Origin of the sequence: Cellulomonas cellasea (genome assembly GCF_006538745.1) — a bacterium.
Classification (GTDB): domain Bacteria; phylum Actinomycetota; class Actinomycetes; order Actinomycetales; family Cellulomonadaceae; genus Cellulomonas_A; species Cellulomonas_A cellasea.
The window spans coordinates 110,924-166,532 of sequence record NZ_BJLR01000022.1 but is presented as its reverse complement, the minus strand read 5'-3'; the positions used below and the strand labels follow the sequence as shown (position 1 = coordinate 166,532).

The window sequence follows — 55,609 nt, the reverse complement described above, 5'->3', positions numbered from 1 at the left end:
GTCGGCGCCCGCCGTGACGACCACCACGGAGCCCTCGCCGGCGAGCACGTCGAGCGCGGCGCGCAGGAAGCCGGCGGTGTCGTGCCCGCTCGTGGGGAGGCGGAGGAGCGTGCGGGCCCCGAGCGGCGCCCCCGAGCTCCCGGCCGCCCAGCCGAGGAGCCCGTCGTGGTCGACGACGCCGGCGGTGGCCGCGACCGCCGGCGCGGCGCCGTCCCGCGGTGGCGTCCAGCCGAGCGCGTCGCCGTAGGTCATGACCGCGGCCGCCGCGTCGAGCGCACCCGCGGGGAGATCGCCGTCGAACCGCCGGGCGAGCGCGGCGAGCGGGACCGCCACGACCGGGGGGCCGCCCGCCGTGGACCCCGGCCGGTGCGTGACCACGACGTCCGCCCCCGACCCCCCGGCTCCGAGGAGCTCGACGCACGCGCCCACGCGCCACGTCGCGAGCGCCCACACGAGCGTGCGCCAGTGCGGCGGCAGGTCGAGCGACACGCGGGTGCCCGGCCCTGCGTCGAGCTCCTCGACGAGAAGGTTCGCGGTCTTGGTGACCCAGTTGTCGAGCACCGTGCCGGAGAGCTCCACGCGCTCGCCGTCGGGCCCGTACCAGGTGAGGCGCGGGCGGCCCGGCTCGGGCTGGAGCGCGCTCAGGACGTCGGCGACGGTCGAGGGAGGCATGCGGTCAGCGTAGGGCGCGGCGTGTCGTGCCGTGTCGCGCACAATTCACCCGACAAACCACCCCAACTAGCACACGTCGGCTTGACGTACGGAAACGACACGCGTGTAATTCTGAGAACAGTTTCACCTGGAGCGAATCAGCGCTCCGACCCACGGGGCGGTGCGCACACGTGACAGCCAGCACGATCGAGCACGGAGGAATGATGTGGAATCTGCTCGACGGTGACGGATCCTTCCCCTCCGACGCGCTCGGCACGACGCAGGTCGCCGAGCTGCCTTCGAACGTCCTTCCCCTGTTCGGCACGCCCGAGGACGACGGGCTCATGGGCTGGCAGGAGCGCGCCCTGTGCGCGCAGACCGACCCCGAGGCCTTCTTCCCCGAGAAGGGCGGGTCGACCCGCGAGGCGAAGAAGGTCTGCACCGGCTGCGACGTGCGTGCCGAGTGCCTCGAGTACGCGCTCGCCAACGACGAGCGGTTCGGCATCTGGGGCGGGCTCTCGGAGCGGGAGCGGCGCAAGCTCAAGCGCCGGGTCGTCTGACCCGAGCCGCCGCAGGGCATGATGTCGGCAGGATGACTGACTTCCCCCTGCCCCTGCGCGCCCCCTCGGAGCCCACGCCCGGCGCCACGCGCCTCGCCCCGGCGGTGACCGCCGTCGTGGTGACCCTCGGCTCCACCCGCTACCTGCCGGCGACGCTGCGCGCGGTGGGGGCCCAGGACGTCGTGCCCGCGCGCGTGCTCGTCGTCGACGCCGGTCCGCACGCCGACGAGGACGTCCCGCGCCTCGCGCGCGGCGCCTTCGCGGCCCTCGGCGCGGCTGCCCCCGAGATCGTCGAGCTGCACGTCCCGGGCGCGCGGACGTTCGGCGAGGCCGTCCGCCGCGCGCTCGCGGACGTCGCTCCGCCCAGCCTCGTCGCGCGGCCCGAGCGCGAGCCGGACCGCACGTGGCTGTGGCTGCTGCACGACGACAGCGCCCCCGAGCCGGCCGCGCTCTCGGAGCTGCTGCGCGCCGTCGAGCACGCGCCCTCGGTCGCGGTCGCGGGGGTCAAGCAGCGCACCTGGACCGAGCCGCCGCGTCTGCTCGAGGTCGGGGTCCGCACGTCGCGCTCGGGTCGCCGGATGACCGGCATCGAGGAGTCCGAGGTCGACCAGGGCCAGCACGACGGCCGCGAGGACGTCCTGGGCGTCGGCATCGCGGGCGCGCTCGTGCGGCGCGACGTGTGGGAGGAGCTCGACGGCCCCGACCCCGCGCTCGGCCCGTTCGGCGACGGCCTCGACCTGTCCCGGCGGGCGTGCCTCGCCGGGCACCGCGTGGTCGTCGTCCCCGCCGCGGTCGTGCGGCACGCCCAGGCCGGCTACGCAGGGCTGCGCGGGCGCGAGCGGCCGGGTGCCGACGAGGACGTCGACGCCGACGGGGACGGCCTCGCGGACGACGCCGACCCGCGCCGGTCGTTCGCCGCCCGACGCCGTGCGCTGCTGCACCAGCGGCTCGTGACGGCGCCGCTGCCGCTCGTGCCCGTCGTGGCGCTCCTCGCGCTCGTCGCGGGGGTGGTGCGGGCGCTCGTGCGCGTAGCGACCAAGGAGCCCCTGCTCGCGGGGACCGAGCTCACCGCGCCCGTCGGGGCGCTGCTGCACCCCGCGGCCGTCGCGCGGGCCCGCCGGCGCGGCCGCACGACCCGTCGCCTGCCCCGGCGCGCGCTGCGCCCGCTGCAGGCCACCTGGCGCGACGTGTGGGACGAGTGGCGCGACCGTCGTCTCGCGGGCGCCGAGGTCCGGCGCACGTGGCGCGCGCCGAGCGAGCTCGAGCTGCGTGAGCTCGCGGCGCTCGCGACCCGCCGCCGTGTCGGGCTGGGTGCCCTCCTCGTGGCGCTCGCGGCTGCGACGGCGCTCGGCCTCGGCTCGCTCGTCGGCCGCGCGGCGAGCGGCTCCTCGCTCGTCGGCCCCGCCCTCGTCCAGGCCTCCTCGGACCTCGGGGAGCTCACGCACGCCGCGCTCGCGCGCTGGGTCACGGGGGGCCTGGGCGACGCCGGACCTGCCGACCCCCTGCTCGTCGTCCTCGTGCCGCTCACGGCGCTGCTCGGTGGTGAGCTCGCCCGCGCGGTCGCGGTCGTGCTGCTGGGCGCGGTCGTGCTCGCGGGGGTCGGGGCGTGGTTCGCGGCCGGTGCGGCGACGCGCTCGGTGGGCACCCGGCTCTGGGCCGCCGCCGTGTGGGCCGGCGCACCCGCGCTGCTCCTCGCGGTCGGCGACGGCCGGCTCGGGGCGGTGCTCGCGCACGCGATGCTCCCGTGGGTCGCGCTGGGCGTCGCGCGCGCGATCGGGGTGCAGCGCCGCGACTCGGTGCTGTCCGGCCTCGCGACGGCCCAGCGCGAGCCCGACGAGGCGGTCGCGGAGGACGCGTCCGACGCGCGGCTCGCCGCCGGCCCGCGCGCCGACGCCCCCGGGCCCTCGGGCGACCCCGAGGTGTCGGTGGCCGGCCTGCGCGAGCAGGTCGCCGACGAGGAGGACGTCGAGACGACCCGGCCGCGCGGCGCGCTGCCGCCCCGGGCCCCCTCGGCCGAACCCGGGGACGCGTCGGGTCGTTCACACACCTCCGAGCCGCTCGACGAGGACGTCGAGACGACCCGGCCGCGCCGGGCGCTGCCCGCGACCGGCGGGGACCGCGTGCGTGCGTCGGCGCTCGCCCCGGCCGGCGCGCCGACGTCCCCGCACGTGCCCGGGGCGACCGTCGGGCCGCCGCCGTCCGCCGGGTCGTTCGCCGCCGCGGCGGGAGCCGCGCTCGCGCTGCTCGTCGTCGTCGCGGGCGCGCCGGTGCTGCTCGTCCCCTCGGCGCTCGTGCTCCTCGTGGTCGCGGCGTCGGCGCCGCGCGCGCGGGGTCGGGTCGTGCTCGTGCTGGTCCCGGCGCTCGTCCTGCTCGGGCCCCTGCTCGTCGAGGCGTCCGAGCGCGGTGCGGCGGGGTGGCGGCTCCTGCTCGCCGACCCGGGGCCCGCGCTCGCGTCCGAGCGCTCCGCGGCGTGGGAGCAGCTGCTCGGCGTGCCCGCGACCGCCCTCGCGCCCGCGCTGCTCCCCGACGTCGTGCGTGGGCCGTGGCCGTACATGCTCGGCGGAGCGGTGCTGCTCACGGCGCTGCTCGCTCTCCTGCGGGGGGCGCCCGCCGCCCGCGCGGTCCGGGTCGCGTGGTTCGCGGCGGCCGCGGGGCTCGCGACGGCCGCCGCGGGCGGCGTCGTCCAGGTCGCGGCCGCCGACGGCGACCCCGTGCTGCCGTGGGCCGGGACGGCGGTCTCGTTCGCGGGGGCCGGTCTGCTGGCCGCGGGCGTCCTCGGCGCGGACGGGATCTCGGCACGCCTCGCCCGCTCGACGTTCGGCTGGCGGCAGCCCGCCGTGGCGGTGCTCGCGGCAGTCCTCGGTGCGGTCCCGGTGCTGTGCCTCGCCTCGTGGGCGTGGCAGGCGCGCGAGGGCGACGCCGTGCGGCTCACGGCGCTCGACCGGCCCGTGGTTCCCGCGGTCGGTCAGCAGTCGCAGGCCGAGCCCGCGGCCTCGCGCGTGCTCGCGCTGACGGACGACGCCGACGGCGTCCTCACCTGGCAGCTGCTGCGCGACGACGGCACCCAGCTCGTCGAGGTCGCGGCGAGCGTCACCACGCGCACCCTGTCCGGCCCGGTCGACGCCCCCGAGCTCGCCGAGCCCGACGACGCGACCGACGAGGTCCAGGACGTCGTCGCGCGCCTCGCCGGCGCGACGAGCGGGGACGTGTCGGGCGACCTCGCCGCGCTCGCAGTGGCCGACGTGCTCGTCCCGGGCGTGCCCGCCGCGCCCACCGGAGGGGCGCCGGACGCCGGCGACCGGGACGCGCTCGAGCGTGCGCGCGCCGCCCTCGTGGCGCGCCTCGACGCAACGGCCGGCCTCGAGCGCATCACCGAGAACCCCTCCGGGGCCATCTGGCGCGTCCAGCCGTCCGCCGCCACCCGCGGGGCCACCCCGGTCGAGGTCGTGCAGTCGTGGGCGCGCGTCTTGGCCCCAGGCGACGACCCGGCTGCGGGCGTCGCGGTCGCGTCGAACGGCAACGCGGTCGACACCCGCGTGGAGTCCGGGGCGGGCGACCGGCTGCTCGTGCTCGCGGAGCGCGCGGACCCGGGCTGGCGCGCGACGCTCGACGGGCGCCCGCTGCGCGCGGTGACCGACGGCTGGCGGCAGACGTTCGAGCTCGGGGACGACGGCGGCCGCCTCGTCGTGGCGCACCGCGACCCGGAGCGGAACCCCTGGCTCGTGGCGCAGGGGGTCGTGCTGCTGCTCACCGTGCTGTTCGCGCTGCCCCTGCGTCGACGGAAGGCGGGCCGACGATGAGCGCGCGCACCTGGCCGAGGGTCGCTCGCGCCGTGACGGGCGCCGGGGTCCTGGTGCTCGCCGGCGGTGCCGTCCTGGTGGCCGACCGGCTCTCCGCACCCGCGCTCGTCGACGACGTACCCGCGGTGGTCGAGGTCGCACCGCCGCGAAGCACGCTCGTGTGCCCGGGCCCGCTGATCCTGCCCGACGACACCGGCGCCGGGGACTCGGCGTTCGACCCGACGCCCGTCGATCCCGTCGAGCGTGTCGACGCCCTGACCGTCGCCGCCCCGGGCGGCGCCGCGGCGGCCGGGGAGGTCGCCGACCTCGGCAGCGGAGACGTCGCCGGGGAGCTCGTGCCCGGCGGACCGGCGGCGGTCGTCGCGGCGCCGGACCCGAGCGCCCCGCTCGTCGTGCGCGCCGAGCCCGTCGACGGCGAGCCGGCCCGCGTCGCGGCGACCGCGTCGGGCCTCGTGACCGCGGGCGACCTGCGGGGCCTGTCCGCTGCGACGTGCCAGCCCCCCGGCGTCGACCTGTGGCTCGTCGGCGGCGGCACGGCGCTCGAGAGCTCCGCGTCGCTCGTGCTGACCAACCCCGGGACGACGGCGAGCGACGTCGACGTTGAGCTGTGGGGCCCGTCGGGTCGCGTCGAGCTCGCGGGCGGCGCACGGCAGGTCGTCGCGCCCGGTGCCGAGCGCGTGCTCGTGCTGCCGGCGGTCGCCGCCGAGCAGCGTCGCGTCGTCGTGCACGTCGTCGCCTCCGGGGGATCCGTCACCGCGCACCTCCAGGACTCGCGGCTCGACGGTTTCACGCCTGCCGGCACGGACCTCGTGGTGCCCGGGCAGCCGCCCGCGGCACGCCAGGTCGTGCCGGGGGTCTCCGTGCTGGCGTCCGCGGTCGGCGACAAGAGCCAGGCGGTGCTCCGCCTGCTCGCCCCGGGCACCGAGGCCGCCTCCGTCCGCCTGACGATGCTCGGCGCGGACGGTGCGACCGCCCTGCCGGGGACGGACGCGCTCGAGCTCGCCCCGGGCGAGGTGACCGACGTGCCCCTCGGCGGGCTCCCCGCGGGCTCCTGGACGGCCGTGGTCGACGCCGACGTGCCCGTCGTGGCGGCCGCGACGACGACGCGCCCCGGGCAGCCCGGCCCGCTCGACGACACCCCGGTGCTCGAGCGCGCGTGGTCGGCCGCGACCGCACCCGGCGACGGAGAGCTCGTCGCGGTCCCCGACGGCGTCGCCGCGACCGTGGTCGTGACCGCGCTCGCGGACGGCGACGACCCCGCCGACGGACGAGCGGTCGAGGCCGTCCTGCGGACGTTCGACGCCGACGGCGAGCCGCTGCCGGAGCAGGACGTCACCCTCGCGCCGGGCCGGACCCTCGCGGTCCCCGTCGCGCCCGAGGCGGTCGGCGTCGAGCTCGCAGTCGAGACCGACGAGGACGGGACGGTCCGGGCCGCGTGGGCCGTGGTGGTCACGTCCGAGAACCCGGACGGCGCGCTGCTCTCGGTGCTGCTGCCCGCGGCCGACGAGCCGACGGGCTCGCAGGTCCGCGTCCGGGCCGCGACCCGGCTCGGCCTCGGCTGAGCCGCAGCGCACTGCGCACGGCGCGCCGGCTCGGCTGGGCGAGCTGGCACGGCCGAGCGCGTCGGGATCTGCTGAACAGGGCCGGGTCCGGCCGGGCCGCTGGCTCCGCCGCGCGCCTCGCTCAGTGCGCCGCGCGCAGCTCCAGGAGCTCGCGGGCCTTGAGGCCCACCCGGATCGCGACCCGCACCGGCCACTCGTACCAGCGGTGGTAGCGGCGGGTCAGGTAGCGCGCGGCGCTGCGGTGGTGCGCCGAGATCATCGTCGCGGGCCGTGCGCGCCAGGACGTCCCGCCGACGTGCGTCACGCGGGCGCCCGGGACGTAGACGTTGTGCCAGCCGGCGAGTCCGAGCCGCTCGCCGAGGTCGAGGTCCTCGAAGAACATGAAGTACGACGTGTCGAAGCCCCCGACGGCCTCGAACGCCTCGCGCCGCAGCAGCAGGCACGCCCCCGAGAGCCAGCCCGCGACCCGCTCGTCGCCGACGACCTCCTGGCGGCGGTGGTACGCCTGCGTCCACGGGTTCGACGGCCACACGCGCGCGAACAGCGCGTGACCGGCGCCTTGCGTCAGGGACGGCAGCTCGCGCGCCGAGGGGTAGACGGTCCCGTCGAGGTTGAGCAGCGCCGGGCCGAACGCGCCCGCGCCCTCGTGGCGGTCGGCCGCGGCGGCCAGCACGTCGAGCGAGCCCGGCCCCCACACGAGGTCGGAGTTCGCGACGACGAGCCATCGCTGCGTGGCCCCCGAGGCGCCGGCGTTCGCGCCGCCGCCGTAGCCGAGGTTGGACCCCGGGAGGACGACGCGGGCACCGTGCCGCTCGGCGACATGGCGGGTGACGGTGTGGTCGGTGCCGTTGTCGACGAGGACGAGCTCGACGGGCGCCGTCGTCGCGAGGGCGAGCGACGCGGCGAAGTCCTCGAGCTCGTCGCCGGGGTGGTACACGACGCAGACGACCCGGAAGCCGGCGGCGGTCGCTCCGGCGGCGTCGGCGGGCGCGTCGGCTCCGGGGGCAGGACGGGGGGCGGTGGGGTCGTCGGCGCTCATCGACGACACAGGCTAGTGCCCGTCGCCGTACTCCGGATCGACGTCCTCCGGTGCCTTGCCGAGCAGGTGCGCGACCTGCTCGACGACCACGTCGCGCACGAGCTCGCCGAGGTCGGTGACGTCGAGCGCGCGGGACTCGACGGGCCGGCGGTAGACCACGATGCGTGCCGGGAGGCCGGCGTCCGCGGGGAAGTACCGGCCGAGCGGCACGCCGCCCCGCTCCCACGGCGCGGGGTTCGACGGCGGCACGTCCTCGACCGCGAACTCGGTGCCGTCGAGCTGGCGGGCCCACCGCTTCTCGAGCCGCTCGACCGAGTCGAGCACGAGCTCGTCGAAGCGCTGCGCGCGCGTGCGGTAGCCCGGGACGTCGGTCGGCAGCAGGGGGCCGCGCAGCCCGCGCCCACGGCGGTCACGGCGCCGGACGGGGGCCGGGTCGGGGACCCGGCCGCGCGCGAGGGAGCTCACGCTCGCACTGTAGCGGCGTGGGAGTGCCGGGCGCGGGCCCGGCGGCGGTACGGTCTGCCCTGTGAGATCCGTCCGGCAGTGTTCGCGCACGGCGTGCGGCCGTGCTGCCGTCGCCACCCTGACCTACGTGTACGCGGACTCGACCGCGGTGCTCGGCCCCCTCGCGGGCTACGCCGAGCCGCACTCGTACGACCTGTGCGTCGAGCACGCGGGCCGGCTGACGGCGCCGCGCGGGTGGGAGGTCGTGCGCCTCACGCCCGAGTTCGTCGAGACCGGCCCGAGCCAGGACGACCTGCTGGCGCTCGCGGACGCCGTGCGCGAGGCGGGCCGCCCGCGCACGGGTGCGCTGCCCGTGGTGACCGAGCCGGCGTCGCGGGTCCTCCCGCCGCCCGCGGCGGAGTCCACGGCGCCCCGTCGAGGGCATCTGCGTATCCTGCGCGACGAGGGCTGACGGGCTCCGGGGGGAGACACGATGGGACAGGACGACACACCGAGGCGCGGGCGTGCACGTGCGGGCGACGAGCCGGTGCCGCTCGGGTCGCTGAGCCGCGGCGGTGCCCCGGTGCCGCTCGGGACCGAGACGTGCGCGTCGTGCGGGTCGACGTCGCTGACCCGGCTGAGCATGGTGCTGGGGGACGGGACCGCGGTGGTCTTCGTCTCGTGCCACCGCTGCGAGCACAAGGGCTGGTACCCGACCGACGGCGACGGCACCCCGCTGACCCGCGAGGACGTCCTGTCCCGGAGCGGTAAGAAGGCCTGAGCCTCGACGCCCGGGCCGCCGGAGCGCAGGGGCGTCGGCGAGGCCGTCGTGCGGGCCGTCGGTAGACTCCCGGGCGTGCCCGAGCCGCGTGAGACCGACCGTCCCGCCCCGCACGAGGGGCCCGCAGCCACCCCGCGCACGGGCCCGGACGCCGGCGTGCGGCTGAGCGACCTCGTCGGTCTCGAGCCGGCCCGGCCGGTGACGGTCGTGCTCGACGCGGCCCACGGCGCCGCCGGCCGCGTGGTGCGCGACGCTCTCGGCGACGGCGTCGGCGGCGCGCTGCACCTCGTGCTCGTGCGCGGCGACGAGGAGCCGGGCGACGCACCCGCCCTCGCCGGCGACGGTCCGCTCGTGACCGGGCTCGGCACCCGGGCCGACGCGGCGGCGTCGACCGCGGACCTGCGCGCCGCGGTCCTCGAGCACGCCGCCGACCTCGGCCTCGCGCTCGACCCCACGGGCTGCGCGCTCACGGTGCTCGACGAGGCCGGGGAGCCGGTCGACGAGGGCGTCGTCGCGGTGCTCGTGGGGCTGCGCGTCGTCGCCCGCGAGCTCGCCGCCGGCCGCGCGCCGACGCTCGTGCGCGACGTCCTCGCCTCGCGGGTGCTCGAGGACCTCGTGGGCGGCGCGGGCGCCGAGCTCGTGCGCACGCGCGTCGGGCTGCCGGCGCTCGCGGACGCGGTCGCGGAGCACGGCGCGGTGCTCGGGGTCGGGCACGGCGGGGTGTTCGTCGTGGGCGGCGCCGGCGACACGGGGGAGACGGGCGACACGGGCGCGACGGGCGACGCGGGTGAGACGGGCGACGCGGTGGGCGCACGGTCCGGCGGCAGCGGCGGCGCTCCCGTCGCGTCCGGGCTCGTCGCGGGGCTGCACGTCGTCGCCGCGCTCGCGGACCAGCCGCACCCGATGTCCGTGCTCGCCGAGCTCTACCAGCCGTACGTCTCGACTGGCGTCCTCGTCGTCGACGTCGCGGACGCCGCCGCGGCCACCGAGCGCGTGCACGACGCGTACGTCGCGCGCCAGGGGGCCGGTCCGGTCGTGGCCGACGAGCTCGACGGACTTACGGTCGCGCACTGGGACGCGACGCCGCAGTGGTGGTTCTCCGTGCGCGCGTCGGGCTCGGGGGACCGGGTCGGGCTGCTCGTCGAGGCCGCGGACGAGGACATCGTCGAGAAGGTGCGGGACGACGTGCTCGCGCTCGTGCGAGAGGATCGGTGACATGACCGAGAACAGCGCACCGACCACCCCGACGCTCGAGCCGTGGATCCGCGAGATCCTGCGGTGCCCGGTCACGCACGCGATGCTCGTCGACGGCCACGGGCCCGACGGTGCACCCGAGCTGCACTCGACCGACCCCGAGAACCCGCTCGCGTACCCGGTGCGCGACGGAATCCCGGTGCTGCTCGCGGACGACGCCCGCCCGCTGCGCGGGGCCTGAACCCGACGCCCGCCCGCGGCGCGGGGGCGGACCGGACGCCTGCCCGCTGTGCGGCGGCTGAACCCGACGCCCGCCTGCGCGGGCCTGAACCGGGGGCTGCGTCGCAGGGCCGCCGCCGCGGTGCGGGGCCGTGCCGTCGAGCTCCCCGGCGTCAGGACTCCGTGAGCCGCCCCTCGGCGACGTGCCAGCGGCGCGTGACCCGCACCGCGTCGAGCATGCGGCGGTCGTGCGTGACGAGCAGCAGCGTGCCGGTGTACGACTCGAGCGCGTCCTCGAGCTGCTCGATCGCGGGCAGGTCGAGGTGGTTCGTCGGCTCGTCGAGCACGAGCAGGTTGACCCCGCGGGCCTGCAGCAGCGCGAGCGCCGCACGCGTGCGCTCGCCAGGGGACAGGCTCCCGACGGGCCGGGTCACGTGCGCGGCGCGCAGCCCGAACTTCGCGAGCAGGGTCCGCACCTCGGCGTCGGGCCAGTCGGGCACCTCCCGCGCGAAGGCCTCGACGAGGGGGAGCGGCGCCGCCGCCGGGTCGTCCCCGCCGAGCGCGGCACGGGCCTGGTCGACCTCACCGACCGCGACGCTCGCCCCGAGCGACGACGAGCCGGCCGCGAGCGGGGCGCGGCCGAGCAGGGCACCCAGCAGCGTCGTCTTGCCGGCGCCGTTCGCCCCCGTCACCGCGATGCGGTCGCCCGCGTCGACCTGCACGTCCACCGGCCCGAGCACGAAGCCGGGGCCGCGCTCCGACGCGCCGAGCTCGACGACCGCACCGCGCAGCACGGCGGCCACGCTCGACCCACGGGGCGCGGCGGCGATCTCGTAGCGCAGCTCCCACTCCTTGCGCGGCTCGGCGACCTCCTCGAGGCGCTCGATCATGCGGTCGGTCTGCCGGGCCTTCGCCGCCTGCTTCTCCGAGCCCTCGCGGTGGTGGTGCTTGATGTGCTTGTCGGGGTCGCTCGACTTCCGGATCGCGTTGCGGACCCCCTTCTCCATCCAGCCGCGCTGCATCCGACCGCGCTCCTCGAGCGACGACCGGCGGTCCGCGTACTGCTCGTACGCCTCGCGGGCGTGCCGGCGCGCCGTGGCCCGCTCCTCGAGGTACGCGTCGTAGCCGCCGCCGTAGACCGCGACCTGCTGCTGCGCGAGGTCGAGCTCGACGACGCCCGTCACGCAGCGCGCGAGGAACTCCCGGTCGTGGCTCACGACGACGACGCCCGCACGCTGCGACCGGACGAACGTCTCGAGCCGCGCGAGCCCGTCCAGGTCGAGGTCGTTCGTCGGCTCGTCGAGCAGCAGGACGTCGAACCGCGAGAGCAGGAGCGCGGCGAGGCCGACGCGTGCGGCCTGCCCGCCCGAGAGGCCCGTCATCGGGTGCTCGGGGTCGACCGTGAGCCCCAGGTCGGCGAGCACCTGCCCGGTGCGCTCGTCGAGGTCCGCGGCACCGACCGCCATCCACCGGTCGAACGCGACCGCGTACGCGTCGTCCGCGCCCGGGAGCTCGTCGGCGAGCGCCTGGGCGCCGGCGTCGAGCGCCTCCTGGGCGGCCGTGACCCCGGTGCGCCGCGCGAGGTGGGCCGCGACCGACTCGCCGACGCGCCGCTCGGGCTCCTGCGGGAGCCAGCCGACGAGCGCGTGCGCGGGCGACAGCGTCACCGACCCGGCGTCGGGCGTCGCGACGCCCGCGAGCAGCCGCAGGAGCGTGGACTTCCCGGCGCCGTTCGCGCCGACGAGGCCCAGCACGTCGCCGGGGGAGACGACGAGGTCGAGGCCGGAGAACAGCGTGCGGTCGGCGTGCGCGGCGGCGAGGCCGCGGGCGACGAGGGTGGCGGTCACCCGGAGATTGTCCCCCGGCGCACGCGCGGGTCCGTCCGCGGGCGGCGGGCGCGTTGCCGGGGCTGGGCACCGGCCGGACGATCCGGCACGATCGGCCCATGGGGGCAGGGCGGGACGACGACGCGCGAGCCGGCTCCGGCGCGGCCGCCGGGCGCGTCCGCGGTGCCCGGCGCTGGTCCGCGGCGCTGCGCACCCCTGGTGGCCGGCGCCGGCCCGCAGCGATGCGCACCCGTGGTGCCCAGCGCTGGCCCGCGGCGCGCGCGCTCCCTGTGCGCCGTCTCGCGCCGGCCGTGCTCGCGCTGGTGCTCGCCGGGTGCACGGGTCCGGCCGGAGGTGCGTCCGCCGACGTGAGCGACGGCGCGGCGGGGGCCGCGGCGACCAGCGTGAGCCCGTCGACCGCGACCCCCGCACCGACCCCGACCCCCACACCGACGCCCCCCGCCCCTACCCCGACGCCGCCTCCCGAGCCGACGCCCGCGGCCCCGCCGGAGCCGCCCGCCCCGCAGTTCGCCGCGACGATCAGCCCGGTCGGCCCCGAGCTCGCGGCGCGCATGGCACCGTCGTGGCGCCCCGGCTGCCCCGTCCCGCTCGAGGACCTGCGCTACCTCACGCTCACGCACCACGACTTCGACGGCGGCGTGGTCACCGGAGAGCTCGTGGTGCACTCCGACGTCGCGGACGGCGTCGTCGAGGTCTTCCGCACGCTGTTCGACGCCGGCTACCCGATCCGCTCGATGCGCCTCGTCGACGACTTCGGGGGCAGCGACGACGCGTCGATGGCCGCGGACAACACCTCGGCGTTCAACTGCCGGGCGATCACGCGCGGCACCGGCTGGTCCGAGCACGCCTACGGCCGTGCGCTCGACCTCAACCCGCGCGAGAACCCCTACGTGCGCGGGACCCTCGTGCTGCCGCCCGAGGGCCGCCCGTACGCGGACCGCCCGGACCTGCCCGGGGTCGTGCACGCGGGGGACGTCGTCGTCACGGCGTTCGCCGCGGCGGGGTGGAGGTGGGGCGGGGACTGGAGCTCGCCGATCGACTACCAGCACTTCTCGGTCACCGGGCGCTGAGCGCCGGCGGGGCTGTCCGTCCGGAGCGCCGCTTCACGCGGCGACCGTGGTCAGTCGACCGGGTCCGGGACCCCGTGCGGCAGGCGGGCCAGCAGCGCGCTCTCGTCCGCCGCCCGCTGCGCCGTGCGCCGGCCGACCGCGTGCTCGCGCTCACGCCGCTCGGCGAGCACCGCGGCGAGGAAGTACTCCGGGTGGGTGCCCACCGGCGGGAGCGGGGCGACGTACCGGCCGACCTCGGCCGCGAGCTGCGTGCCGAGCTGCACGCGGGAGGCCGGGTGCAGCGTGCCGGTGCGCGCGAGGAACTGCCGGACCGAGAGCGCGAGACCGTCGGGCAGGCGCCGCACGTCCGCCGCGTTCGCCCACGCCGCGAGCTGCGGCGGCATCGGGACCGCGGTGCGCGCCGGGGCCTTGCCGCGCACCCGCACCGCGTACGTCCCGGCGAGCAGGTCGCCGACGCGCTTGCCCTGCGGGTGGACGATCGAGCAGATCAGCGCGATCGACCCGGCCGAGGACCACAGCTCGACGAACCCCACGAGCGCCCGGACGAGCGCCTGCCGGAACCGCACCGGGCCGCCGTCGTCGCGCACGATGCGGATGCCCGCGACGAGCTTGCCGAGCGACCGGCCACGGGTCAGCGTCTCGACCGTCGTGGGGATGATGACCGTGACCGTCGCGAGGGTGGTGATCAGCGCGATGCGCACGAACGCCTCGCTCGGCGTGAAGGACGTCTGACCGACGATCACGAGCACGAGGAACGCCGCGACACCGATCGCCGCGACGTCGACGATCGACGCCAGGACGCGCGACGCGAACGACGTGGGCCGCGCGTCGAGCAGCACGCCCTCGCCCGTGACGATGCCGTCGCTCATCCCGCGTCCCCTCCTCGAGCCGTCCACATCCTGTGGCAGGGTAGCGGGCGTGGACCTCGACGCCTTCACCGCGGTGCGCAGCCCGTCCTGGGCGCGCCTCGACGAGCTGACGCGCCGCCGTCGCCTCACGGGCGCCGAGGCCGACGAGATCGTCCGGCTCTACCAGGCCGTCGCGACGGACCTGTCGTCCGTCCGGTCGAGCGCGCCGGACCCCGAGGTCGTCACCCGTCTGTCCCAGCTGCTCGCCCGCTCGCGCTCGGTCATCGCGGGCGCGCACGAGCCCGCGTGGCGCGACGCGGCGCGGTTCCTCGTGGTGTCGTTGCCCGCCGCGCTGTACCGCATCCGCTGGTGGACGCACGCCGTGACGCTCGCGTGCCTGCTCCTGGCCGTGGCGGCCGGGGTGTGGGTCGCGACGCAGCCCGACGCGCTCGCCGCGATGGGCACGCCGAGCGAGCGCACCGAGTACGTCGAGAACGCGTTCGCGTCGTACTACGACCCCGGCGTGGGCTTCGCGGGGATGGTGTGGACCAACAACGCGTGGCTCGCGGCGCAGGTCGTCGCCGTCGGGATCACCGGGATCCTGCCCGCCTACATCCTCGTCAACAACGCGGTCATGGTCGGGGCGACCGGCGGCATGATGGCCGAGCACGGGAGCCTCGACGTGTTCCTCCAGCTCATCGCCCCGCACGGGCTCATGGAGCTGACCGCGATCTTCGTCGCCGGGGCCGCCGGGCTGCGGCTCTTCTGGACCTGGGTCGATCCCGGTCCGCGCACGCGCACGCGCGCCCTCGCGGAGGAGGGGCGGGCGCTGTTCACGGTCGCGCTCGGGCTCGTGGGCGTGCTCGCGGTCTCGGGCCTCGTCGAGGGCTTCGTGACGGGCTCGGGGCTGCCGTGGTGGCTCAAGATCGTCATCGGCGCGGTCGTGCTCGCGGCGTTCTGGGTCTACGTCTACACGCTCGGCCGGCGCGCGGTCGCGGACCACGAGACCGGCGACCTGACCGCCGACGAGGCGGGCTACGCGGTCGCCGTCGCCGACTGACGGCCGCTCCGCGCCGCAGCGTCCCGGACCCGACGGCGACACGTCGCCGAACCGCCCGGACCTGGCGGGGACATGCCGCTGAACCGGCCGGACCTGACGGCGACACCCCGCCCCAGCGCCCCGACGAGCGTGCTCGTCAGGCGAGGACGGCCCGGTGCTCCGCGGCGTCGTCCGCGACGAAGCGGACGAGCCCCTCGGCCTCCGCGAGCAGCTCGGTGCGCGTCGCGGGGTCGACCGGCTCGAACGTGCGCACCGTCAGGGTCGCCAGCTCGCGCCGCGCGCGCACCCCGCCGGGGTCGAGCCGCTCGCGCGCGACGGTCCACGTGCCGGCGACCCTCCCGTCGACGAGCACCGTCCCGGGGGCCATCCCGTTCTTCGTCGCGAGCGCCCGGCGGTGCTCCTCCGAGACGACCCGGGTCCGGTCGGCGTGCGAGAGCGTCAGGTTGTCGAAGTCCGCCAGGAACAGGACCGGCGCGGGCACCTCGGCGTCGGGACGCGGCGCGTCCGGCAGGTCGACCAGCGCGCGGCCCGACGCCGACCCCGGCCCCGGCTCGGCGCGGAACGTCACGAGCCGCTCGCGCAGGCCGTCGACGACCGACGCGAGACCCCCGAGCCCCGACCAGGTCTGCACGTCCGCCACGCTCGCCGGGCCGAACGCCGCGAGGTAGCGCAGGACGAGCCGCTCGAGCTCGGCCGCACGCACGTCGGGGTCCGTGAGGTCCGGGGCGCCCGCGGCGCGCTCGGCGCCGAACCAGGCCCGGGTCGTCGTCCACGTCGTCGCCCCCGACCGGCCCCACACGCCGCGCGGCGTCACCTGGACGAGCGGCAGCGTGCCGCGCGCGCCGTATGCGAGGGACCCGGGGGCGACGTCCGGCCAGCGCTCCGCGAGGAGGCTGCCCAGCTCCGTCGAGACGCGCGGCTCGGCCTCGACGAGGCCCCGTGCGGCCTCGGTGAGCTCCGCGAGGTCCAGGGTCCGCAGGGCGGCGCCGTGCAGGACGTTCTGGCGCAGGTCGCGCTCGTACAGCGGCGCCGTGAGGCCGGGCAGGACGAGCGCGTCGTCGGCCGTCACCAGGTGGATCGTGCCGCGCATCACCGCGATGCGCGCGACCCGGCGGTCCAGCAGGGCCTCGGACAGCTCGGCGTGGCGGAAGCCGGTCAGCCGCGACCACAGGGCCGTGTACGGCGAGCGGGGGAGCTGCGCCTGCAGGCCGACGAGGTGGTCGACCATCGCGCCGACGGGCACCGTCGCGCGGGCGAGGAGGTGCTGGCGGGCGAGCAGCGCCCGGTTGAGGGCCGCGCGCGTGAGCAGCGGCGCGCTCGGTGCGTCGGCGGTGCGGGGCGTGCGTCGGGTGGCCACGCAGCGACGCTAGCGGGCGCTCCCGACACCGGGGCACCGACGGCGCGGCGTCCCGGTGCTGCAGCTCCTCCCGGAGCGCACGCCGCCCCGCGCGGTCCGAGCCGTGCGGTCAGAGCCGCCCGGCGGCCTTGAGCGCGATGTAGGTGTCGGCGAGCCGCGGTGCGAGGTCCTCGGGCAGCGCGTCGACGACCTCGATGCCGCTCCGGCGCAGCCGGGCCGAGACCGCGGTCCGCTCGAGCTCGACGCGCTCGGCGGCGGCGGCGTCGAACACCGCGGCGACGTCCGCACGTCCCGTCCGCAGCTCCTCGACCTCGGGGTCGCGCACCGAGGCGAGCACGACCTGGTGCCGCTCGGCGAGGCTCCCGACGACCCCGAGCAGCCCCTGCTCGACCGCCGCGGGCTCGAGCGCCGAGAGCAGCACGAGCAGCGAGCGCTGGGTCAGGCGCTCGCGCACGAGCCCCACGACCCCCGGCCAGTCGGTCTCGACGAGCGCCGGCTCGACGCGGGCCAGGGCGTCGGCGATCGCCGGCATGAGCCGGGCCCCGCTCGCGCCGGCCACGCGTGCGCGGACCTTGCGGTCGTAGGCGACGAGCTCGACGTGGTCGCCGGCCTTCGACGCGAGGGCCGCGAGGAGCAGCGCCGCCTCGATCGACGCGTCGAGGCGCGGGGCGTCGAGCGTGCGCGCCGCCGAGGTCCGCGACGTGTCCAGCACGACGAGGATCCGCCGGTCCCGCTCGGGTCGCCACGTGCGGACGACGACGTCCGCGCGCCGGGCTGTCGCACGCCAGTCGATCGACCGGACGTCGTCGCCGATCACGTACTCGCGCAGCGAGTCGAACTCGGTGCCCTGCCCGCGGACCTGCACGGCCGCGCGCCCGTCGAGCTCGCGCAGGCGCGCCAGGCGGCTCGGCAGGTGCCGCCGCGAGGCGAACTCGGGCAGGACGCGCAGGACGCCGGGCACGTCGAGCGACGCCTGGCGGCCGGCGAGGCCGAGCGGCCCGAGCGTGCGGATCGTCACGCGGTCGGCGTGCCGGTCACCGCGCCGCGTGGGGACGAGCGTCGTCGTGAGGCGTCGGCCGTCGCCGGGCGGGGCGTCGACCGCGTGCCGGTTGTCGCGCGCGCCCGCCGAGGGCTGCCACGCGTCCCGGACCGTCGCCCGCAGCCGCCGCGTCCCGACGTTGCGGACCGTGAGCACCGAGCGGGCCTCCTCGGTGAGCCGCACCGACGCGGGCACGCTGCGCTGCACCGCGACGAGCCGCGGCGAGGCCGCCAGCCCCGCGTCGACCGCGCACGCGAGCGCGACCACGAGCGTCCACAGCAGCACCGTGCCGGGCGCGGGCACGACGAGGACCGCCACGACGCCGAGCGCCGTGAGCGCGACGGCCCGCCAGGTGATCGCCACGCGGCCGGCTCAGCGGGGGACGGGGACGGCGGCCAGCACGGTGTCGAGCACGCTCTCCGTCGTGACGCCCTCGAGCTCGGCCTCGGCGCGCAGCTGCACGCGGTGCCGCAGGGTCGGGTGGGCGAGCGCCTTGACGTCGTCCGGCGTCACGTACCCGCGACCGGACAGCCACGCCCAGGCGCGCGAGGTCGCGAGCAGCGCGGTCGCACCACGCGGGGAGACCCCGAGCGCGAGCGACGGCGACTGCCGCGTGGCCCGGCACACGTCGACGGCGTACCCGAGCACCTCGCGCGAGACCTGCACCCGGGCGACCTCGTCGCGCGCCCGGCCGAGCACCGCGACGCCCGCGACGGGCCGCACGCCCGCACCGGCGAGGTCGCGCGGGTCGAAGCCCGCGGCGTGCCGCTGGAGGACCTCGATCTCCTGGTCGCGCTCCGGCAGGGGCAGCGTCAGCTTGAGCAGGAACCGGTCGAGCTGGGCCTCGGGCAGCTGGTACGTGCCCTCGTACTCGACCGGGTTCTGCGTCGCGATGACCAGGAACGGGTCGGGCAGGCGGCGCGGGGTGCCGTCCACCGAGACCTGACGCTCCTCCATGGCCTCGAGCAGCGACGCCTGGGTCTTCGGGGGCGTGCGGTTGATCTCGTCGGCGAGCAGCAGGTTCGTGAAGACCGGCCCCTGGCGGAAGGAGAACTCCGCGGTGCGCGCGTCGTACACGAGCGAGCCCGTGACGTCGCCGGGCATGAGGTCGGGCGTGAACTGCACCCGCTTGGTGTCGAGGTCGAGCGCGGCGGAGAGCGTCCGCACGAGCAGCGTCTTCGCGACACCCGGCACGCCCTCGAGCAGCACGTGGCCGCGGCACAGCAGCGCGATGAGCAGCCCCGTCACGGCGGCGTCCTGCCCGACGACGGCCTTCGCGACCTCGGTGCGGACGGCCGCGAGGGCCGAGCGCAGCTCGAGGGACGGCCCGGTCGGGGCGGCCGGCGCGGGCGGGGCGTGCTGGGGCTGCGGCTGCTTGACCAGGTCCGGGGCGTGCTGCGCCGGTGCGGCGACGTGCTGCTGTGCGGCGGGGGCGGCGGCGTGCTGCGGCTGCGGGGCCGGCGCGGCGGCGTGCTGCGGCTGCGGAGCGTGCTGCGGCTGCGCAGCGGGCGGGGCAGCGTGCTGCGGCTGCGGCTGCGGCTGCGGAGCCGGGGCGGGAGCGGGCGGCGCCGCCGGCGCCGGGGCCGCGTGCTCGCCCGGGGCCGGCTGCGGTGCGGCGTCGGCGGGCCGGTCGAGCGGCGTCTGCGGCTGCGCGCCGTACGGCCCGTCCGCGGCCTGCCGCGGCTCGGTGGGGTGTGCCTCGGTCACGATCGGTGAACCTCGCTCTCCAGCTCGTCGAGCCTGCGGGCCAGCTGCGCCAGCCCGGCGTCGTCCTTCGGGGGTGGTCCGTACAGCAGGCCCGCGACCTCGTCGGCCGGCCGGCGGGTGGCCTGCGCGAGCGCGTCGATCACGGCGTGCGCACCGGCCGACCGGGGCAGGCCCAGCCGCTGCGCACAGCGGGCGGCGGTCCCGGCCCGCAGCGCGGCGGCGGCGTGCCCGTACGAGCGTGCCCGACGGTACAGGCGTCCGCGTCCGCGCGTCGTCTCCGCCGCGCGCACGGTCACGGGGAGCGGCTCGGTGACGACCCGGCCCAGCCGCCGCCCGCGCCACAGCGCAGCGACGCCGACGACCACGAGCAGCTGGAGCGCGAGCACCTCGGCGACGGGCGGCAGCAGGTCGCCGATCCCGGGCCCGGCAGGCGTGGCCTCGTCCCCGAAGTCGTCGAGCGACGGCACGTACCAGGTGAGCTGCTCGTGGCGGCCCAGCGCCCGCAGCGCGAGGGCGGCGTGCCCCTCGTCGGCGACGGTGTCGTTGCGCAGGAACCGGGTGTCGGCGAAGGCGGTGACCCGGCGCTCGCCCTCGACGACGAGGTACGCCCCCGAGCCCTCGTCGTCGGTCGACGTCGGGAAGCACGTCACGGCCCCGGGCGCCAGGACGGTGAACCCGGGACCCCCGGACCGGAACGTCTCCGCCGCGGCCGCGGTCGGGTCCTCGCACCGGGCAGTCCGGGTCGTCGGCGCGGTGTCGTCCGGGCCCGACCAGCTGCGCGTCGCGGCCGTCGTGACCTCGTCGAGCAGCGCGGTCGGGTCGAGCAGGACGAGGTCGGCGCCGGTCGCGGCGAGGTCCTCCATCTGGGACAGCCCGAGCAGCGCGTCGCCGGTGACGAGGAGCGTGGTGCCCGCGTCGGCGGCCGCGACGGCCTCGGAGGTCCGGCGCACGTACGTGACCTCGACGCCCTGGTCGCCGAGGACCTGCGCGACGGCCCGTGCGCCCTCGGGCGCGGCGTTGTCGGGAGCGAGGGCCACCGTGGACGTGCGCGGCTCGGGGAGCGCGGCGAGCAGCCCGACGAGCACGAGCAGCGACAGCACCGCGAGCGGGAAGCGCCACCGGCGCCACCGGGAGCCGGCGCGCGAGCGTGCGGTCGAGCCGTCGCCCGTGACCGTCACCGGCGCGGGGCCGGGCCCGGGTGCCGCGCCGGCCGACGTGCCGGCCGCCTCCGGCGCGGTGAGCGGGGCGGGCGCGCCACCGGGCGCCGAGACGGGTGCGGGGGTGCTCATCGGGTCCCCCCGCCGGGCGTCTCGTCGGCGCCGGTCCCGCCGTCGCCGGCCGCAGCGAGCGCGTGCTCCCGGTCCGTGGCGGCGTCGTCGGCGGGCGTGCCGAGGGGCCGCTCGGCCGCGACCGCCGCGTCGACCTCGCGCAGCCGCGCGTCGTCGGACGGGCCGGCCGGCTGGTCGCCGTAGACGACGTCGTCGAACAGGCGCCCGGCATCGCGGAGCGCGGGCGCGGACCGGGGCAGGCGGTACGCCGCGGCCTCGACGGCCTCGTGCGCGGTGCGGCCCGGCCGCTCGTCGAGCACCGTGCGCTCCTCGAGCGACCGCACGACCGCACGAAAGCGCTCGGCGACCGCCTCGTGCCAGTCACCGCGGGACGCGGCGGCGTCGGCGGCGGCGCGGAGCTGCGCGGCCGTGCGCGTGTCGTCGCCGCCGAGCACGATCCCGCCCCCGCCCGACCGACGGGCGCGACGCACGGGGCCGGCGACGTACAGCACGACGGCGGCGACCACCGCGAGCAGCACGACGATGACGAGCGCGGCGGTCCGCCCGTCGAGGCCGAGCGCGGGGACGTCGTCGAACAGGCTGCTGACCCAGTCGAGGATCCGCTCGAGCAGGCTCGGGCTGTCGTCGTACACGGGCTCGAGCAGCTCACGCTCGACCCAGCGTCGCGCCTCGTCCGCGCCGGGCTCGACCGGGACGTCGCCCGCCCGCCCCGTGACCAGGGCGCCGGCGTGCGCGTGCGCGAGGGCGAGCAGCGTCACGCGACCCGCTCGTCGGCCGCGCGGGCGAGCTCGACGTCGAGGCCCTCCCGGCGCATCCGCACGTCGATGTACAGCAGCGCGACGACGGCCGCCGAGAACACCGTGGTCAGCGTGAGCGCGATGATCTGCGCGACCGAGCTGACCGCGATCGACCCGAACGACGTCATCATCGGGTCGTCGAACGGGACCATCGCGGCCGTGACGGCGGGCACCGCGATCGTCTGGCTGACGATCTGCACGATGACGTTGACCAGCACGTAGATGCCCAGCAGGCGCCAGAAGCTCCCGCGGGTCAGGCGCCACCCGCGTGCGACGGTCGCCCAGAACCGGCCGCCCTCGAGCATGAGCGCGGGCGGCACGAGGAGCGTCCGCACGGTGATCCAGGTGCCGGCGACCAGCAGCGCGAGGCCGCCGACGAGCGCGACGACGGCGACGGCCCACCAGATCTCGTTCGCGGCGAGCGCCCCGATCGCGGCCCCGTAGGCGGCGAGGACGGCGACCCAGACCACGCCGACGAGCAGGCTGAAGCCGACGACGGACCAGACGCGGCCGCGCGCGAGGCGCACGACCTCGCCCATGCTCACGGTCTGGCCGATGACCGAGCGGCTGACCGAGACGATGAGCAGGCCGGTCAGGATCGTCGCGGCGAGCGCGAGGAACGGCGTGGTGAGCAGGGCGGCGAGCACCGACCCCATCTGGTCGCGCAGGCCCAGCATGCCGTCGGGGTCGAGCGAGCTCGTCACGTCGCCGAGCGCGCCCGCGAGGATGCCGGTGAGGTACCAGGTGACCGCCGACATGAGCGCGACGACGACCGTCACGACGACGGCCGTGAGGCCGAACATGACGCGCGGGTTGGCGCGCACCGCGCGGAAGGCGCCGTCGAGCACCTCGCCGAGCCCGAGCGGCCGCAGCGGCACGATGCCCGGCTGGAGCGCGGCGACGGGCGGCAGCGGGGCGCCGTAGCCCGGAGCCCCGTACCCGGGACCTCCGTACCCGCCGGGCTGCCCGTACCCGCCCGGCTGGCCGTACCCGGGCTGGCCGTACCCGCCCGGCTGGCCGTACCCCGGCTGACCGGGCGGCGGCGACGGCGGGACGGGGCCGGTCGGGTAGCCCGCGGGCGGAACGGGCACCGGCGGCGTCGGCTGCGCGTAGCCCGGCACGGGGCCCCACCCGGACGCGCCCGGCGCGGGGCTGCCCCCGGTGGGCGGGACGGGCGGCGGCGGCACGGGAGCCCCCGGTGCCGGCTGTCCCGGTGCGTCCTCGTGCGGGGTCGTCATCGCGTCTCGCTCCCTGTTCTGCGCAGGCACCGGTGCGGCGCTCGTGCTGCGCCGTGCCGGCTCATCGTGCCACGGCAGGGCGCGCACGTGGCGCAGCGCCCCCGCACCGACGCGCACGAGTGACGTCGGTGCGTCCGTGGCGCGCGCGGTGCGATCATGTGCGCATGAAGGGTCGTGTGCTGGTGGTCGACGACGACACCGCTCTCGCAGAGATGATCGGCATCGTGCTCCGCTCCGAGGGGCTCGAACCGGTGTTCTGCGCGGACGGCGACGACGCGCTCGCGGTGTTCCGTGCGTCGCAGCCCGACCTCGTGCTGCTCGACCTCATGCTGCCCGGCAAGGACGGCACCGAGGTGTGCCGCCTCATCCGGTCCGAGTCGGGCGTCCCGATCGTCATGCTCACCGCGAAGGCCGACACCGTCGACGTCGTGCTGGGCCTCGAGTCCGGGGCCGACGACTACATCTCCAAGCCGTTCAAGCCCAAGGAGCTCATCGCGCGGGTCCGGGCGCGGCTGCGCCGCAGCGACGAGCCCGCGCCCGAGCACCTCGCGATCGGCGACCTGACGATCGACGTCACGGGCCACCGGGTGACGCGCGACGGCGAGCAGATCTCCCTCACGCCGCTCGAGTTCGACCTCCTCGTCGCGCTCGCACGCAAGCCGTGGCAGGTCTTCACGCGCGAGGTGCTGCTCGAGCGCGTGTGGGGCTACCGGCACGCCGCCCACACCCGGCTCGTCAACGTCCACGTGCAGCGCCTGCGCTCGAAGATCGAGGCGGACCCGGAGCGACCGGAGATCGTCGTGACCGTGCGCGGCGTCGGCTACAAGGCGGGCACGACCCCGCAGTGAACGCGTTCCGGGCCCGCCGGGCGCTGCGGCTCGCGCGGCTGCGGCTGACCCGGCGCGAGCGTGCGCTGGCGGGGGCGTGGCGCGAGTCGCTCCAGGTGCGGGTCGTCGTCACGACGCTCGCGATCGGCCTGGTCGCGCTGGCCTGCCTGGGGGCCTACCTGTCCGACCGCATCCAGGACGGGCTGTTCGCGCAGCGCATGGAGCAGATCCTGCGCGAGAGCGCACGCGGGACGCAGCAGGCGCAGAGCTCGTTCACGGGCTCGACCGCGTCGACCGGGTCCGAGGTTCAGCAGCTCCTCATCGACGTCGCCACGGTCCTGAGCACGGGCGGCTCGGAGCAGCGCGAGGTGTTCCTCCTGCGGGCGCAGGGCCAGGCGGCCGCCCTGCAGCTCGTGACCGCGGGCGCGACCGACCCCGAGCTCGTCGACCTCATCTCACCCGAGCTCCGGGAGGCGACCGCGAGCGGCGAGGGCCAGCGCTGGCAGTCGGTCGCGTGGCCGCGGGGGAGCACCGACGGCGACGGCGCACCCGCGCGCGAGGTGCCCGCGGTCCTCGTGGGCGAGACCGTGACGCTCCCCGTCGTGGGGACCCACGAGCTGTACTTCCTCTACAGCCTGGAAGCGGAGCAGGAGCAGCTCGAGTTCCTCCAGCGGGTGCTCGGGATCGGCGCGCTCGCGCTCACGGTGCTGCTGGGCTCGATGACGTGGGTCGTCACGCGGCAGGTCGTGCGGCCCGTGCGGATCGCGGCGCAGGTCGCCGAGCGGCTCGCCGACGGGCACCTCGACGAGCGGATGCCCGTGCGCGGGCAGGACGAGATCGCCTCGCTCGGGCGCTCGTTCAACGAGATGGCCGTGAGCCTGCAGGACCAGATCAACCGCCTCGAGGCGCTCGGGGCGCTGCAGCGCCGCTTCGTGTCGGACGTCTCGCACGAGCTGCGCACGCCCCTGACGACGATCCGCATGGCCGGGGAGGTGCTGCACGGCGCCCGGCACGACTTCGAGCCCTCCGCGAAGCGCTCCGCGGAGCTGCTGCAGACCCAGCTCGACCGCTTCGAGGACCTGCTCGTCGACCTCCTCGAGATCAGCCGGTTCGACGCCGGCGCGGCGGTGCTCGACGCGGAGCGGCGCGACGTGCGCGACGCGGTCAACGCCGTGATCGACCAGGCCGTGCAGCTCGCCGAGGTGCGCGCGACCTGGCTGAGCGTCGACCTGCCCGCCGAGCCGGTGGTCGCGGACGTCGACCCCCGCCGCGTCGAGCGGATCCTGCGCAACCTCGTCGTCAACGCGATCGAGCACGCCGAGGGGTCGCCGGTCGAGGTCACGCTCGCCGGGGACCCCCAGGCGGTCGCGGTCACGGTGCGCGACCACGGCGTCGGGATGACCCGCGAGGTCGCGGAGCATGTCTTCGACCGGTTCTGGCGGGCCGACCCGGCGCGCGCACGGACCATCGGCGGCAGCGGGCTCGGCCTCGCGATCTCGCTCGAGGACGCGCACCTGCACGGCGGCTGGCTCGAGGCGTGGGGGCGGCCCGGCGGCGGCGCGGTCTTCCGGCTCACGCTGCCGCGGCGCGCGGGCATCCGGCTCGTCTCGTCGCCGCTCCCGCTCGAGCCCGAGGACGCGGCCGACCCGGCGCCGCGCGAGCAGCGGCACGGCGTCGACCCGGCCGCGCTCCCCGAGCTCGCGGACCTGCACCACGACGCCGACCACGAGCACAAGCACGACCACCTGGAGGCGCGATGACCCCGACGCCCCGCCCCGCACTGCGGGTGCCCCGGCGTGCACCGGGGGCGGCACGCCGCCGGACCGTCGCGTCCGCGCTCGCGCTCGTCCTCCCGGCGCTGTGGGTGCTGTCCGCGTGCGTCGCGATGCCGACGTCGGGGCCGGTCGAGGTCGGCGACGGCGAGGTCAGCGACGCCGGCCCGGCCGTGGTGCCCCTGGCCGACCGCCCCGCCCTCGACGCGGACCCCCAGGGCATCGTCGTGGGGTTCCTCAAGGCGAGCCAGGCCGGGTTCAGCCGCGACCCGCGCCGCGGCGGGGACTTCCGGGCGGCGCGCGAGTACCTCGCCGGGGACGCGCGCGCGGCGTGGAAGCCGCGCGAGAGCGTCGTGGTCTACCCGACGACGAGCAGCCCGACGTTCACCGTCGTCAACGAGTCGCAGGTCCAGGTGACGCTGACGGTCGCCGCGCGCATCGACGCCGACGGCCGCTACGCCGAGGCCGCGACCGACGCCGAGGAGTCGCTCACGTTCGACCTCGTGCAGGACAGCTCGGACCAGTGGCGCATCGCGGGCCTCGAGGACGGGGTCGTGCTCGACGAGTCGAACTTCGAGAACCTGTTCAGCTCGGCGAGCCTCTACTTCCTCACGCCCGACGACACCGACCTCGTGCCCGAGACGCGGTGGTTCCCGGTGCGCAACATCGCGACGTCGATCGTCCGCGAGCTGCTCGAGGGCCCGTCGCCGTGGCTGCGCGACTCGGTGCGGTCCGCGATCCCCGAGGGGGTCGAGCTCAAGCCCGAGACGGTGCCGGTCGACGAGAGCGACTCGACCGCGTCGGTCGGCCTGACGGAGGCGGCGGCGCTGACGGACGCCGCGGAGCGCGCGCGGATGCTCGCGCAGATCGAGGCGTCGCTGGCGATCCCCGGGGTGCGGGCGGTCGAGGTCACCGCGGGCGGCGTCCCGCTCACGGCCTCCGCGACCGACCTCCGGCACGGCGTCGACACCGACGCGGTCCTCGAGGTCGTCTCGGGCGACACGGTCGTGCAGCTGACGAACGGCGAGCTCGTCCCGCTGCTCGAGCCGCCCGACCTCGGGGGGCGCGCGGTGCACGACCTCGCGCGCAACGAGCGCGGCAACGTCCGCGTGGCGCGGTCCGACGCGGGCGACCTCGTGCGCGTCGGGGTCGGCGACGCGCCGACGGAGACGATCCTGAGCGGGCCCGGGCTGCTCGCGCCGTCCGTCGACCGGCTGAGCTGGACGTGGACCGCGTACCCCGGGCCGGCCGGCCTGCTCGTCGCGGTCCGCGCCGACGGTCAGCGCGCCGACATCAGCGCGCCGTGGCTCGCGGGACGCAGCGTCACGGCGATCCGCGTCTCGCGCGACGGTGCCCGCGTCGCGGTGCTCTCGACCGGCTCGGACGGGCTCGCGCTCGACGTGGCCGGCGTCGTGCGGGACGCCTCGGGCAGCCCGCTCCAGCTCGGGGAGCCGCTCGGCGCCGGGGCGACGCTGGTCGACGCGACCGAGCTCGTGTGGGTCGACGACGCGACGCTCGGCGTGCTCGGGCGCTCGGGCGTCGCGACGAGCGCGGCGTACCACCTCGTGCCGCTCTCCGGCCAGACGCGCGCGCTCCCGGCGCTCGAGGACGCGGTCGCGATCGCGGGCGGCAAGGGGCAGCGCTCGCTGTACGTCGCGACGTCCGACGGCCGGCTGTTCTGGCTCCCCGGCGTGAACGCGAGCTGGAGCGAGGTCGCGACCGGGGTGCGGGACCCGTACTTCCCGGGCTGACGGGCCGACGCACCCCCAGGCCGTCGGCGACGGCGGTCCGGGCGCGGGTCGTGCGGTGCGGGCAGCGCGGCGTCGCGCGTCCGCGCCAGGGTCGCGGCATGCCGGAGCGCGAGGACACGTCGACCCTGCGGAGGTGCTGGGCCGACCTCGTCGGGCTCGTGCTCCCCGTCGCGTGCGCGGGCTGCGAGGCGCTGGACGTCGCGCTCTGCGGGCCGTGCGCGTCCCGGCTGCTCGCGCGGCCCGAGCGGTGCGAGCACGGGGCCGGGCGGCTCGACCGCCTCGACGGGCGCGGCCCGCTGCCGGTCTGGGCCACGACCCCGTACACCGGGCCGGTGCGCGAGCTCGTCGTCGCGTGGAAGGACCGGGGGAGGGCCGACCTCACGCCGGCACTGACCGCCGCCGCGGCCCGCGCGGGGACCGCCCTCGGACCTGTCCTGGGCCCCGCGCTCGACGCGCTCCCGCCCGGCGCCGGGGCCCGCGGCCGCCCCGCCGTGCTCGTCGTGCCCGCGCCCTCGACGAGCGCGGCACGCCGCCGCCGCGGCGAGGACCTGGTCGGACGGCTCGCGCTCGCGGTCGCGTCCGGCCTGGTCGGCGCGGGCGTCGCGGCGCGGGCGCACCCGTGCCTCGGGCGGCGCGGCCGGGGCCGGGACCAGGTGGGCCTGACGGGTCGTGCGCGCGGGCGCAACCTCGCCGGACAGGTCGCCGTGCGGGGCCGCGCGGGTGCCGTCGCGGGTGCACCGGTGCTGCTCGTGGACGACGTCCTGACCACCGGGGCGACGCTCGCGGCGTGCGAGGACGCGCTCTCGGGAGCGGGCGCCGCGGTCCTGGCCGGGTGGGCCCTCGCGGCGACGCCACCACCCGGACGGAGCAGCGAGGCGATTGGTCGTCCCGGCGCCGCGGGACTAGCGTGAGGGAACGAACCGACAGCACCGGAGGCAGCGCGACAGGCGGACGAGACCTGTCCGCCGGCCCCCGCCGGGTGCAGGAGGAGGTGGTGCCCGTCGTCCGGCCCTCAGGGGCACACGTGCACGTCACCGGGCGGTCAGCCGCCCCCCTCGTCCTCCAGGAGGATCACATGGACATCGTGGTCGCAGGTCGTCACACCGAGGTTCCGGAGAAGTTCCGCCGGCACGCCGAGGAGAAGCTGACGAAGCTCGCGCAGCTCGCGCCGCAGGCCCAGCGCATCGACGTCGAGGTCTCGCACGAGCGCAACCCCCGCCAGGCGGGCGTCGCCGAGCGCGTCGAGCTCACGGTCGTCGACAAGGGACCCGTGATCCGTGCCGAGGCGTGCGCCGACGACCGGTACGCCGCGCTCGACCTCGCGATCGCCAAGCTCCAGGAGCGCCTGCGCCGATCGCGCGACCGGCGCAAGGACCACCGCAACCACACCCCGCTCACCCCCGTCGACGTGCGCCCGCCCGTCGTGTCGGACGAGCCCCCGGCCGCCGCCCCGGCGCCGGGCGAGGCCGTCGAGACGACCCTGGGCGACTCGCCCGTGGTCATCCGCGAGAAGGTGCACACCGCGCAGCCCATGACGATCGACGACGCCCTCTACGAGATGGAGCTCGTCGGTCACGACTTCTTCCTCTTCATCGACGTCGAGACCGCGCAGCCCTCGGTCGCGTACCGGCGCCGCGGCTGGAGCTACGGCGTCATCAAGCTCGACACGCCGGTGGCGACCCTGAGCCCCAAGCCGGTGGAGGCCTCGGCCGCCGTCGGCTGACGGACGCAGCGGCGCGCGGGGGGAGCCCGCCGGAGAGTGTGGGAGCGGGGCGGCAGGATGGGCAGGTGCCCACCTCCCGCCCCGTCCCGCGTCCGGCCAAGGACGACGCACCGCCGCCGGCGCCGCACGCCACCGAGGTCCTCTCGCTGTCCCAGGCCCGGCGCGTCGCGCTGCGGGCGCAGGGCCTCGACCGGCCCCGCGTCGACCGGCCCGGCGGCGTGACGATGCGCCACCTGCAGGGCGTCGTCGACCGGCTCGGGCTGCTGCAGATCGACTCGGTCAACGTGCTGGCGCGCGCCCACCTCATGCCCACGTACTCGCGCGTCGGCCCGTACGACCACGCGCTGCTCGACCGGGCCGCCGGGCGTGCACCGCGCCGCCTCGTCGAGGCCTGGGCGCACGAGGCGTCGTTCGTGCCGCCCGAGACGTACCGCCTGCTCGGCTGGCGGCGGCGCGGCTACCTCACGTACGCGTGGGGCTCGATCCGCGACGTGCCGCTCCAGCACGCCGACGTCGTCCGCGAGATCCGCGACCTGATCGCTGCCTCCGGCCCGATGACCGCGAGCCAGGTGCACGCGCTGTACGAGCACGAGCACCCGGCCGACCGCACGGAGTGGGGGTGGAACTGGACCGTCGCCAAGCGCGCGCTCGAGTTCCTGTTCTTCACCGGGGAGGTCACCGCCGCGCGCCGGAACGCCCAGTTCGAGCGGTGCTACGACCTCACGGAGCGCGTGCTCCCGCCCGAGGTCGCGGCGCAGCCCGAGCCGTCCGACGGCGACGCGGTCCGGGCACTCGTCGAGATCGGGGCGCGCGCGCACGGGATCGGGACGGCGCGCTGCTTCGCCGACTACTTCCGGCTCAAGGGCCCCCGGGTGGCCCGCGCGGTCACCGAGCTCGTCGACGCCGGGGTGCTGCGCCCCGTCGCCGTGCACGGGTGGGACCGGCCGGTGTACCTGCACCGCGACGCGTCGCTCCCGCGCCGGGCGGAGGGGCGCACGCTGCTCAGTCCGTTCGACCCGCTCGTGTTCGAGCGGCGCCGCCTCGAGGAGCTCTTCGGGCTGCGGTACCGCATCGAGATCTACGTCCCGGCGGCCAAGCGCGTGCACGGCTACTACGTGCTGCCCTTCCTGCTCGGGGAGCGGCTCGTCGCGCTCGTCGACCTCAAGGCCGACCGGCGTGCCGGGGTGCTGCGCGTGCACGCCGCCCACACCGCACCGCCGGCGCCGACCGCGGCCGCCGAGCGCGGCGCGCGCACCGGGCGGACGGCCGACGTCCCGGGCGAGCTCGCCGCCGAGCTCCGCGTGCTCGCGCGCTGGCTCGGGCTCGACGGCATCGAGGTCGGTGCGCCCGACGCTGCCGGGGAGGGCCGGGAGCTGCGCGGGGACCTCGCGCTGCCGCTCGCCGGGGCGCTCGCGGGGTGAGCGCGGCCGACGTGCCAGCGGCGGCGGACGGGCCGGCCGAGGCCGACGGGCCGGCGGCGGCGGACGGGCCGGCCGAGGCCGACGTGCCGGCGGCGGCCGACGTGGCGGACGCGGCCGCGGGTCGGCGCCGGGTCCTCGACGGCTTCGCGCTCGTCGTGCTCGGCGCGCTCCTGTGGGGCACGGGCGGCGTCGCCGGGACGGTCCTCGCGCGCGAGACGGACCTGCCGATGCTCGCCGTCGCGTCGTACCGCCTGCTCGTCGGGGGAGGAGCGCTCGTCGTCGTGCTCGCGCTCACCGGCCGGCTGGGCGGCGTCGGACGCTCGCGTGCCGTCGCGGTGCGCGTCGCGACGACGGCGGTGCTCGCGGCCGTCTACCAGGCGTTCTACTTCGTCGCGGTCGGGATCGCGTCCGTCTCGGTCCCGACGCTCGTGGCGCTCGGCGCGTCGCCGGTGCTCGTCGCCGCGGCGACGGTCGTCCTCAGCCGGCGTCGGCCCGCGGCGCGCGTGCTCGTCGCGCTGGGCCTCGCGCTCGCCGGCCTCGTGCTGCTCGTCGGCGTGCCCACCGGGCCGGGCGCGACCGCGGGCGCGCTGCTCGCGCTCGTGTCGGCCGCCGCGTTCGCGACCATGACGCTGCTCAACGGCCGCCCGGTGCCCGGCCTCGCGCCGCTGCCCCTCACGGCGCTGTCCTTCACCCTCGGCGGCCTGCTGCTGCTCCCCGTCGCCGCGACGCTCGGCGGCGGCCTCGCGCTGCCCCCCGCAGCGTCCGGAACCGCGGGCTGGCTGCTCCTCGCGTTCCTGGGGCTCGTGCCGACGGCGCTCGCGTACGGCGCGTACTTCACTGGCCTGCGCACGGTCCCGGCGACGACGGCCTCGGTCGTCGCGCTGCTCGAGCCGCTCACCGGTGCCGTGCTCGCGGCGCTGCTCCTGGGGGACCGGCTCGGGTGGCCGGGGCTCGTGGGCGGGGCTCTGCTGGGGGCGGCCGTGGTGGTTCTTCGACCGAGACCCTGACCTCGCCTACGATGGTCGGGGTCCGGCCGCGCGGTCGGGCACACCGAGCTCGCCCCGATGCCGCCGGCGTGCGGGGCCAGTCAACGTCGGGAGTCACGCGTGCCTGCGATCCTCGAGAAGGTCCTGCGCTTCGGCGAAGGCCGGATCGTCAAGAAGCTGTCCGGTCTCGCTCAGCAGGTCAACGTGCTCGAGGCGGACTTCGAGAGCCTGTCCGATGCCGAGCTCCGCGAGGAGACCGACCGCTTCAAGGCCCGGCTGGCCGACGGCGCGTCGCTCGACGACCTCCTGCCGGAGGCGTTCGCGGCCGTCCGCGAGGCGTCGCGGCGCACCCTCGGTCAGCGGCACTTCGACGTCCAGCTCATGGGCGGTGCGGCGCTGCACCTCGGCAACATCGCCGAGATGAAGACCGGTGAGGGCAAGACGCTCGTCGCGACCGCCCCGGCGTACCTCAACGCGCTCACGGGCAAGGGCGTGCACGTCGTCACGGTCAACGACTACCTCGCGAGCTACCAGGCCGAGCTCATGGGCCGCGTCTACCGGTTCCTCGGCCTGACCAGCGGCGTCATCCTGTCGAACCAGACCCCCGCGCAGCGCCGCGAGCAGTACGCCGCGGACATCACGTACGGCACGAACAACGAGTTCGGTTTCGACTACCTGCGCGACAACATGGCGTGGAGCTCCGAGGAGCTCGTGCAGCGCGGCCACAACTTCGCGATCGTCGACGAGGTCGACTCGATCCTCATCGACGAGGCGCGCACGCCGCTCATCATCTCGGGGCCCGCGTCGGGCGACACGAACCGCTGGTACGCGGAGTTCGCCAAGGTCGTCCGCCGCCTGCAGGTCGAGCGCGACTACGAGGTCGACGAGAAGAAGCGCACCGTCGGCGTGCTCGAGCCCGGCATCGCGCGCGTCGAGGACTACCTCGGCATCGACAACCTGTACGAGTCGCTCAACACGCCGCTCATCGGGTTCCTCAACAACGCGATCAAGGCCAAGGAGCTCTTCAAGCGCGACAAGGACTACGTCGTCATCAACGGCGAGGTCCTCATCGTCGACGAGCACACGGGCCGCATCCTCCCGGGCCGCCGCTACAACGAGGGCATGCACCAGGCCATCGAGGCCAAGGAGGGCGTGAACATCAAGGCGGAGAACCAGACGCTCGCCACGATCACGCTGCAGAACTACTTCCGCCTGTACGCCAAGCTCGCGGGCATGACGGGTACCGCCGAGACCGAGGCCGCCGAGTTCCTCGGCACCTACAAGCTCGGCGTCGTCCCGATCCCCACGAACCGCCCGATGCAGCGCATCGACCAGGGCGACCTCGTCTACAAGAACGAGGACGGCAAGTACGACGCGGTCGTCGCGGACATCGTCGAGCGCCACGCCAAGGGCCAGCCCGTGCTCGTCGGCACGGTCAGCGTCGAGAAGAGCGAGCTCCTCTCCGCGAAGCTCAAGAAGCAGGGCGTCCCGCACGAGGTCCTCAACGCCAAGCAGCACGCGCGTGAGGCGTCGATCGTCGCGCAGGCCGGCCGCAAGGGCGCCGTCACGGTCGCGACGAACATGGCCGGCCGAGGCACCGACATCATGCTCGGCGGCAACGCCGAGTTCATGGCGGTCGCCGAGCTCGCCGACCGCGGGCTCGACCCCGCCGAGAACGCGGAGGAGTACGAGGCCGCGTGGCCCGGCGCGCTCGCGAAGGCGACCGAGGCCGTCGCCGCGGAGCACGACGAGGTCGTCGAGCTCGGCGGGCTGTACGTGCTGGGCACCGAGCGCCACGAGTCCCGCCGCATCGACAACCAGCTGCGCGGCCGCTCGGGCCGTCAGGGCGACCCGGGCGAGTCCCGGTTCTACCTCTCGCTGCAGGACGACCTCATGCGGCTGTTCAACTCGGGTCTCGCCGAGTCGCTCATGACGCGCGCGGGCTTTCCCGACGACCTGCCGCTCGAGTCGAAGATCGTCACGCGCGGCATCCAGAGCGCGCAGTCGCAGGTCGAGGCGCGCAACTTCGAGATCCGCAAGAACGTCCTGAAGTACGACGACGTGCTCTCGCGCCAGCGCACCGTGATCTACGACGAGCGTCGCCGCGTCCTCGAGGGCGAGGACCTCCAGGAGCAGATCCAGCACTTCACCAAGGACGTGCTCAGCGCGTACGTCGCCGCGGCGACGGCCGAGGGCCGCCCGGAGGAGTGGGACCTCGACGCGCTGTGGACCGCGCTCAAGGCCGTCTACCCGGTGTCGATCACGCCCGACGAGGTCGTCGACCAGGCCGGTGGGGCGACGCGCCTGAGCGCCGAGCTCATCGAGGCCGAGGTCCTCTCCGACGCGGAGCACGCCTACGCCGCGCGCGAGGCCGAGCTGGGCGCGGACAACGTGCGTCAGCTCGAGCGCCGCGTCATCCTCTCCGTCCTCGACCGGAAGTGGCGTGAGCACCTCTACGAGATGGACTACCTCAAGGAGGGCATCGGCCTGCGCGCGATGGCCCAGCGCGACCCGCTCGTCGAGTACCAGCGCGAGGGCTTCCAGCTCTTCAACGCGATGACGGACGCGATCAAGGAGGAGTCGGTCGGCTACCTCTTCAACCTCGAGGTCAAGGTCGCCGGTGCCGACGGCGAGGGTGCCTCGGGCGCCCCGGACGTCAGCGCGCAGTCCGCGGCCCAGGCCGCCGCAGCCGCCGGCGGTGCACTGCCTGGTGCTGCGCCAGCCGCCCCCGCCGCCCCGAAGCTGGTCGCGAAGGGCATCGACGGCCCCGAGCGCCGCGCTCCGCTGCAGTACTCGGCGCCGTCGATCGACGGTGATGCGGGTGCCGCGGGCGGGGCGAGCGAGGGCGACGGTGCGCGTGGCGGTGCCGCCGCGGCTCCGACGAACCGCGAGGAGCGCCGCAAGGCCGCCAAGCGCAAGCAGGGCTGATCCACCGCGCGGCCCTCGGGTCGCGTACGACGACGGGGACCGCCGGGCTCGTGCCTGGCGGTCCCCGTCGTCGTGCGCCGGGGATCCTGGCGCGGTGGCGCGGTCGCGCCCGGCTCCGGAACCGCGGCACGACGTCCGCAGCGTCATGGGGCGTCGTGCCGGCCCCGGTCCAGTCCCGCGCTCGTCGGGGGCGGCTGAGGTGCTCCGCTCAGCCGATCTCGAACGCGACGGCTCGCCACGCGCCGCGCCACATCTCGAGGCGCAGCGCGATCGCCCGCACGCGGGTGCCGTCGTCGACCACGACCGCGGCCTCCGCGATGTGCTCGCCGAGGCGGCACACCCGGACGCGCAGGATCTCCGGGCGCCGGGTCGCGGCGGTCCGGCCCAGGACCCGCACGGTCAGCGCGGTGCGGCCGGCGAGCTGCTCGAACACCTGCGGGCTGACCCACCGCGCGAGCTGCGCGACGGAGCGGGTCCCGCGCAGCGCCTCCGTGGCCGCGAGCGCGAGCGCGCAGCACACCGGCGTGGGGTCCGGCATCGGGGCCGTCTCGCGCGGCGGCTCGGCAGCACGGGCGGCCCGCTCGGCCGCGAGGGTCGCGCGGCGCCGCGCCAGGAGTCGCTGCTCCAGCGTCGGGGGGCGCGTGTGACCCGGGCCCGTGCTCGGTGCCGGGCGCGCGGCCGGCGGGAGCGTCGGGACGAGGCGGGCCTCGAGGGTGCGCGACGCCGGGGCCACCGGCCCGGGGTGGAGGACGCGGGAGGGAGGCGCCTGTGTCGGGTCGCGCGCGTCCGGAGCGCGGCGGCGGTCCGCGGCGGGCGAGGGGGCCGTCGTCCCGCCGACGGGACGGCGGGCGGAGGCGGCGCGGCTCGAGTCGGAGTCGTAGCCCGAGCCCGAGCCCGAGCCCGAGCCAGTGCCAGTGCCAGTGCCAGTGCCAGTGCCGGAGCCGGAGCCGGAGCCCGAGCTGGAGCTGGAGCTGGAGCTGGAGCTGGAGCCTGATCCCGAGGCCGAGGCCGAGGCCGAGTCCCGGTCGGAGCCGGGACGGGTGGCGTCGCCCGCCGGGGCGCTCCCGCAGGGGACCTCCCCGGTGGTGGAGCCGGGTGCACGCGAGGCCCGCTCGCCGGGCCGCCCGGTCGGGACGGCGGAGCCGTCGGTCCCGGAGCAGGCCACGTGCGCGGCGACCCCGGACGAGGCGTGTCCAGCGACCCGGTTGAGCTCGAGCGTCGTCATGTGCGGCTCCTTCGCGTGCGCGGTGGCGAGAGGCGACGGGAGCCGGCCCTCGGAGCGGGGGACCCGCTCGGTGTGCGCGGGGCGCCGTGAGGGCGCACCGCTGTGGCCGAGGTCCGGCAGGTCGGCCGTCGCCTGTGCGGCCGACGGGACCAGCAGGACGCTCATCGGGTGCTGCCCGACGTCGAACCGGTGCTGGGCACCCGGAGGACCTGACCGGGCAGGAGGAGGCCGGGATCGGCGCCGATGACGTCGGCGTTCGCGGCGTACCAGCGCGGCCACTCGGCGGCGACCTCCTGGTCGGACGCGTCCGGCCCGAGCGCGCGCTGCGCGATCCGCCAGAGGCTGTCGCCCGTCGCGACGACGACGGTCTGGCCGGACGCCGCGCCGCCGGGCCCGGGGCCGGCGGGGGAGGTGCTGCGGCTGCTCGCGGTCGGGGGCGTCGTCGCCAGGGTCGCCGACGGCGTCGAGGCGTGCCCCGCCGCCTGCGTGCTGCGTCGAGTGGCGAGGCCACCCTCGTCCGCGCCTGCACCCGCGGCTGCGCCACCACCCGTGACTGCGCCCGGACCTGCACCGGCGCCAGAACCGCGGCCGTCCGCCGTGGACGGTGCTGCGCTGTCGGCCGCGGACCTGTCCTGCTCGACACCCGCCGACCCTCGGGCGTCCGCCGGTCCGGCAGCCGCCGAGTCGCTCGGCGCGGCACCGGGTGTCCCGGCCGGGGCCGGTGCGTCCGCAGCCTGCTCCTCCGGGGCAGTCCGCGACGAGTCCCCGGCGACGTGCTGCGTCGAGGCGGGGGTCGGCGCGGGCGCGGAGGCCGAGCTCGTCGCGCTCCACCCGACGTCGAGCCCGTCGCCCGGTGCCGTCGCGTGCGCCCCGACCGCTCCGGAGACGCCGATGCCGGCACCGAGCGCGACGACGAGCGCGCGCCGGACGAGTCCCGGCGCGTGCTGGGCGACGGCGCGCTCGCCCGCGCGCCAGGTGATCCCGACGGCCCGCGCCGCCGCACACAGCGTCGCGACGGCGAGACCCCACACCAGCCAGGCCACGAACGCGAGGCCGAGGCCGACGACGCCGAGCTCGACGACCCGGTCGACGGACACGGTGGCGGGGTCGACCGGGAGCAGCGAGCGCAGCCGCACGCCGAGCGCGACCGCGAGGGCGGCGGAGGCGACGAGGCCGAGCGGGAGCGCCGCTCCGGCGAGCAGCCGCACACCGATGTGTGGCGTGGTCGTTCTGTGTCCTCGCATGCGTGCCCCCGGCTCGTGATCGCAGGGAGCGGCGGCCGCTGCGATGCAGTTGTTTGATGCAGTTTGGTGTTGCTTGGTGCTAGGTGTACTGCATCTGGCCCCAGGGGTCCACCACCTGTCCACAACCGCGGGGGATCGGCGTGGCCGCCTGCTCGCGTCCCGGCCGAGACCGGCCCTCGCGTGGCCTAGCGTGGGCGGATGCGCTGGGAGGCACTGTTCGCGGACCTGGAGGCGCAGCTCGGGGCGGCGCGTGCGACCGAGGCCGCGGCCGACGTCGCCGAGCTCACGCGGGCGGAGCGCGCCACGGTCGAGCTCGGCTCACGGCTGAGGGCGGCCCACGGCCACGTGCTGACCCTCCGGTCCGGCGCCGCGCGCGTCACGGGGACGGTGCTCGACGTGGCCGAGCAGTGGGTCCTGCTGGCGGACGGCCCGGCGCGCTGGCTCGTGCCCACCGCAGGCGTCACCGCGGTGCGCGGCCTCCCGCTGCACGCAGCGCCAGCGCCGGGGGCGGTCGAGCGCCGGCTCTCGCTCGGTCACGCGCTCCGAGCCGTCGCCCGGGACCGCGCCACGGTGCGGGTCGTGCTCGACGACGAGGAGCTCAGCGGCCGGGTCGACCGGGTGGGCGCCGACCACCTCGACCTGACGGTCCCCGACCCGCGTCCCGGTGCGGTGTGGGCCGTGCCGTTCCGTGCGGTGCGCGCCGTGCGGACGGGCTGAACCCACCGGCCCGATCGCGCTCGCGTCAGCGCTGCGCGCCCTCGTCGACGTCGTGCTCGGTCTCGATGCGCGCGCGCGTCTGGGCGTACATGCGCTCGATGTACCGCTCGAGCTCACTCGACTCGACGCGCCACTGGAGCCGCCCGCCGATCTGGATCGCCGGCAGCTCGCCCGAGCGCACCAGCGCGTAGGCCTGCGCCGCCGAGATGTTGAGCACCTCGGTCACGTCGGCCAGCGTGAGGAACCTGGGAGCCATGACCGCAGTGTGGCACGCCGTCGCACGGGCCCCGCGTCGTCCACAAGGCTGTGCACGAGATGTCCGGAACGTCGGCATGATGGGCACCTCCACCCGGTCCGGCGCAGCATCAGGGAGTCGCATGAGCACGTCCGTGCTTGACCTGCCAGCACCTCTCGCGACGCGGCTGCGTCGTCCCGGCTGGCGCGACCCGCGCCTCCTGGTCGGCCTCGCGATGGTCGCCGGCTCGGTCGCGCTGGGCTCGTGGGTCGTGCAGGAGGCCCAGCGGACGACCGGGGTCTACGTCGCGCGCGACGCGCTCACGCCCGGGTCGGGGGTGACCGGCGACGAGCTCGCCGTCGCGCAGGTCCGCCTCCCCGCGGGCGAGCTCGAGCGGTACGTCACCGTCGCGGACGGCGTCCCCGAGGGAGCAGTCGCGCTGCGGGTCGTCGCGCCGGGCGAGCTCGTCCCGCGCGGCGCGCTCGGGGACGCGCAGGCCCTCGACCTCCGCCCGGTGCCGGTCACGGTCGACGAGGCGCCGTCGCAGGAGGTGGTCCCGGGCGCCCAGGTCGACCTGTGGGAGGTGCCCGCGCGCGGGCCCGAGACCGGTGCGCCGACCCCGGAGCCGCGCGAGCTCGCCGGCGCGCTCACGGTCGCCCAGGTCAGCAGGCCCGAGGGTGCGTTCGTCACCGGCGGGACGACGGTCGTGCACGTGCTCGTCCCCGGCGACCTCCTGCCCGAGGTCCTCGCGGCCGTCGGCGGCGAGGGCTCGGTGCACGTCGTCCACGTGCCCGGGTCGGGGGGCTGAGCGTGTCCGTCGGGGTGCTCTGCGCCATCCGCGGCGCGTCCGAGGCGGGCATCGTGCAGGCGGTCGACGGCACGGCCGGGCGGCTCAGCGTGACGCGTCGGTGCGCCGACCTCACGGAGCTGCTCGCCGCGGCCGAGGCAGGGCTGGGCCGGGTCGCGCTCGTCTCGACCGACCTGCCGATGCTTGACCGGGAGGCCGTCGCCGCGCTGCACCGCTGCGGCGTCCGGGTCGTCGGGCTGGGCGACCCCTCGCTCCCGTGGCAGGGCGAGCGGGCGACCGCGCTCGGCGTCGACCTCGTGGTCGACGCCCCGGAGGACGGCACGGACGCGACGGCGTTCGTGCGCAGCGTCGTCGCGCTGCTCGAGCGCGGTCCGTCGGGGAGCGCCGACACAGTCGACCTGGCCACCGCGGGACCGCCCGCGCCCGGGCCGCAGTACGTCGCGCCCGACGGGGACGACGGCCTTGCGCCGCCCGAGCCGAGCCGGCTCGTCGCGGTGTGGGGTCCGACGGGCGCGCCCGGGCGCACGACGCTCGCGATCAACCTCGCCGCGGAGATCGCGCTCCTCGGCCGCGCCGCCCTGCTGGTCGACGCGGACACGTACGGCGGGACAGTTGCGCAGGCCGTGGGGCTGCTCGACGAGGCGCCGGGCATCGCCGCGGCCGCGCGAGCCGCAGGCCAGGGCACGCTGGACGTCGAGCACCTCGCCCGGCTGACCCCGCTGCTCGCCCCCGGGCTGCGCGTGCTGTCGGGCGTCTCGCGCGCCGACCGGTGGCCCGAGCTCCCGACCGCGTCGCTCGAGGTGGTGTGGACCGTGGCGAGGGCGCTGACCGGCTGGACGGTCGTGGACTGCGGCTTCAGCATCGAGCAGGACGAGGTCCTCAGCTACGACACCCACGCGCCGCACCGCAACGCGGCGACGCTCTCGGCGCTCCAGGAGGCCGACGAGGTCGTCGTGGTCGGCGCCGGTGACCCGATCGGCGTCCAGCGGCTCGTGCGCTCGCTGGGCGAGCTCGCCGAGCTGGGGCTCACGGGACGGCGCACCGTCGTGGTGAACAAGGTCCGCGCGTCGGTCGCCGGTCCGCGGCCCGAGGAGGCGATCGCGTCGGCCCTCGAGCGCTATGCGGGCGTTCAGGCTCCGATCCTCGTCCCGGACGACCGGCAGGCCACCGACGCCGCGCTGCTCGAGGCGCGGCTGCTGCACGAGCTCGTCCCCGGCTCACCCGCCCGTCGCGCGATCGCGACGCTCGCCGCCCAGCTCGTCGGCGGTGGGGTCCGCGCGGACGGGTCCGCCGAGCGGGAGGGTCTCGCGTCACCCGTGGCCGTCGGTGCGCGCGCGTCGCGGGCGGACGGCCCCTGACCCGGCACACTGGTCCCGTGCGCATCTACCTCCCCGCGACCCTCGACGAGCTCGGCGCCTCCTCGGACCCGGCGGGCGGCACGACGTTCGCCGCCCGGCGCGCGCACGCGGTGACCGACGCGCTGCGTGCGGCGCTGCCCGACGAGGACGACGAGGGGCTCGAGTACGCGGCCCAGCTCGCGGCGGCCGACGACGCCCTGCTGCGGATCGCCGCGCACCCCGGCGTCCCCGAGCTGCGGCTCGTGCTCTCGGCCGACGTGCCGGACGCCGCCGTCACGCTCGCGACCGGCGAGGACGACGCCCCGAGCGCGGTCGACGTCACCGTCGACGTGCTGCTGCGCGACGTGGCGTGCGGGCACGTGGACGAGCCCGAGGCCGCGGCGGACGTCCGCGCGGCCCTCAGGGGCGACGAGTCGGCGGTCGAGCGGCTGTCCGAGCGGGACCTGCTCTGGTACGACGCGAGCGAGCTCGGCGCGATCCCGCGCTGAGCCGCGCTTCCGCTCCCGCGCAGCGCCGACCGCCGGCACCGCGCACACGGGAGAGCGGGAGGCGTCGCTGCCGACGGCGCGCCGGCGCGCGGCCGGACCTCAGCCGTCGATCGGGTCGAGGATCTGGAGCGCCGCGTCGTGCAGCTTCCCGTTCGAGACCAGCGCGGACCCGCCGAACGGCCCGGGCACCCCGGTCACGGAGGTGAACCGACCCCCGGCCTCGGTGACGATCGGCACGAGCGCGGCCATGTCGTGCAGCGCGAGCTCAGGCTCGGCGGACAGGTCGACGGCGCCCTCGGCGACGAGCACGTGCGACCAGAAGTCGCCGTACGCGCGCGTGCGCCACACCCGGCGGGTCAGCGTGAGCAGGTGCTCGAGCCGGCCGCGCTCCTCCCAGCCGGACAGGCTCGAGTAGGAGAACGACGCGTCCTGGAGCCGCCCGACGTCGGACACCTGCAGGCGGGTGGCGGCGGCGAGCGACTTGCCGGTCCACGCCCCGGAGCCCTGGGCGGCCCACCAGCGCTTGCCGAGCGCGGGGGCGCTCACGACCCCGAGGACGACCTCGTCGCCGTCGATGAGCGCGATGAGCGTGGCCCACACCGGGACGCCGCGCACGAAGTTCTTGGTGCCGTCGATCGGGTCGATGACCCAGCGGCGCGGCCCGTGGCCCGTGTCGGCCATCTCCTCGCCCTGCACGGCGTCGCGTGACCGGGCCCGGCTGAGCTGGCCGCGCACGATCTCCTCGGCGGTGCGGTCGGCGTCGGTGACCGGCGTGAGGTCGGGCTTGGTCTCGACGCGCAGGTCCAGGGCCTTGTAGCGCGCCATCGTCACGGAGTCGACCTGGTCGGCGATGACGTGGGCGAGTCGCAGGTCGTCGGCGTACCCGGGGCGCAGGCTCATGCCGGACAACCTAGCGGCGCACGACGTGCCCCGGGGGGAGCGCCCGGCCTCAGGCGTCCGGCGTGGTCGGCGTGTCGGGCGCCGCGGAGACCGGGGGAGCCTCGGGGTCGGCCGCGCCGGTCCGGCTCGCGAGCAGCCGGCGGAACGACTCGACGCGGGCCGCCCGTGCTGCCCGGACCTCGGCGTCGGGGGCGTCGGCGACCCACTCGTCGAGCGCGCAGTCGGGCGCGTCCGCGGTGTGCGTGCAGCCGCGCGGGCACTCCTCGCCGACCGCCGCCAGGTCGGCGAACGCGCTCAGCAGCCGCGACGGGTCGACGTGCGCGAGCCCGAAGGACCGCACGCCGGGCGTGTCGATGACCCACGTCGGGGCGTCGCCCTCGAGCTCGGGGACCCGCACGCGCAGCGCTATCGCGGACGACGAGGTGTGCCGCCCGCGGCCCGTGACGTCGTTGACGACGCCGGTCGCGCGGTAGGCCCCCGGCACGAGCGCGTTCACGAGCGTCGACTTCCCGACCCCGGAGTGCCCGACGAGCACGGACGCGCGCCCCGCGAGCGCGCGGTGCACCTCGTCGAGCCCGACGATGCCGTCCGGACCGACGCTGGTGACGACGACCCGGACGCCGATCGGCTCGTACAGCGCGACGAGGGGCGCGGGGTCGGCCAGGTCGGCCTTGGTGAGCGCGAGCAGCGCGTCCATCCCGGCGTCGTACGCGGCGACGACGCAGCGGTCGATCATGCGCGTGCGCGGCTCGGGGTCGGCGAGCGCGGTGACGATGACGAGCTGGTCGGCGTTCGCGACGATCACGCGCTCGACGGGGTCGGAGTCGTCGGCGGTGCGGCGCAGCACGGTCGTGCGCTCGACGATCCGGACGATACGCGCGAGCGACCCCTCGGCGCCCGAGGTGTCGCCGACGAGGTCGACGCGGTCGCCGGGGACCACTCGCTCACGCCCGAGCTCGCGGGCCTTCATCGCCGTCACGGGGCGTTCGTCGGGCCCACCCGCGTCCGCCAGCACGGTGTACCGGCCGCGGTCGACGCCCGTGACCAGGGCGACCTCGGAGTCGGCGTGCTCGGGGCGGGTCTTGGTACGGGGGCGCGAGCCGCGGCGTCCGGGGCGGATGCGGACGTCGGACTCGTCGAGCGGGCGACGCGGCACGGTCAGGCGCCTCGTCCGTGGGCTCGTGCGGCGGCGGTCATCCGAGCATGCCCGACCACAGCCCGACGAAGTCGGGGATGGTCTTCGCGGTCGTCGCGACGTCCTCGACCCGCACGCCCGGCACGGCGAGCCCGAGCAGTGCGCCCGCGGTGGCCATGCGGTGGTCGGCGTACGTGCGCACCGTCCCGCCCGTGAGCGGGCGGGGCGTGATGACGAGCCCGTCCGACGTCTGCTCCGCCTGGCCGCCGAGGCGCGTGATCTCGGTCGAGAGGGCCGCGAGCCGGTCGGTCTCGTGGCCGCGCAGGTGCGCGACGCCGCGGATGCGCGTCGGGGAGTCGGCCAGGGCGGCGAGCGCGGCGATCGTCGGCGTGAGCTCGCCCGCGGCGTGCAGGTCGAGGTCGAGGCCATGGATCCGTCCCGTGCCCGTGACCGCGAGCACGTCGCCGTCGAGCCGTGTCGTGGCGCCCATGCGCTCGAGGATCCCGGGCAGCAGCCCGCCCGGCTGCGTCGTCTGCGCGGGCCAGCCCGGCACCCGGACCGTCCCGCCCGCGATCATCGCGGCGCACAGGAACGGTGCGGCGTTCGACAGGTCCGGCTCGACGCGCACGTCGCGCCCCGCGATCGTGCCCGGCTCGACCCGCCAGATCGTCGGGCGGGAGTCGTCGACCGTGACACCGGCCGCCCGCAGGACGTCGACCGTCATCTCGATGTGCGGCAGGCTCGGCAGCGTCGGGCCGGTGTGGCGCAGCGTCAGCCCCTGCTCGAAGCGTGCGGCCGCGAGCAGCAGGCCCGAGACGAACTGGCTCGACCCAGACGCGTCAACGTCGACGTGCCCGCCCCGCACGCGCCCGCGGCCCGTGACGGTGAACGGCAGGTGCCCGGGCTCGCCGTGCTCGTCGACGGGGACCTCGAGCGCGCGCAGCGCCCGCAGCACCGGTCCCATCGGGCGCACGCGCGCGTGCGGGTCGCCGTCGAAGCGGACCGGACCCTCGGCGAGCGCCGCGACCGCCGGCAGGAAGCGCATGACCGTGCCCGCGAGCCCGCAGTCGACGTCGGAGCCGCCGCTCAGGGAGCCGGGAGTCACGACCCAGTCGGACGTCGTCCCCGGGGCGTCCTCGACGCCGATGCCGAGCGCGCGCAGGGCCGCGGCCATGAGCAACGTGTCGCGCGACCGCAGCGCGCCGCGCAGGCGGCTCGGGGAGTCCGCGAGGGCCGCGAGCACGAGGTAGCGGTTCATGAGCGACTTCGAGCCGGGGACCTCGACGGTCGCGTCGAGCGGGCCGGGCGCCTGCGGGGCCGGCCACAGGGCGGCGGCGTGCTCGGCGTCGGGCCGGTCGGTCAGCGCGTCGGTCGTCATGCCGCCAGGTTATCGGCAGGCCCGTCGCGGAGTCTCGCCTGCTCACGGCGCGGTCCGTCGCGGCCGCGCGGCGCGCCCGCGGCCGTTCGACCGGAGCGCGCGTGCGGGCCGGGCCGGGCCGACGGTGCGGGTGCCGCGCGCCCCGGACCTTCGGGCTCAGTCCCGCCCGGGCACCTTCGCCGCGATCGCCGCCGGCACGTGCGCGTGGTCGTCGCGGAAGCGCGCGAGACGCCACGAGACCCCGGGGCGCCCGGCGTAGTCCGCGGCGGCGAGCAGCGCCCCGCCGGTCGCGGACAGCGTGCGCAGCAGGTGCGCGCGCCGCTCACGCGCGGCGTCGGGGCTCCCGACGTGCGCGCCCTTCTTCGCCGGGAGGTCGGCGGCGGCCAGGGGAGCGGTCAGCGCGGCGAGCAGCAGGGCCGACGTGCGCGGCGCGCGGCCGAGCGCGAACGCCAGCCCGGCGAGGGCCGTCGCGGCGCCGTGCACGCGCACGAGCGTCGTGAGCTGCCCGGGCGTGGGCTCGCGGTAGCGGTCGAGCGCGGGGACCTTGCCGCGGGGGACCGACGCGGTGACGCGCTCGAGCGCCCCCCGCGCGACCTCGACGTGCGCGGCGGGGTTGCGGACGGCGTCGACCCCCTGCTGGACGAACGACGACGCGAACAGGGGACGGGCGAACCGGCGGAGCAGCATCGGGGACCTCCTGGGTCGGCGGACTCGGGTCGGGACGGGGACGGGGGTCAGGCGGCGCACGCCCGAGCGCGGCGGCTCACAGCGCGCCACCCGCGGCGGCGGGGGCGTCGGACGACTCTCCGCCGTCGCCGATCTGCTCGCGGGCCACGTAGTTCTCGAGGTCGAAGAGGTTGTCCCGCGCGCGGGTCGCGACCGTCAGCAGCGTCCGCGCGGACGCGACCTCCTCGACCTGCTCCTTGAGGAACCACAGCAGGAACTGCTCGCCGAGCGCGTCGCCCTCCTCGCGGGCCGCGCGGAAGATCGCCTCGATCTGCTCGGTGACCTGCGTCTCCTGCGCGAGCGCGAGGGCGATCGGGTCGATGACCGTCGTGAAGTCGTTTCGGACCGGGCTGCCCGCGGGGATCGCGACGTCGAGGTCCCGGTCGAGCAGGTACTGCACGATCATCAGCGCGTGGTTCCGCTCCTCGACCGCCTGGCGGTAGTAGTGGCGCGCGAGCTGGGGCAGGTCCTGCCCGTCGAACCAGACGGCGATCGCCACGTACTGCTGGTGCGCGTCAAACTCGTGACCGATCTGGGCGCGGAGCAGCTGGAGGAACCTCGAGTCCGTCATGGCGCCACGCTAGTCCTGGACCTGCGGCTCCGCGCCCGGGAATCGACGCGCGCCTCCCCGCGTTGACGACTGTCATGACCTGCTCCACCGAGTGCCCGAGCGTCGTGCTCGACACGAGCCCACCGCCCGCCGGCGTCGTCGGCAGCCCCACGGGGGAGGCCCCCCGCACCCGGACCGCCCGCTCGGTGCGGGTGTCGCTGGACGCCGCGACCCCCCTGGCGGGTCTGCCCGTCCCCGCGGCACTAGGCTCGTCGCTGATGACCGAGGACACGAACCGCGCCCCCGAGGCCGAGGACGACGCCGCCCGCACCGACAGGTTCGAGGCGGAGGCTCTCGTGTACCTCGACCAGCTCTACGGTGCCGCGCTGCGCATGACCCGCAACCCCGCCGACGCCGAGGACCTGGTTCAGGAGACGTTCGCGAAGGCGTTCGCGGCGTTCCACCAGTACCGCCCGGGCACGAACCTCAAGGCCTGGCTGTACCGGATCCTCACCAACACCTTCATCAACACGTACCGCAAGAAGCAGCGCGAGCCGCAGCAGTCGGCGGCCGAGGAGATCGAGGACTGGCAGATCGCGCGCGCCGAGTCGCACACGTCGAGCGGGCTCCGCTCGGCCGAGGCCGAGGCGCTCGACCACCTGCCGGACTCCGACGTCAAGGACGCCCTCGCGCGGATCCCCGAGGACTTCCGCATCGCGGTGTACCTCGCGGACGTCGAGGGCTTCGCGTACAAGGAGATCGCCGAGATCATGGGCACGCCGATCGGGACGGTCATGTCCCGGCTGCACCGCGGCCGGGCCCAGCTGCGCGAGATGCTGCAGGACTACGCACGCGAGCGCGGGCTGGTCGGGACGACGACGCCGGAGGGGACGCGATGAGCACGCTGGAGCCCGGTCCGGGCGCACCCGTGGCGAACGCGTGCGGGACGGACTGCGACGAGGCGCTCGGGCGGCTGTTCGAGTACCTCGACTCCGAGCTCGACGCCCCCGACGCAGAGCGCATCCGCGCGCACCTCGAGGAGTGCGAGCCATGCCTCGGCGAGTACGACGTCGAGGCCGTGGTCAAGAAGCTCGTCAAGCGCTGCTGCCAGGAGGAGGCGCCCGCGGACCTGCGCCTGCGCATCCACGAGCGGCTGACCGTCGCGCGGACGCAGCCAGCCGAGGGCTGACCCGCCACAGACCGCCAGAGACAGGACGAGGGGCCCGGTGCGCGTGCACCGGGCCCCTCGTCATGTCAGCGACCGATCGCCAACGCCTCAGGCGTTGGGACGGTTGCCGTGGTTCGCTGCGCTGCCCTTGCGGGCACGGCGCTTGCGTCCGCGCTTGCTCATCGGTGTCTCCTCGTGTTCTGGCGCGCGTGCTGTGCGCCGGATTCGCGTCCATGGTCCCACAGCGGAGGGGTGCGTCGGTGCGCCGTCCGTCCCGACCTGCACCGACACCCGCCCGGTGCGGCGCCGGGGTGGGCCCCTGCGCGGAAACCGCCCGGCGGAACGTTCAAGTGCGCGCGTCCGGGTCCCGATAGGACGGACGTGAGTGAGCCCCTGTCGGTCATCCCGTTCCTGCACGCCCTTGCGAGCACGGGCGGCTCCGACCTGCACGTCAAGGTCGGCTCCGCACCGCGCATCCGGGTCGACGGCCGGCTGCGCAAGCTGCAGGTCCCCGACCTCAAGCCGCGCGACACCGAGCACATGGTCGCCGAGGTCGTGCCCGAGGAGCTCGTCGAGTCGTTCCGGCACACGCACGAGGCGGACTTCGCGTACTCCGTGCCGGGCGTCGGGCGGTTCCGCGTCAACGCCTACCAGGCGCGCGGCACGTTCGGCATGGTCTTCCGGCGGGTCGCCGTCGGAGCGCAGTCGCTCGGCGAGCTCGGGCTCCCCGAGGTCGTGGGTGAGCTCGCGCTCGAGCCGCGCGGGCTCGTGCTCGTGACCGGCCCGACGGGCTCGGGCAAGACGACGACGCTCGCGTCGATGGTCGACCTCATCAACGTGTACCGCGAGGTCAACATCGTCACGATCGAGGACCCGATCGAGATCCTGCACCAGGACAAGAAGGCGATCATCTCCCAGCGCGAGGTCGGCCAGGACACCGCCGACTTCACCGCGGCGCTGCGTGCGGCGATGCGCCAGGACCCCGACGTGATCCTCGTCGGCGAGATGCGCGACGTCGAGACGGTCCGCGCGGCGCTCTCCGCGGCCGAGACAGGGCACCTGGTGCTCTCGACGCTGCACACGATCGACGCGGGCGAGACGATCAACCGCATCGTCGACTTCTTCCCGCCGCACGAGCAGAAGCAGGTGCGCGTGGCGCTCGCGCAGGCGCTGCGCGGGATCGTGTCGCAGCGGCTCGTCCGCCGGGCGAACGGCACGGGGCGGTGCGCCGCGATCGAGGTCATGGTCAACACGGGCCGGACCGCCGACGCGATCGTCGACCCGCAGAACGCGCCGCCGCTGCTCGACCTGATCCGCGACGGCGAGTACTACAAGATGCAGACGTTCGACCAGCACCTGTTCCAGCTCATCCGCGACGACGTCGTGACCTACGAGGAGGCGTGCTCGGTCGCGTCCAACCCGCAGGACCTCACGGTCGAGCTGCGCGCGGCGGGCCTGGTCTCCTAGCGGCGCACCGCGGGCTCGGCACGGACGGCAGGTCGGCGCTGCGGCGCGGGCCTGCCGTCGTGCTGTGCGGAGTGGCGTCGGGCGGCGTCAGGCCGCGTCGTCGGGCAGCCCGAGCCAGGTGTGCCACCCGGTGTGCAGCACCAGCCAGGCCATGAGCCCGTAGCCGGCCTGGCCGGGCAGCAGGCCGTCGCCGGCGGCGAGGTCCCCGAGCCACTGCTCGTGCGCGGCGAGGGGCTCGTAGGTGTCGACGTAGGGCACCCGCCGGCGCATCGCGACGTCGCCGTACGCCGCGGAGAGGTCGGAGAGCGCGTCGCCGTCGACGGCCCGGCCGGGCGGTGGCCCGACGACGAACGCGGGGACGCGGCGCTGCTCGGCGACGTCGAGGATGTTGGCGAGGTTGAGCCGGCTGCGGGCGAGCGAGAGCCCGGCGCCGGCGTCGGCCCGCCCGAGCGCGATCACGAGGCGGTTGTCGGCGTCCGGGGTGAACCGGCGCGCGACCTCCTCCTCCCACCGGGCGCCGAGCGCCGTGGTGGTCTCGCCCGGCACCGCGAGCGTGAAGACGCCGAGGGGCGAGGCGGTGCGCGTGCGGCCGGCGACGCGACCGACCCAGCCGAGGCCCTTGGGGTCGCCGACGCCCGCGGCGAGCTCGTCGCCGATCACCGCCAGGCGCACCGGCAGCTCGCCCACAGTCATCACTCCCACCCGTCTCGCGCGTCCGCGGGCACGGGAGTGTTCCCCCGGTCCTCGGCACAGTCCGGCCAACAGTGTCTCAGGCCGTACGCGTGTGCGAGCGGTCATCCGCAGGCGCGCCGGATCACCCGTGCGGGTGGAGGTGGTCAGGCGCGGACGGGGTGGTCGTGCTCGTGCGAGCGAGGCGGGGGACGCAGGCCGTAGCCGTCCTCGCGGACGACGGCGACGAGGCGGGCGACCCACCAGACGAGGAGGGCGACGGCGAGGACGATCAGGAAGAGGCTCATGGCAGAAAGTCTGCGACAGCCGTGTTCCTGCCGACAGTGGCAGGACCGACGGTGGTCGTTGAAGTTCTGCCAAGCCCGTGGCCATACTGGGCGCATGCTGCGCTCCGTGACCGCGATCGTCCTGCCGGGGGTCGCCCCGTTCGAGCTCGGCGTCGTGTGCGAGGTCTTCGGGATCGACCGCCGCGACACCGGCGGCCCGGTGTTCGACTTCACGATCTGCGGCGTCGAGCCCGGGCTCGTCCCGACGAAGCTCGGGCTGGGGATCATGGTCGAGCGCGGGCTCGACGCGACCGAGGGCGTCGACCTCGTGGTGCTGCCCGCGTACGGCTCGCCCGCCGCGCTGCCCCCGGCCGTCGGGGAGGCCCTGCGCGCCGCGCACGCCCGCGGTGCCTGGGTGCTGAGCGTCTGCAGCGGCGCGTTCGGGCTCGCCGAGGCCGGGCTGCTCGACGGCCGTCGCTGCACGACGCACTGGATGTACACCGACCAGCTCGCGCGCGAGTACCCGCTCGCCCAGGTGGACCCCGCCGTGCTCTACGTCGAGGACGACGGGATCATCACCAGCGCCGGCACCGCCGCGGGCATCGACGCGTGCCTGCACCTCGTGCGTCGCGAGCTCGGGACCGCCCCCGCCGCGGCCATCGCTCGGCGCATGGTCGTGCCGCCGCACCGCGACGGCGGCCAGGCGCAGTACGTCGACACCCCGCTGCCGTGCGACGCCGACACCCTCGCACCCCTGCTCGCGTGGATGGTCGAGCACCTCGACGCCGAGCTCGCGGTGCCCGAGCTGGCCGCGCGGGCCCTGATGTCCGAGCGCACGTTCGCCCGCCGGTTCCGCGCCGAGACCGGCACCACGCCAGCCGCCTGGGTCACGCGCCAGCGGCTCTCGCGCGCGCAGGAGATGCTCGAGCGTACCGACGCGAGCATCGAGGAGATCGCCCGCCGCTGCGGGTTCGGCAGCGCGTCGGTGCTGCGGCACCACTTCGCGCGGGCGCTCGACACGAGCCCGCAGGCCTACCGGCGGACGTTCGCCAACCCCGCGCCGCGGGCCGCGGCGGACGAGGTGCGCGTCTGAGGGAACGCTCCGGCACCCGCCCCGCAGACGCCGGACGCCGCGCCCCCGGGCGGGAGCGCGGCGTCCGTCGTTCCGGCGTGAGGCCGGGCGGTCGGCTCAGGTCAGCGGGCGAACGCCGTCTCGATGAGCCGCGCCTGCTCGGCCTGGTGCTTCTTCGCCGAGCCGGCCGCGGGCGACGCCGAGGCGGCGCGCGACGCGACCCGAAGGGTGCGGCCCAGCAGCTGGGGCGCGTTCATCGAGATGTGCGACCACGGACCCTGGTTCTCGGGCTCGTCCTGGACCCACACGAGCTCGGCGTCGCCGTACGGCGCGAGCGCCTCGTGCAGCCCGTCGGCGTCGAGCGGGTAGAGCTGCTCGAGCCGGACGATGGCCGTGCGCTCGTCGCCCGACGTGACGCGGTGGGCGAGCAGGTCCCAGTAGACCTTGCCCGAGCACAGCAGCACGCGGTCGACCTGGTTCGCCTTGGCCGCGGCGAGGTCGTCGCCGATGACCGGGCGGAACGTGCCGTTCGTGAAGTCCTCGACCGACGACGACGCGGCCTTGAGGCGCAGCATCGACTTGGGCGTGAAGACCACGAGCGGGCGGCGCGGGCGCATGTACGCCTGGCGGCGCAGCAGGTGGAAGTGCGACGCGGGCGTCGACGGCTGCGCGACCGTGATGTTCTCCTCGGCGCACATCTGCAGGAACCGCTCGATGCGGCCCGACGAGTGGTCGGGGCCCTGGCCCTCGTAGCCGTGGGGGAGCAGCAGCACGACCGACGAGCGCTGGCCCCACTTCTGCTCGGCCGAGGTGATGAACTCGTCGATCACGGTCTGCGCGCCGTTGACGAAGTCGCCGAACTGCGCCTCCCAGAGCACGAGCGCGTCGGGCCGCTCGACCGAATAGCCGTACTCGAAGCCGAGCGCCGCGTACTCGCTGAGCGAGGAGTCGTAGCACCAGAACTTCGCCTGGTCCGCCGACAGGTACAGCAGCGGCGTCCACTCGGCGCCGGTCTCGCGGTCGTGCATGACCGCGTGGCGCTGGACGAACGTGCCGCGGCGCGAGTCCTGGCCCGCAAGGCGCACCGGGGTGCCCTCGATGAGCAGCGACCCGAAGGCGAGCAGCTCCCCGTAGCCCCAGTCGATGTTGCCGTCGCGGGACATCTGCTCGCGCTTGGTCAGGAGCTGCGCGAGCTTCGGGTGGACGGTGAACCCCTCGGGCGGGCGCACGTGCGCACGGCCGATGCGCTCGAGCACCGCGGGGGCGACCGCGGTCTTCCAGCCGACCATCATCCCGGCGTCCTCGAGCTGCGACTCGGGCCGCTCCAGACCCGCGACGGGCTCGCTCGACGGCGGCGGGGTGTAGCCGCCCTCGCGGGTCTCGGTGAACACGCGCTCGAGCTGGGCCTGGTAGTCCTTGAGGACATGCTCGGCCTCCTCGAGCGTGATGTCGCCGCGCGCGACGAGCGTCTCGGTGTAGAGCTTGCGCACCGAGCGCTTCGCCTCGATGAGGTTGTACATAAGCGGCTGCGTCATCGACGGGTCGTCGCCCTCGTTGTGGCCGCGCCGGCGGTAGCAGACCATGTCGATGATGACGTCGCGGTCGAACTGCTCGCGGTACTCGAACGCGAGCTCCGCGACGCGCACGCAGGCCTCGGGGTCGTCGCCGTTCACGTGCAGGATCGGGACCTGCAGGCCCTTCGCGATGTCGGTCGCGTACTGCGACGAGCGCGACGACGAGGGGCCGGTCGTGAACCCGACCTGGTTGTTGATGATGACGTGCACGGTGCCGCCGGTGCGGTAGCCGCGCAGCTGCGCGAGGTTGAGCGTCTCCCACACGACACCCTGGCCCGCGAACGCCGCGTCGCCGTGGATGAGGATCGGGAGCACCGAGAAGCCGTCGCCGCCGAGGTCGATGCGGTCCTGCTTGGCCCGCACGATGCCCTCGAGCACCGGGTCGACCGCCTCGAGGTGCGACGGGTTCGCCGCGAGGTACACCTGGGTCGTCGCGCCCGACTCCGCGGTGAACGTGCCCTCGGTGCCGAGGTGGTACTTCACGTCGCCGGAGCCCTGGACGGACTTGGGGTCCTGGTTGCCCTCGAACTCGCTGAAGATCTGGCCGTACGACTTGCCGGCGATGTTCGCGAGGACGTTGAGCCGCCCGCGGTGCGCCATCCCGATGCCGACCTCGTCGAGCCCGTTGTCCGCGGCCTTCGACAGGATCGCGTCGAGCAGCGGGATGACGGCCTCGCCGCCCTCGAGCGAGAACCGCTTCTGGCCGACGAACTTGGTCTGCAGGAACGTCTCGAACGCCTCGGCGGCGTTGAGGCGGCGCAGGATGCGGAGCTGGTCCTCGCGCGGCGTGCGGGCGTATCCGGACTCGAGGCGCTCCTGCAGCCAGCGGCGCTGGCGCGGGTCCTGCAGGTGCATGTACTCGATGCCGATCGAGCGGCAGTACGAGTCGCGCAGCAGGCCGAGGATCTCGCGGAGCTTCGCCCGGGGCTTGCCGGTGAAGCCGGCGGTCGGGAACGTCCGGTCGAGGTCCCACAGCGTGAGCCCGTGGTTCTGGATGTCCAGGTCGGGGTGCTTGCGCTGGCGGTAGGCGAGCGGGTCGGTGTCGGCCATGAGGTGGCCGCGCGAGCGGTAGGAGTGGATGAGCTCGGCGATGCGCGCGGGCTTCGTGGCCTCGGTGTCGGGGTCCGACGGCGAGTCGCGGACCCAGCGGACGGGCTCGTACGGCACGCGCAGCGACCGGAAGATCCGGTCGTAGAAGTCGTCCTGGCCGAGCAGCTTGTTCGCGAGGATCCGCAGGAAGTCGCCCGACTGCGCGCCCTGGATGATGCGGTGGTCGTACGTCGAGGTGAGCGTGAGCACCTTGGAGATGCCCATGCGGTTGAGCTGGTCCTCGGACGTCCCGGCGAACTCGGCGGGGAAGTCCATCGCGCCGACGCCGACGATCGTGCCCTGGCCGGCCATGAGCCGCGGCACCGAGTGCACGGTGCCGATCGTGCCCGGGTTGGTCAGCGAGATCGTGGTGCCCGCGAAGTCGTCGACCGTGAGCTTGTTGCCGCGGGCGCGGCGCACGACATCCTCGTACGCGCTCCAGAACTGCGCGAAGTCGAGCGTCTCGGCCTTCTTGATGCTCGGGACGAGCAGCTGGCGCGTGCCGTCGGGCTTGGCGAGGTCGATCGCGAGGCCGAGGTTCACGTGCGCCGGGGTCGTGACCGCGGGCTTGCCGTCGAGCAGGCTGTAGCCGGCGTTCATGGCCGGCATGTCCTTGAGCGCCTCGACGAGCGCGAACCCGATGATGTGGGTGAAGGAGATCTTGCCGCCGCGGCCGCGCGCGAGATGGTTGTTGATGACGATGCGGTTGTCGACCATGAGCTTGGCCGGCACGGCGCGCACCGACGTCGCGGTCGGGACCTCGAGGCTCGCCTCCATGTTCGTCACGACGCGTGCCGCGGGGCCGCGGAGCTTCTGGATCTCGTCGGTCGGCTCGGCGGCGTCGGCGGCGACGCTGCGGGTCGCGGTGGCGACCTCCGCGTAGGGCGCGGTCGCGGGCTGCGCGGTCGCGACGGGCGGGATCGTCGCCACGGGCTCGGCGGGCTCGGGGATCGCGTCCGCGTCGCCGGAGCTCGCGGGCGCCGGTGCGGCCTGGGCGGGCGCCGCGGCGGCGGGTGCGGGGGCGGGCTGCGTGGGGGCCACCGGCTGCCCGTTGCCCGTGCCGGCGGGCGTCACCGGGGGAGCCGCGGGCACGGGCGTCGTCGCGGGCGCGGCGGGTGCTCCGGCGCCGCTGCCGTCACCGCCCTCGCCCGGCTTGTAGCCCTCGAAGAACTCCCACCACGCGGGGTCGACCGCGTTCTTGTCCTTGAGGTACTGCTCGTACAGCTCGTCGACGAGCCACTCGTTGGCGCCGAAATCGGCCTTGCTCGAGACTGGCTCTGCCTTCTGGGACACGCGAGGATCGCCCACTTCCGCCGCGGCCGCGCCGCGTCATCGCCGGATCTGTTTGACGACAACCCTACGTCAGCGCGCTCCCGGACGAGCACTCCGCACCGGCTGGGAGAGCGCTTCCCTCGGCACTTCCGTCAAGTCGGTCCGCGGTGGTCAACCGGGGGTCACGGGGCTGCCTCCCGGGCCCCAAGACCCGGTGCGCGCCGGGTCGGCAAGGTCATGTGATGTCGCGCCGGAACGTCGTCGCGCGCCCGACCACCACGAGGACCACCGCGTACGCGACGAGCACGAGCAGGCCCTGCCACCAGTCGAGCAGCGACGCCATGCCGGCCTCGGCGTAGAAGGACCCGCCCGAGACCGCCTCGCCGGCCGCCCCGGGGAGGTACGACGCGATGTCCTTGCCCCACGAGGTCAGCGCCAGGACGACACGCAGCACCGGCTCGACGAACTGCGTGAACGCGATGAGCACGACGATCGCCGCGACCTGGTTCGTCAGCACCGTCCCGAGGGCCACGCCGACGACGGACCACATCGCGAGCGCCAGCGCCGAGAGCGCGAGCGTGCGCCACGTCTCCGCCTCGCCGAGGAAAGTCGGCTCCCCGAGCGCGGCGAGTACCCCCGCACCCGTGCCGGCCGTCACGAGCGTCGCGACGGTCCCGAACACGACGCCGATCACGAGGCCCGCGACGAGCTTCGCCACGAGGACCACGCCCCGCCGCGGCTCCGCGAGCAGCGTCGGCGTGATCGTCTGGTGCCGGAACTCGGTCGTCACCGACAGCGCCCCCACCACGACCGGGAACACGTAGCCGAACGTCACGGCGATCGTGTAGACGGTGCGCACGACCGCCTCCGGGGTGAGGTCGGGCTGCTCGCCGCCGCCGCCCGGGGTCGGGCCGCCCATGCCCCCGCCCTGCGTGAAGGCCCACGCCATGAACCCGGCGATGAACATCATGTAGCCGACCATCACGAGCAGCAGGACCCACCAGAGCCGCGTCGTGACGATCTTGCGGTACTCGGTGACGAGCGCGGCCCTCATCGGGCACCTCCGGCGGGGGTCGTGGGGGCGGCGGCCGCGGGCGGTGGCGGGGTCCCGCCGCCGGTCAGGCCCAGGAAGATCGACTCGAGGCCGGTGTCCCGCGGCGCGAGCGCGTGCAGCTCGAGGCCGGCACGGAACGCGGCGGCGCCCACCGTCGCGGCGTCGACGTCGCGCAGCTCGAGCGTCGCGGCCGTCGCGGCACCCGCGGGGGCGAGCGCGCCCGGGACGCCGTCGCCGGCCGGAGCGAGGGGCGCGAGCGCCCAGCCCTGCCGCTCGACGAGCGCGTGCAGCCCGGCCACGTCGGGCGACGTCACCCGCACGCCGGGCGCCGCGAGCCGTTCGAGGTCCGCGAGCGTCGAGGCGTGCACGAGCCGGCCGCGCGCGATGATCACGACGTCGTCGACCGTCTGCTCGACCTCGGAGAGCACGTGGCTCGAGACCAGCACCGTGCGGCCCTCGGCGGCGAGCGCGCGCAGGAAGACGCGCAGCCACCGGATGCCCTCGGGGTCGAGCCCGTTCGCCGGCTCGTCGAGGAGCAGCACACGCGGGTCGGCGAGCAGGGTCGTCGCGAGCGCGAGCCGCTGGCGCATGCCGAGAGAGAAGCCGCCGACGCGCCGACGCGCCGCGTCCGAGAGCCCGACGAGGCCGAGCACCTCGTGCGCGCGCGCGTCCGCCACGCCCGCCTGCGGTGCGTAGACGCGCAGGTGGTCCAGCGCCGTGCGGCCGGGGTGGAAGCTCGCGGCCTCGAGCGCAGCGCCCACGACGCGCTGCGGGCGCTCGATGTCCGCGTAGCGGCGCCCGCTGATCGTCGCGGTGCCCGACGTCGGCTCGACGAGCCCGAGCAGCATGCGCAGCGTCGTCGTCTTCCCCGCGCCGTTCGGGCCCAGGAACCCCGTGACGCGCCCCGGGCGCACGTCGAAGGACAGGTCGTCGACCGCCCGCACGGCTCCGAACGACTTGGACAGGTTGCGGACGCTGATGCCGTCCTCGACTGCGGTCGGGCTCATGGCGGCACCCTACTGAGCGCGCCGCCCGGGGCACGAGCGCCCGGGCGTGTCCCGCGCGCGGGGTCGCGTCAGCGGCGAGCGGGGAGCGTGACGCGCATCGTGCAGCCCGCGCCGGCGCCCGTGTCCGCGACCGCGATCGAGCCGCCGTGCAGGTCCACGGCCCACCGCACGATCGCGAGGCCGAGGCCCGTCCCGCCCGTCGAGCTCTGGCCCGTGATCGCCGGGGTGTTGCCCCGCACGAACCGCTCGAAGACGTGCTGGCGCTGGTCGCGGGCG

51 protein-coding genes (2 of these 51 cut by a window edge) are annotated in these 55,609 nt (G+C 76.1%); 25 read left to right on the top strand and 26 right to left on the bottom strand.

Features of this window, described 5'->3' with window-relative positions; all coding sequences use genetic code 11:
* On the bottom strand, positions 1-672 hold the 5' portion of the coding sequence (locus CCE01nite_RS12955; protein WP_034634408.1) for a TIGR03089 family protein. It extends 75 nt beyond the left edge of the window; only the first 672 of its 747 coding nucleotides appear in the window; its start codon is at positions 670-672; the stop codon falls past the left edge of the window.
* A 203-nt stretch (positions 673-875) separates the two neighbouring features.
* On the opposite strand from CCE01nite_RS12955, the gene CCE01nite_RS22410 reads away from it, so the two are divergent.
* From CCE01nite_RS22410 to CCE01nite_RS12940, 3 genes are read left to right on the top strand one after another with little or no spacing between them, the layout of a single operon-like run.
* On the top strand, positions 876-1,211 hold the full coding sequence (locus CCE01nite_RS22410; protein WP_034634424.1) for a WhiB family transcriptional regulator: 336 nt from the start codon (positions 876-878) through the stop codon (positions 1,209-1,211).
* 32 nt (positions 1,212-1,243) lie between these two features.
* Complete coding sequence (locus tag CCE01nite_RS12945) at positions 1,244-5,011, top strand: glycosyltransferase (protein ID WP_141372510.1); 3,768 nt, start codon at positions 1,244-1,246, stop codon at positions 5,009-5,011.
* A 32-nt stretch (positions 5,012-5,043) separates the two neighbouring features.
* Complete coding sequence (locus tag CCE01nite_RS12940) at positions 5,044-6,573, top strand: DUF5719 family protein (RefSeq protein ID WP_170223971.1); 1,530 nt, start codon at positions 5,044-5,046, stop codon at positions 6,571-6,573.
* Between the two features lie 121 nt (positions 6,574-6,694).
* Here the strand turns inward: CCE01nite_RS12940 and CCE01nite_RS12935 are convergent, their stop codons facing one another.
* Both CCE01nite_RS12935 and CCE01nite_RS12930 read right to left on the bottom strand, forming a co-directional pair.
* Positions 6,695-7,612, bottom strand: coding sequence for a glycosyltransferase family 2 protein (locus tag CCE01nite_RS12935; protein WP_141372506.1), 918 nt, complete (start codon positions 7,610-7,612; stop codon positions 6,695-6,697).
* A gap of 12 nt (positions 7,613-7,624) precedes the next feature.
* Positions 7,625-8,077, bottom strand: coding sequence for a metallopeptidase family protein (locus CCE01nite_RS12930; protein ID WP_170223970.1), 453 nt, complete (start codon positions 8,075-8,077; stop codon positions 7,625-7,627).
* Between the two features lie 61 nt (positions 8,078-8,138).
* On the opposite strand from CCE01nite_RS12930, the gene CCE01nite_RS12925 reads away from it, so the two are divergent.
* The 4 genes from CCE01nite_RS12925 to CCE01nite_RS12910 all read left to right on the top strand — a co-directional run bounded on the left by CCE01nite_RS12925 (position 8,139) and on the right by CCE01nite_RS12910 (position 10,272).
* Positions 8,139-8,528 carry a DUF3499 domain-containing protein gene (locus CCE01nite_RS12925; RefSeq protein ID WP_141372504.1) on the top strand — a complete coding sequence of 130 codons (390 nt, stop codon included), beginning with the start codon at positions 8,139-8,141 and terminating at the stop codon, positions 8,526-8,528.
* 21 nt (positions 8,529-8,549) lie between these two features.
* Positions 8,550-8,837: a hypothetical protein gene (locus CCE01nite_RS12920; RefSeq protein ID WP_141372502.1), complete on the top strand. Its 288-nt coding sequence runs from the start codon at positions 8,550-8,552 to the stop codon at positions 8,835-8,837.
* Between the two features lie 75 nt (positions 8,838-8,912).
* Complete coding sequence (locus CCE01nite_RS12915) at positions 8,913-10,052, top strand: phosphohexomutase domain-containing protein (RefSeq protein WP_141372500.1); 1,140 nt, start codon at positions 8,913-8,915, stop codon at positions 10,050-10,052.
* A gap of 1 nt (position 10,053) precedes the next feature.
* Positions 10,054-10,272 (top strand): Trm112 family protein, encoded by a 219-nt coding sequence (locus CCE01nite_RS12910; protein WP_141372498.1) that lies wholly within the window; start codon positions 10,054-10,056, stop codon positions 10,270-10,272.
* A gap of 151 nt (positions 10,273-10,423) precedes the next feature.
* Here the strand turns inward: CCE01nite_RS12910 and CCE01nite_RS12905 are convergent, their stop codons facing one another.
* Entirely contained in the window at positions 10,424-12,097 is a 1,674-nt protein-coding gene (locus tag CCE01nite_RS12905; RefSeq protein WP_141372496.1) for an ABC-F family ATP-binding cassette domain-containing protein, read from the bottom strand.
* A gap of 98 nt (positions 12,098-12,195) precedes the next feature.
* Here CCE01nite_RS12905 and CCE01nite_RS12900 point away from each other — a divergent pair, with 98 nt between their 5' ends.
* Positions 12,196-13,167, top strand: a complete 972-nt coding sequence (locus CCE01nite_RS12900; protein ID WP_246056523.1) for a M15 family metallopeptidase — start codon at positions 12,196-12,198, stop codon at positions 13,165-13,167.
* Between the two features lie 50 nt (positions 13,168-13,217).
* On the opposite strand, the gene CCE01nite_RS12895 is transcribed toward CCE01nite_RS12900, so the two are convergent.
* The gene (locus tag CCE01nite_RS12895) at positions 13,218-14,036 is read right to left on the bottom strand and encodes an RDD family protein (RefSeq protein ID WP_141372494.1); all 819 of its coding nucleotides are present in this window, start codon (positions 14,034-14,036) and stop codon (positions 13,218-13,220) included.
* Between the two features lie 49 nt (positions 14,037-14,085).
* On the opposite strand from CCE01nite_RS12895, the gene CCE01nite_RS12890 reads away from it, so the two are divergent.
* The gene (locus CCE01nite_RS12890; RefSeq protein WP_141372492.1) at positions 14,086-15,075 is read left to right on the top strand and encodes a stage II sporulation protein M; all 990 of its coding nucleotides are present in this window, start codon (positions 14,086-14,088) and stop codon (positions 15,073-15,075) included.
* A 136-nt stretch (positions 15,076-15,211) separates the two neighbouring features.
* On the opposite strand, the gene CCE01nite_RS12885 is transcribed toward CCE01nite_RS12890, so the two are convergent.
* The 6 genes from CCE01nite_RS12885 to CCE01nite_RS12855 all read right to left on the bottom strand — a co-directional run bounded on the left by CCE01nite_RS12885 (position 15,212) and on the right by CCE01nite_RS12855 (position 22,502).
* A complete protein-coding gene (locus CCE01nite_RS12885) occupies positions 15,212-16,432 on the bottom strand; it encodes a winged helix DNA-binding domain-containing protein (protein ID WP_246056521.1) in 1,221 nt (406 codons plus the stop codon).
* 109 nt (positions 16,433-16,541) lie between these two features.
* Positions 16,542-17,834, bottom strand: a complete 1,293-nt coding sequence (locus CCE01nite_RS12880) for a DUF58 domain-containing protein (protein WP_141372490.1) — start codon at positions 17,832-17,834, stop codon at positions 16,542-16,544.
* Between the two features lie 9 nt (positions 17,835-17,843).
* On the bottom strand, positions 17,844-18,854 hold the full coding sequence (locus CCE01nite_RS12875; RefSeq protein WP_141372528.1) for an AAA family ATPase: 1,011 nt from the start codon (positions 18,852-18,854) through the stop codon (positions 17,844-17,846).
* 320 nt (positions 18,855-19,174) lie between these two features.
* The gene (locus CCE01nite_RS12870; RefSeq protein ID WP_141372488.1) at positions 19,175-20,467 is read right to left on the bottom strand and encodes a DUF4350 domain-containing protein; all 1,293 of its coding nucleotides are present in this window, start codon (positions 20,465-20,467) and stop codon (positions 19,175-19,177) included.
* Positions 20,464-21,225, bottom strand: coding sequence for a DUF4129 domain-containing protein (locus tag CCE01nite_RS12860; RefSeq protein ID WP_174774696.1), 762 nt, complete (start codon positions 21,223-21,225; stop codon positions 20,464-20,466). The genes CCE01nite_RS12870 and CCE01nite_RS12860 overlap by 4 nt, the downstream gene beginning before the upstream one ends.
* A complete protein-coding gene (locus CCE01nite_RS12855; RefSeq protein WP_141372486.1) occupies positions 21,222-22,502 on the bottom strand; it encodes a DUF7847 domain-containing protein in 1,281 nt (426 codons plus the stop codon). The genes CCE01nite_RS12860 and CCE01nite_RS12855 overlap by 4 nt, the downstream gene beginning before the upstream one ends.
* A gap of 164 nt (positions 22,503-22,666) precedes the next feature.
* On the opposite strand from CCE01nite_RS12855, the gene mtrA reads away from it, so the two are divergent.
* The 8 genes from mtrA (at position 22,667) to secA (ending at position 33,910) form a co-directional block, all read left to right on the top strand.
* On the top strand, positions 22,667-23,350 hold the full coding sequence (gene mtrA / locus CCE01nite_RS12850) for an MtrAB system response regulator MtrA (RefSeq protein WP_141372484.1): 684 nt from the start codon (positions 22,667-22,669) through the stop codon (positions 23,348-23,350).
* Positions 23,347-25,089 carry an MtrAB system histidine kinase MtrB gene (mtrB, locus tag CCE01nite_RS12845; protein ID WP_246056519.1) on the top strand — a complete coding sequence of 581 codons (1,743 nt, stop codon included), beginning with the start codon at positions 23,347-23,349 and terminating at the stop codon, positions 25,087-25,089. Before mtrA ends, mtrB begins: the two co-directional genes overlap by 4 nt.
* Positions 25,086-26,852, top strand: coding sequence for an LpqB family beta-propeller domain-containing protein (locus tag CCE01nite_RS12840; protein ID WP_141372482.1), 1,767 nt, complete (start codon positions 25,086-25,088; stop codon positions 26,850-26,852). The genes mtrB and CCE01nite_RS12840 overlap by 4 nt, the downstream gene beginning before the upstream one ends.
* A gap of 98 nt (positions 26,853-26,950) precedes the next feature.
* A complete protein-coding gene (locus tag CCE01nite_RS12835; protein WP_141372480.1) occupies positions 26,951-27,763 on the top strand; it encodes a ComF family protein in 813 nt (270 codons plus the stop codon).
* Between the two features lie 164 nt (positions 27,764-27,927).
* The gene (hpf, locus tag CCE01nite_RS12830) at positions 27,928-28,575 is read left to right on the top strand and encodes a ribosome hibernation-promoting factor, HPF/YfiA family (RefSeq protein ID WP_141372478.1); all 648 of its coding nucleotides are present in this window, start codon (positions 27,928-27,930) and stop codon (positions 28,573-28,575) included.
* A 65-nt stretch (positions 28,576-28,640) separates the two neighbouring features.
* The gene (locus tag CCE01nite_RS12825; protein WP_371861042.1) at positions 28,641-29,996 is read left to right on the top strand and encodes a winged helix-turn-helix domain-containing protein; all 1,356 of its coding nucleotides are present in this window, start codon (positions 28,641-28,643) and stop codon (positions 29,994-29,996) included.
* Complete coding sequence (locus tag CCE01nite_RS12820; RefSeq protein WP_218026476.1) at positions 29,993-31,003, top strand: DMT family transporter; 1,011 nt, start codon at positions 29,993-29,995, stop codon at positions 31,001-31,003. The genes CCE01nite_RS12825 and CCE01nite_RS12820 overlap by 4 nt, the downstream gene beginning before the upstream one ends.
* A 99-nt stretch (positions 31,004-31,102) precedes the next feature.
* Positions 31,103-33,910, top strand: coding sequence for a preprotein translocase subunit SecA (gene secA, locus CCE01nite_RS12815; protein ID WP_141372476.1), 2,808 nt, complete (start codon positions 31,103-31,105; stop codon positions 33,908-33,910).
* 208 nt (positions 33,911-34,118) lie between these two features.
* Here secA and CCE01nite_RS12810 read toward each other — a convergent pair whose 3' ends face one another.
* On the bottom strand, positions 34,119-34,643 hold the full coding sequence (locus CCE01nite_RS12810; RefSeq protein ID WP_141372474.1) for an Rv3235 family protein: 525 nt from the start codon (positions 34,641-34,643) through the stop codon (positions 34,119-34,121).
* Positions 34,644-35,296: 653 nt separating this feature from the next.
* On the bottom strand, positions 35,297-36,379 hold the full coding sequence (locus CCE01nite_RS12805) for a LysM peptidoglycan-binding domain-containing protein (RefSeq protein ID WP_141372472.1): 1,083 nt from the start codon (positions 36,377-36,379) through the stop codon (positions 35,297-35,299).
* A 198-nt stretch (positions 36,380-36,577) separates the two neighbouring features.
* On the opposite strand from CCE01nite_RS12805, the gene CCE01nite_RS12800 reads away from it, so the two are divergent.
* On the top strand, positions 36,578-37,096 hold the full coding sequence (locus CCE01nite_RS12800) for a hypothetical protein (protein WP_034635233.1): 519 nt from the start codon (positions 36,578-36,580) through the stop codon (positions 37,094-37,096).
* A 25-nt stretch (positions 37,097-37,121) separates the two neighbouring features.
* On the opposite strand, the gene CCE01nite_RS12795 is transcribed toward CCE01nite_RS12800, so the two are convergent.
* A complete protein-coding gene (locus tag CCE01nite_RS12795; RefSeq protein ID WP_034635236.1) occupies positions 37,122-37,352 on the bottom strand; it encodes a helix-turn-helix domain-containing protein in 231 nt (76 codons plus the stop codon).
* A 121-nt stretch (positions 37,353-37,473) separates the two neighbouring features.
* On the opposite strand from CCE01nite_RS12795, the gene CCE01nite_RS12790 reads away from it, so the two are divergent.
* Genes CCE01nite_RS12790 through CCE01nite_RS12780 form a run of 3 tightly spaced genes read left to right on the top strand, consistent with a single transcriptional unit; the run spans position 37,474 to position 39,985 of the window.
* Entirely contained in the window at positions 37,474-38,139 is a 666-nt protein-coding gene (locus CCE01nite_RS12790) for a hypothetical protein (RefSeq protein WP_034635239.1), read from the top strand.
* A gap of 14 nt (positions 38,140-38,153) precedes the next feature.
* Positions 38,154-39,497, top strand: a complete 1,344-nt coding sequence (locus CCE01nite_RS12785) for a CpaE/TadZ family protein (RefSeq protein WP_246056518.1) — start codon at positions 38,154-38,156, stop codon at positions 39,495-39,497.
* Positions 39,498-39,514: 17 nt separating this feature from the next.
* Positions 39,515-39,985, top strand: coding sequence for a DUF6912 family protein (locus CCE01nite_RS12780; protein ID WP_034635243.1), 471 nt, complete (start codon positions 39,515-39,517; stop codon positions 39,983-39,985).
* Between the two features lie 99 nt (positions 39,986-40,084).
* Here the strand turns inward: CCE01nite_RS12780 and CCE01nite_RS12775 are convergent, their stop codons facing one another.
* The 5 genes from CCE01nite_RS12775 to CCE01nite_RS12755 all read right to left on the bottom strand — a co-directional run bounded on the left by CCE01nite_RS12775 (position 40,085) and on the right by CCE01nite_RS12755 (position 44,695).
* Positions 40,085-40,885, bottom strand: a complete 801-nt coding sequence (locus tag CCE01nite_RS12775) for an inositol monophosphatase family protein (protein WP_034635244.1) — start codon at positions 40,883-40,885, stop codon at positions 40,085-40,087.
* A gap of 49 nt (positions 40,886-40,934) precedes the next feature.
* Positions 40,935-42,041 carry a ribosome small subunit-dependent GTPase A gene (rsgA, locus tag CCE01nite_RS12770; protein ID WP_052104502.1) on the bottom strand — a complete coding sequence of 369 codons (1,107 nt, stop codon included), beginning with the start codon at positions 42,039-42,041 and terminating at the stop codon, positions 40,935-40,937.
* Between the two features lie 37 nt (positions 42,042-42,078).
* A complete protein-coding gene (gene aroA, locus CCE01nite_RS12765) occupies positions 42,079-43,398 on the bottom strand; it encodes a 3-phosphoshikimate 1-carboxyvinyltransferase (protein ID WP_034635245.1) in 1,320 nt (439 codons plus the stop codon).
* A 156-nt stretch (positions 43,399-43,554) separates the two neighbouring features.
* Positions 43,555-44,085: a DoxX family membrane protein gene (locus CCE01nite_RS12760; protein WP_141372470.1), complete on the bottom strand. Its 531-nt coding sequence runs from the start codon at positions 44,083-44,085 to the stop codon at positions 43,555-43,557.
* A 76-nt stretch (positions 44,086-44,161) separates the two neighbouring features.
* Positions 44,162-44,695, bottom strand: a complete 534-nt coding sequence (locus tag CCE01nite_RS12755; RefSeq protein ID WP_034635088.1) for a ferritin — start codon at positions 44,693-44,695, stop codon at positions 44,162-44,164.
* A 74-nt stretch (positions 44,696-44,769) separates the two neighbouring features.
* Between CCE01nite_RS12755 and CCE01nite_RS12745 the strand changes: the two genes are divergently transcribed.
* Positions 44,770-45,573 (top strand): sigma-70 family RNA polymerase sigma factor, encoded by an 804-nt coding sequence (locus CCE01nite_RS12745; RefSeq protein ID WP_282916300.1) that lies wholly within the window; start codon positions 44,770-44,772, stop codon positions 45,571-45,573.
* Positions 45,570-45,863, top strand: coding sequence for a mycothiol system anti-sigma-R factor (gene rsrA / locus CCE01nite_RS12740; RefSeq protein ID WP_034635090.1), 294 nt, complete (start codon positions 45,570-45,572; stop codon positions 45,861-45,863). The genes CCE01nite_RS12745 and rsrA overlap by 4 nt, the downstream gene beginning before the upstream one ends.
* Before the next feature lie 87 nt (positions 45,864-45,950).
* On the opposite strand, the gene CCE01nite_RS22605 is transcribed toward rsrA, so the two are convergent.
* Complete coding sequence (locus CCE01nite_RS22605) at positions 45,951-46,025, bottom strand: 50S ribosomal protein bL37 (RefSeq protein ID WP_371861044.1); 75 nt, start codon at positions 46,023-46,025, stop codon at positions 45,951-45,953.
* 198 nt (positions 46,026-46,223) lie between these two features.
* On the opposite strand from CCE01nite_RS22605, the gene CCE01nite_RS12735 reads away from it, so the two are divergent.
* The gene (locus CCE01nite_RS12735; protein WP_034635092.1) at positions 46,224-47,309 is read left to right on the top strand and encodes a type IV pilus twitching motility protein PilT; all 1,086 of its coding nucleotides are present in this window, start codon (positions 46,224-46,226) and stop codon (positions 47,307-47,309) included.
* Positions 47,310-47,396: 87 nt separating this feature from the next.
* Here the strand turns inward: CCE01nite_RS12735 and CCE01nite_RS12730 are convergent, their stop codons facing one another.
* Both CCE01nite_RS12730 and CCE01nite_RS21355 read right to left on the bottom strand, forming a co-directional pair.
* On the bottom strand, positions 47,397-48,002 hold the full coding sequence (locus CCE01nite_RS12730) for a GDSL-type esterase/lipase family protein (protein ID WP_034635097.1): 606 nt from the start codon (positions 48,000-48,002) through the stop codon (positions 47,397-47,399).
* A 143-nt stretch (positions 48,003-48,145) separates the two neighbouring features.
* The gene (locus tag CCE01nite_RS21355) at positions 48,146-48,286 is read right to left on the bottom strand and encodes a hypothetical protein (RefSeq protein WP_169744060.1); all 141 of its coding nucleotides are present in this window, start codon (positions 48,284-48,286) and stop codon (positions 48,146-48,148) included.
* A gap of 94 nt (positions 48,287-48,380) precedes the next feature.
* Between CCE01nite_RS21355 and CCE01nite_RS12725 the strand changes: the two genes are divergently transcribed.
* Complete coding sequence (locus CCE01nite_RS12725) at positions 48,381-49,358, top strand: GlxA family transcriptional regulator (protein ID WP_034635100.1); 978 nt, start codon at positions 48,381-48,383, stop codon at positions 49,356-49,358.
* Between the two features lie 101 nt (positions 49,359-49,459).
* Here CCE01nite_RS12725 and CCE01nite_RS12720 read toward each other — a convergent pair whose 3' ends face one another.
* From CCE01nite_RS12720 to CCE01nite_RS12705, 4 genes are all read right to left on the bottom strand, one after another.
* A complete protein-coding gene (locus tag CCE01nite_RS12720) occupies positions 49,460-53,293 on the bottom strand; it encodes a multifunctional oxoglutarate decarboxylase/oxoglutarate dehydrogenase thiamine pyrophosphate-binding subunit/dihydrolipoyllysine-residue succinyltransferase subunit (RefSeq protein WP_141372468.1) in 3,834 nt (1,277 codons plus the stop codon).
* 214 nt (positions 53,294-53,507) lie between these two features.
* Positions 53,508-54,326: an ABC transporter permease gene (locus tag CCE01nite_RS12715; RefSeq protein ID WP_141372466.1), complete on the bottom strand. Its 819-nt coding sequence runs from the start codon at positions 54,324-54,326 to the stop codon at positions 53,508-53,510.
* Positions 54,323-55,333, bottom strand: a complete 1,011-nt coding sequence (locus CCE01nite_RS12710) for an ABC transporter ATP-binding protein (RefSeq protein ID WP_141372464.1) — start codon at positions 55,331-55,333, stop codon at positions 54,323-54,325. Before CCE01nite_RS12710 ends, CCE01nite_RS12715 begins: the two co-directional genes overlap by 4 nt.
* A gap of 68 nt (positions 55,334-55,401) precedes the next feature.
* Positions 55,402-55,609, bottom strand: the 3' end of a protein-coding gene (locus tag CCE01nite_RS12705; RefSeq protein WP_141372462.1) for a HAMP domain-containing sensor histidine kinase. 869 nt of this gene lie beyond the right edge of the window; 208 of the gene's 1,077 nt are visible here — the last part of the coding sequence; its start codon lies beyond the right edge, outside the window — the gene reads right to left on this strand; it ends in the stop codon at positions 55,402-55,404.

Bases quoted from the DNA above. Each gene is read 5' to 3' on its own strand.
- mtrA (WP_141372484.1), top strand. From the start codon at position 22,667: ATGAAGGGTCGTGTGCTGGTGGTCGACGACGACACCGCTCTCGCAGAG.
- CCE01nite_RS12835 (WP_141372480.1), top strand. From the start codon at position 26,951: ATGCCGGAGCGCGAGGACACGTCGACCCTGCGGAGGTGCTGGGCCGAC.
- CCE01nite_RS12710 (WP_141372464.1), bottom strand. From the start codon at position 55,333: ATGAGCCCGACCGCAGTCGAGGACGGCATCAGCGTCCGCAACCTGTCC.
- CCE01nite_RS12790 (WP_034635239.1), top strand. From the start codon at position 37,474: ATGAGCACGTCCGTGCTTGACCTGCCAGCACCTCTCGCGACGCGGCTG.
- CCE01nite_RS12730 (WP_034635097.1), bottom strand. From the start codon at position 48,002: ATGACTGTGGGCGAGCTGCCGGTGCGCCTGGCGGTGATCGGCGACGAG.
- CCE01nite_RS12795 (WP_034635236.1), bottom strand. From the start codon at position 37,352: ATGGCTCCCAGGTTCCTCACGCTGGCCGACGTGACCGAGGTGCTCAAC.
- CCE01nite_RS12945 (WP_141372510.1), top strand. From the start codon at position 1,244: ATGACTGACTTCCCCCTGCCCCTGCGCGCCCCCTCGGAGCCCACGCCC.
- rsrA (WP_034635090.1), top strand. From the start codon at position 45,570: ATGAGCACGCTGGAGCCCGGTCCGGGCGCACCCGTGGCGAACGCGTGC.
- CCE01nite_RS12760 (WP_141372470.1), bottom strand. From the start codon at position 44,085: ATGCTGCTCCGCCGGTTCGCCCGTCCCCTGTTCGCGTCGTCGTTCGTC.
- CCE01nite_RS12900 (WP_246056523.1), top strand. From the start codon at position 12,196: ATGGGGGCAGGGCGGGACGACGACGCGCGAGCCGGCTCCGGCGCGGCC.
- CCE01nite_RS12920 (WP_141372502.1), top strand. From the start codon at position 8,550: ATGGGACAGGACGACACACCGAGGCGCGGGCGTGCACGTGCGGGCGAC.
- hpf (WP_141372478.1), top strand. From the start codon at position 27,928: ATGGACATCGTGGTCGCAGGTCGTCACACCGAGGTTCCGGAGAAGTTC.
- CCE01nite_RS12910 (WP_141372498.1), top strand. From the start codon at position 10,054: ATGACCGAGAACAGCGCACCGACCACCCCGACGCTCGAGCCGTGGATC.
- CCE01nite_RS12935 (WP_141372506.1), bottom strand. From the start codon at position 7,612: ATGAGCGCCGACGACCCCACCGCCCCCCGTCCTGCCCCCGGAGCCGAC.
- CCE01nite_RS12745 (WP_282916300.1), top strand. From the start codon at position 44,770: ATGACCTGCTCCACCGAGTGCCCGAGCGTCGTGCTCGACACGAGCCCA.
- CCE01nite_RS12800 (WP_034635233.1), top strand. From the start codon at position 36,578: ATGCGCTGGGAGGCACTGTTCGCGGACCTGGAGGCGCAGCTCGGGGCG.
- CCE01nite_RS12715 (WP_141372466.1), bottom strand. From the start codon at position 54,326: ATGAGGGCCGCGCTCGTCACCGAGTACCGCAAGATCGTCACGACGCGG.
- CCE01nite_RS12840 (WP_141372482.1), top strand. From the start codon at position 25,086: ATGACCCCGACGCCCCGCCCCGCACTGCGGGTGCCCCGGCGTGCACCG.
- CCE01nite_RS12895 (WP_141372494.1), bottom strand. From the start codon at position 14,036: ATGAGCGACGGCATCGTCACGGGCGAGGGCGTGCTGCTCGACGCGCGG.
- CCE01nite_RS21355 (WP_169744060.1), bottom strand. From the start codon at position 48,286: ATGAGCCTCTTCCTGATCGTCCTCGCCGTCGCCCTCCTCGTCTGGTGG.
- CCE01nite_RS22410 (WP_034634424.1), top strand. From the start codon at position 876: ATGTGGAATCTGCTCGACGGTGACGGATCCTTCCCCTCCGACGCGCTC.
- CCE01nite_RS12870 (WP_141372488.1), bottom strand. From the start codon at position 20,467: ATGAGCACCCCCGCACCCGTCTCGGCGCCCGGTGGCGCGCCCGCCCCG.
- CCE01nite_RS12755 (WP_034635088.1), bottom strand. From the start codon at position 44,695: ATGACGGACTCGAGGTTCCTCCAGCTGCTCCGCGCCCAGATCGGTCAC.
- aroA (WP_034635245.1), bottom strand. From the start codon at position 43,398: ATGACGACCGACGCGCTGACCGACCGGCCCGACGCCGAGCACGCCGCC.
- CCE01nite_RS12805 (WP_141372472.1), bottom strand. From the start codon at position 36,379: ATGCGAGGACACAGAACGACCACGCCACACATCGGTGTGCGGCTGCTC.
- CCE01nite_RS12725 (WP_034635100.1), top strand. From the start codon at position 48,381: ATGCTGCGCTCCGTGACCGCGATCGTCCTGCCGGGGGTCGCCCCGTTC.
- CCE01nite_RS12775 (WP_034635244.1), bottom strand. From the start codon at position 40,885: ATGAGCCTGCGCCCCGGGTACGCCGACGACCTGCGACTCGCCCACGTC.
- CCE01nite_RS12855 (WP_141372486.1), bottom strand. From the start codon at position 22,502: ATGACGACCCCGCACGAGGACGCACCGGGACAGCCGGCACCGGGGGCT.